This is a genomic window from Segatella hominis (assembly GCF_019249725.2).
GTDB lineage: Bacteria > Bacteroidota > Bacteroidia > Bacteroidales > Bacteroidaceae > Prevotella.
The window spans coordinates 1,263,261-1,320,931 of record NZ_CP137559.1 but is presented as its reverse complement, the minus strand read 5'-3'; the positions used below and the strand labels follow the sequence as shown (position 1 = coordinate 1,320,931).

Annotated in this window: 57 protein-coding genes and 1 riboswitch (2 of these 58 cut by a window edge); of the genes, 35 read left to right on the top strand and 22 right to left on the bottom strand. The window is 44.8% G+C overall.

The window, feature by feature from the left end:
• The 4 genes from KUA50_RS05385 to KUA50_RS05370 all read left to right on the top strand — a co-directional run.
• On the top strand, positions 1-553 hold the 3' portion of the coding sequence (locus KUA50_RS05385) for a DUF4296 domain-containing protein (RefSeq protein WP_218457564.1). 485 nt of this gene lie to the left of the window's left edge; the window shows 553 of its 1,038 coding nt (coding positions 486-1,038); its start codon lies beyond the left edge, outside the window; its stop codon occupies positions 551-553.
• A gap of 184 nt (positions 554-737) precedes the next feature.
• Complete coding sequence (locus KUA50_RS05380) at positions 738-956, top strand: hypothetical protein (protein WP_218457563.1); 219 nt, start codon at positions 738-740, stop codon at positions 954-956.
• 122 nt (positions 957-1,078) lie between these two features.
• Positions 1,079-1,930, top strand: coding sequence for a carboxylating nicotinate-nucleotide diphosphorylase (gene nadC / locus KUA50_RS05375; RefSeq protein ID WP_218457562.1), 852 nt, complete (start codon positions 1,079-1,081; stop codon positions 1,928-1,930).
• Positions 1,931-2,093: 163 nt separating this feature from the next.
• Entirely contained in the window at positions 2,094-3,722 is a 1,629-nt protein-coding gene (locus KUA50_RS05370) for a dipeptidase (protein ID WP_413777450.1), read from the top strand.
• Between the two features lie 405 nt (positions 3,723-4,127).
• On the opposite strand, the gene KUA50_RS05365 is transcribed toward KUA50_RS05370, so the two are convergent.
• Positions 4,128-5,252: an HNH endonuclease family protein gene (locus KUA50_RS05365; RefSeq protein ID WP_256624320.1), complete on the bottom strand. Its 1,125-nt coding sequence runs from the start codon at positions 5,250-5,252 to the stop codon at positions 4,128-4,130.
• The gene (locus KUA50_RS05360; RefSeq protein WP_218457560.1) at positions 5,249-6,313 is read right to left on the bottom strand and encodes an adenine-specific methyltransferase EcoRI family protein; all 1,065 of its coding nucleotides are present in this window, start codon (positions 6,311-6,313) and stop codon (positions 5,249-5,251) included. Before KUA50_RS05360 ends, KUA50_RS05365 begins: the two co-directional genes overlap by 4 nt.
• A 512-nt stretch (positions 6,314-6,825) precedes the next feature.
• On the opposite strand from KUA50_RS05360, the gene KUA50_RS05355 reads away from it, so the two are divergent.
• The 6 genes from KUA50_RS05355 to KUA50_RS05330 all read left to right on the top strand — a co-directional run bounded on the left by KUA50_RS05355 (position 6,826) and on the right by KUA50_RS05330 (position 11,827).
• Positions 6,826-7,782: a hypothetical protein gene (locus tag KUA50_RS05355; RefSeq protein WP_218457559.1), complete on the top strand. Its 957-nt coding sequence runs from the start codon at positions 6,826-6,828 to the stop codon at positions 7,780-7,782.
• 486 nt (positions 7,783-8,268) lie between these two features.
• Positions 8,269-8,412 carry a hypothetical protein gene (locus KUA50_RS05350; protein WP_218457558.1) on the top strand — a complete coding sequence of 48 codons (144 nt, stop codon included), beginning with the start codon at positions 8,269-8,271 and terminating at the stop codon, positions 8,410-8,412.
• Between the two features lies 1 nt (position 8,413).
• Positions 8,414-9,451 (top strand): AAA family ATPase, encoded by a 1,038-nt coding sequence (locus KUA50_RS05345; RefSeq protein ID WP_218457557.1) that lies wholly within the window; start codon positions 8,414-8,416, stop codon positions 9,449-9,451.
• A gap of 253 nt (positions 9,452-9,704) precedes the next feature.
• A complete protein-coding gene (locus tag KUA50_RS05340) occupies positions 9,705-10,778 on the top strand; it encodes a DUF6371 domain-containing protein (protein WP_218457556.1) in 1,074 nt (357 codons plus the stop codon).
• A 94-nt stretch (positions 10,779-10,872) separates the two neighbouring features.
• Complete coding sequence (locus tag KUA50_RS05335; RefSeq protein ID WP_022111619.1) at positions 10,873-11,094, top strand: DUF4248 domain-containing protein; 222 nt, start codon at positions 10,873-10,875, stop codon at positions 11,092-11,094.
• 199 nt (positions 11,095-11,293) lie between these two features.
• Positions 11,294-11,827 carry a DNA-binding protein gene (locus tag KUA50_RS05330; protein WP_218457555.1) on the top strand — a complete coding sequence of 178 codons (534 nt, stop codon included), beginning with the start codon at positions 11,294-11,296 and terminating at the stop codon, positions 11,825-11,827.
• A gap of 76 nt (positions 11,828-11,903) precedes the next feature.
• Here the strand turns inward: KUA50_RS05330 and thiH are convergent, their stop codons facing one another.
• The 5 genes from thiH to thiS all read right to left on the bottom strand — a co-directional run bounded on the left by thiH (position 11,904) and on the right by thiS (position 16,747).
• Positions 11,904-13,055 carry a 2-iminoacetate synthase ThiH gene (thiH, locus tag KUA50_RS05325; RefSeq protein ID WP_218457554.1) on the bottom strand — a complete coding sequence of 384 codons (1,152 nt, stop codon included), beginning with the start codon at positions 13,053-13,055 and terminating at the stop codon, positions 11,904-11,906.
• 80 nt (positions 13,056-13,135) lie between these two features.
• Entirely contained in the window at positions 13,136-14,830 is a 1,695-nt protein-coding gene (gene thiC, locus KUA50_RS05320) for a phosphomethylpyrimidine synthase ThiC (protein WP_118118659.1), read from the bottom strand.
• A gap of 97 nt (positions 14,831-14,927) precedes the next feature.
• On the bottom strand, positions 14,928-15,701 hold the full coding sequence (locus tag KUA50_RS05315; protein ID WP_022111614.1) for a thiazole synthase: 774 nt from the start codon (positions 15,699-15,701) through the stop codon (positions 14,928-14,930).
• A gap of 134 nt (positions 15,702-15,835) precedes the next feature.
• Positions 15,836-16,474, bottom strand: coding sequence for a thiamine phosphate synthase (locus KUA50_RS05310; RefSeq protein ID WP_218457553.1), 639 nt, complete (start codon positions 16,472-16,474; stop codon positions 15,836-15,838).
• 75 nt (positions 16,475-16,549) lie between these two features.
• On the bottom strand, positions 16,550-16,747 hold the full coding sequence (thiS, locus tag KUA50_RS05305) for a sulfur carrier protein ThiS (RefSeq protein WP_022111612.1): 198 nt from the start codon (positions 16,745-16,747) through the stop codon (positions 16,550-16,552).
• Between the two features lie 164 nt (positions 16,748-16,911).
• Positions 16,912-17,005: riboswitch (TPP riboswitch) on the bottom strand.
• Positions 17,006-17,375: 370 nt separating this feature from the next.
• Here thiS and KUA50_RS05300 point away from each other — a divergent pair.
• Both KUA50_RS05300 and KUA50_RS05295 read left to right on the top strand, forming a co-directional pair.
• Complete coding sequence (locus KUA50_RS05300; RefSeq protein WP_218457552.1) at positions 17,376-18,020, top strand: hypothetical protein; 645 nt, start codon at positions 17,376-17,378, stop codon at positions 18,018-18,020.
• 37 nt (positions 18,021-18,057) lie between these two features.
• Entirely contained in the window at positions 18,058-19,338 is a 1,281-nt protein-coding gene (locus KUA50_RS05295; protein WP_218457551.1) for a leucine-rich repeat domain-containing protein, read from the top strand.
• Positions 19,339-19,648: 310 nt separating this feature from the next.
• Here KUA50_RS05295 and KUA50_RS05285 read toward each other — a convergent pair whose 3' ends face one another.
• From KUA50_RS05285 to KUA50_RS05275, 3 genes are all read right to left on the bottom strand, one after another.
• The gene (locus KUA50_RS05285; protein WP_218457549.1) at positions 19,649-19,855 is read right to left on the bottom strand and encodes a DUF3791 domain-containing protein; all 207 of its coding nucleotides are present in this window, start codon (positions 19,853-19,855) and stop codon (positions 19,649-19,651) included.
• Between the two features lie 87 nt (positions 19,856-19,942).
• Positions 19,943-20,956 carry a GGGtGRT protein gene (locus KUA50_RS05280; protein ID WP_118118663.1) on the bottom strand — a complete coding sequence of 338 codons (1,014 nt, stop codon included), beginning with the start codon at positions 20,954-20,956 and terminating at the stop codon, positions 19,943-19,945.
• A gap of 15 nt (positions 20,957-20,971) precedes the next feature.
• Positions 20,972-21,673 carry an iron-sulfur cluster assembly scaffold protein gene (locus tag KUA50_RS05275; RefSeq protein WP_006849036.1) on the bottom strand — a complete coding sequence of 234 codons (702 nt, stop codon included), beginning with the start codon at positions 21,671-21,673 and terminating at the stop codon, positions 20,972-20,974.
• A gap of 245 nt (positions 21,674-21,918) precedes the next feature.
• Here KUA50_RS05275 and KUA50_RS05270 point away from each other — a divergent pair, with 245 nt between their 5' ends.
• The 14 genes from KUA50_RS05270 to KUA50_RS05205 all read left to right on the top strand — a co-directional run bounded on the left by KUA50_RS05270 (position 21,919) and on the right by KUA50_RS05205 (position 35,224).
• On the top strand, positions 21,919-22,422 hold the full coding sequence (locus KUA50_RS05270) for a DMP19 family protein (protein ID WP_218457548.1): 504 nt from the start codon (positions 21,919-21,921) through the stop codon (positions 22,420-22,422).
• A gap of 66 nt (positions 22,423-22,488) precedes the next feature.
• Complete coding sequence (smpB, locus tag KUA50_RS05265; RefSeq protein ID WP_022111606.1) at positions 22,489-22,968, top strand: SsrA-binding protein SmpB; 480 nt, start codon at positions 22,489-22,491, stop codon at positions 22,966-22,968.
• A 70-nt stretch (positions 22,969-23,038) separates the two neighbouring features.
• Positions 23,039-25,828, top strand: a complete 2,790-nt coding sequence (gene metH / locus KUA50_RS05260; protein ID WP_218457547.1) for a methionine synthase — start codon at positions 23,039-23,041, stop codon at positions 25,826-25,828.
• 91 nt (positions 25,829-25,919) lie between these two features.
• Complete coding sequence (locus tag KUA50_RS05255; RefSeq protein ID WP_218457546.1) at positions 25,920-26,540, top strand: HAD family hydrolase; 621 nt, start codon at positions 25,920-25,922, stop codon at positions 26,538-26,540.
• Positions 26,541-26,824: 284 nt separating this feature from the next.
• A complete protein-coding gene (gene map / locus KUA50_RS05250; protein WP_218457545.1) occupies positions 26,825-27,685 on the top strand; it encodes a type I methionyl aminopeptidase in 861 nt (286 codons plus the stop codon).
• Between the two features lie 117 nt (positions 27,686-27,802).
• Positions 27,803-28,843: a tRNA (adenosine(37)-N6)-threonylcarbamoyltransferase complex transferase subunit TsaD gene (gene tsaD / locus KUA50_RS05245; RefSeq protein WP_218457544.1), complete on the top strand. Its 1,041-nt coding sequence runs from the start codon at positions 27,803-27,805 to the stop codon at positions 28,841-28,843.
• Positions 28,844-28,859: 16 nt separating this feature from the next.
• Positions 28,860-29,369 (top strand): CinA family protein, encoded by a 510-nt coding sequence (locus KUA50_RS05240; protein ID WP_218457543.1) that lies wholly within the window; start codon positions 28,860-28,862, stop codon positions 29,367-29,369.
• A gap of 711 nt (positions 29,370-30,080) precedes the next feature.
• Positions 30,081-30,344 carry a 50S ribosomal protein L28 gene (rpmB, locus tag KUA50_RS05235; RefSeq protein WP_022111600.1) on the top strand — a complete coding sequence of 88 codons (264 nt, stop codon included), beginning with the start codon at positions 30,081-30,083 and terminating at the stop codon, positions 30,342-30,344.
• A 5-nt stretch (positions 30,345-30,349) separates the two neighbouring features.
• A complete protein-coding gene (gene rpmG, locus KUA50_RS05230; RefSeq protein WP_006849045.1) occupies positions 30,350-30,538 on the top strand; it encodes a 50S ribosomal protein L33 in 189 nt (62 codons plus the stop codon).
• Positions 30,539-30,582: 44 nt separating this feature from the next.
• Entirely contained in the window at positions 30,583-30,741 is a 159-nt protein-coding gene (locus tag KUA50_RS05225; protein WP_006849046.1) for a DUF4295 domain-containing protein, read from the top strand.
• Between the two features lie 207 nt (positions 30,742-30,948).
• On the top strand, positions 30,949-31,905 hold the full coding sequence (ftsY, locus tag KUA50_RS05220) for a signal recognition particle-docking protein FtsY (protein WP_022111599.1): 957 nt from the start codon (positions 30,949-30,951) through the stop codon (positions 31,903-31,905).
• Positions 31,906-32,081: 176 nt separating this feature from the next.
• Positions 32,082-33,377, top strand: a complete 1,296-nt coding sequence (rimO, locus tag KUA50_RS05215; protein ID WP_218457542.1) for a 30S ribosomal protein S12 methylthiotransferase RimO — start codon at positions 32,082-32,084, stop codon at positions 33,375-33,377.
• Between the two features lie 25 nt (positions 33,378-33,402).
• Positions 33,403-33,696 carry an HU family DNA-binding protein gene (locus KUA50_RS05210; RefSeq protein ID WP_022111597.1) on the top strand — a complete coding sequence of 98 codons (294 nt, stop codon included), beginning with the start codon at positions 33,403-33,405 and terminating at the stop codon, positions 33,694-33,696.
• A complete protein-coding gene (locus KUA50_RS05205) occupies positions 33,689-35,224 on the top strand; it encodes an HU family DNA-binding protein (RefSeq protein WP_256624319.1) in 1,536 nt (511 codons plus the stop codon). Before KUA50_RS05210 ends, KUA50_RS05205 begins: the two co-directional genes overlap by 8 nt.
• A gap of 165 nt (positions 35,225-35,389) precedes the next feature.
• Here the strand turns inward: KUA50_RS05205 and KUA50_RS05200 are convergent, their stop codons facing one another.
• From KUA50_RS05200 to KUA50_RS05180, 5 genes are all read right to left on the bottom strand, one after another.
• A complete protein-coding gene (locus tag KUA50_RS05200; RefSeq protein ID WP_218457540.1) occupies positions 35,390-36,004 on the bottom strand; it encodes a DNA alkylation repair protein in 615 nt (204 codons plus the stop codon).
• A 48-nt stretch (positions 36,005-36,052) separates the two neighbouring features.
• Positions 36,053-36,892, bottom strand: coding sequence for a 4-(cytidine 5'-diphospho)-2-C-methyl-D-erythritol kinase (gene ispE / locus KUA50_RS05195; protein WP_218457539.1), 840 nt, complete (start codon positions 36,890-36,892; stop codon positions 36,053-36,055).
• Between the two features lie 18 nt (positions 36,893-36,910).
• Positions 36,911-37,303 carry a hypothetical protein gene (locus KUA50_RS05190; RefSeq protein WP_218457538.1) on the bottom strand — a complete coding sequence of 131 codons (393 nt, stop codon included), beginning with the start codon at positions 37,301-37,303 and terminating at the stop codon, positions 36,911-36,913.
• 82 nt (positions 37,304-37,385) lie between these two features.
• Positions 37,386-38,075, bottom strand: a complete 690-nt coding sequence (locus KUA50_RS05185; RefSeq protein ID WP_218457537.1) for a phosphatase PAP2 family protein — start codon at positions 38,073-38,075, stop codon at positions 37,386-37,388.
• A 9-nt stretch (positions 38,076-38,084) separates the two neighbouring features.
• The gene (locus tag KUA50_RS05180) at positions 38,085-39,968 is read right to left on the bottom strand and encodes an LTA synthase family protein (RefSeq protein WP_218457536.1); all 1,884 of its coding nucleotides are present in this window, start codon (positions 39,966-39,968) and stop codon (positions 38,085-38,087) included.
• Positions 39,969-40,285: 317 nt separating this feature from the next.
• Between KUA50_RS05180 and KUA50_RS05175 the strand changes: the two genes are divergently transcribed.
• On the top strand, positions 40,286-40,702 hold the full coding sequence (locus tag KUA50_RS05175) for a helix-turn-helix domain-containing protein (RefSeq protein ID WP_022111590.1): 417 nt from the start codon (positions 40,286-40,288) through the stop codon (positions 40,700-40,702).
• A 280-nt stretch (positions 40,703-40,982) separates the two neighbouring features.
• Here the strand turns inward: KUA50_RS05175 and KUA50_RS05170 are convergent, their stop codons facing one another.
• The 5 genes from KUA50_RS05170 to KUA50_RS05150 form a co-directional block, all read right to left on the bottom strand.
• The gene (locus KUA50_RS05170; protein WP_022111589.1) at positions 40,983-41,600 is read right to left on the bottom strand and encodes a sigma-70 family RNA polymerase sigma factor; all 618 of its coding nucleotides are present in this window, start codon (positions 41,598-41,600) and stop codon (positions 40,983-40,985) included.
• 177 nt (positions 41,601-41,777) lie between these two features.
• Positions 41,778-43,223 (bottom strand): group II intron reverse transcriptase/maturase, encoded by a 1,446-nt coding sequence (ltrA, locus tag KUA50_RS05165; RefSeq protein WP_218458242.1) that lies wholly within the window; start codon positions 43,221-43,223, stop codon positions 41,778-41,780.
• A gap of 555 nt (positions 43,224-43,778) precedes the next feature.
• Positions 43,779-44,339 (bottom strand): NADH peroxidase, encoded by a 561-nt coding sequence (locus KUA50_RS05160; protein ID WP_022111588.1) that lies wholly within the window; start codon positions 44,337-44,339, stop codon positions 43,779-43,781.
• 94 nt (positions 44,340-44,433) lie between these two features.
• Complete coding sequence (locus KUA50_RS05155) at positions 44,434-44,880, bottom strand: Fur family transcriptional regulator (protein ID WP_022111587.1); 447 nt, start codon at positions 44,878-44,880, stop codon at positions 44,434-44,436.
• A 982-nt stretch (positions 44,881-45,862) separates the two neighbouring features.
• Positions 45,863-48,151, bottom strand: a complete 2,289-nt coding sequence (locus KUA50_RS05150) for an NADP-dependent malic enzyme (protein WP_218457375.1) — start codon at positions 48,149-48,151, stop codon at positions 45,863-45,865.
• A gap of 160 nt (positions 48,152-48,311) precedes the next feature.
• On the opposite strand from KUA50_RS05150, the gene KUA50_RS05145 reads away from it, so the two are divergent.
• From KUA50_RS05145 to KUA50_RS05110, 8 genes are all read left to right on the top strand, one after another.
• Entirely contained in the window at positions 48,312-48,926 is a 615-nt protein-coding gene (locus tag KUA50_RS05145; protein ID WP_218457374.1) for a TetR/AcrR family transcriptional regulator, read from the top strand.
• A 95-nt stretch (positions 48,927-49,021) separates the two neighbouring features.
• Positions 49,022-49,795, top strand: a complete 774-nt coding sequence (locus KUA50_RS05140) for a Rossmann-like and DUF2520 domain-containing protein (RefSeq protein WP_218457373.1) — start codon at positions 49,022-49,024, stop codon at positions 49,793-49,795.
• Positions 49,796-49,834: 39 nt separating this feature from the next.
• Positions 49,835-50,353: a KdsC family phosphatase gene (locus tag KUA50_RS05135; protein ID WP_218457372.1), complete on the top strand. Its 519-nt coding sequence runs from the start codon at positions 49,835-49,837 to the stop codon at positions 50,351-50,353.
• A gap of 25 nt (positions 50,354-50,378) precedes the next feature.
• On the top strand, positions 50,379-51,038 hold the full coding sequence (locus KUA50_RS05130) for a Maf-like protein (RefSeq protein ID WP_218457371.1): 660 nt from the start codon (positions 50,379-50,381) through the stop codon (positions 51,036-51,038).
• Between the two features lie 165 nt (positions 51,039-51,203).
• Positions 51,204-51,686 carry a Fur family transcriptional regulator gene (locus KUA50_RS05125; RefSeq protein WP_218457370.1) on the top strand — a complete coding sequence of 161 codons (483 nt, stop codon included), beginning with the start codon at positions 51,204-51,206 and terminating at the stop codon, positions 51,684-51,686.
• Positions 51,687-51,697: 11 nt separating this feature from the next.
• Positions 51,698-52,972 (top strand): adenylosuccinate synthase, encoded by a 1,275-nt coding sequence (locus KUA50_RS05120; protein WP_218457369.1) that lies wholly within the window; start codon positions 51,698-51,700, stop codon positions 52,970-52,972.
• A 100-nt stretch (positions 52,973-53,072) separates the two neighbouring features.
• Positions 53,073-54,437 (top strand): histidine--tRNA ligase, encoded by a 1,365-nt coding sequence (gene hisS / locus KUA50_RS05115; RefSeq protein ID WP_218457368.1) that lies wholly within the window; start codon positions 53,073-53,075, stop codon positions 54,435-54,437.
• A 141-nt stretch (positions 54,438-54,578) separates the two neighbouring features.
• On the top strand, positions 54,579-55,574 hold the full coding sequence (locus tag KUA50_RS05110) for a rhamnogalacturonan acetylesterase (RefSeq protein ID WP_218457383.1): 996 nt from the start codon (positions 54,579-54,581) through the stop codon (positions 55,572-55,574).
• A 38-nt stretch (positions 55,575-55,612) separates the two neighbouring features.
• On the opposite strand, the gene tilS is transcribed toward KUA50_RS05110, so the two are convergent.
• Together tilS and kdsB are read right to left on the bottom strand one after the other, a co-directional pair.
• Positions 55,613-56,968: a tRNA lysidine(34) synthetase TilS gene (tilS, locus tag KUA50_RS05105; protein WP_218457367.1), complete on the bottom strand. Its 1,356-nt coding sequence runs from the start codon at positions 56,966-56,968 to the stop codon at positions 55,613-55,615.
• A gap of 77 nt (positions 56,969-57,045) precedes the next feature.
• On the bottom strand, positions 57,046-57,671 hold the 3' portion of the coding sequence (gene kdsB / locus KUA50_RS05100) for a 3-deoxy-manno-octulosonate cytidylyltransferase (RefSeq protein WP_218457366.1). Its footprint extends 127 nt past the window's final position; the window shows 626 of its 753 coding nt (coding positions 128-753); its start codon lies off the right edge, out of view; it ends in the stop codon at positions 57,046-57,048.

Below are 57,671 nucleotides of genomic sequence, written 5' to 3'. Positions count from 1 at the left end.
GTTCCATAAGGGCGATAAGTTGATGCTCAATTTCCAGGCGCAGTTCCTCTTCCAGGAGGGTATGCGCGATGGTGTGGCGATGCTTGCCGTCACCTTCAAGAACGACAGTGTGGCTTACAGCAATTCCCGTATGTCCAGTTCGCAGAGTTATTCTATTCAGGTGGAAGACCGCGACAGTTTGGGCATCAAGAGTGTGAAGGGATATTTCCTCCTGAACGTGGGCGATTTCGGTGGTGCAGAATCCTATACCACCATGAAGCTGATGTTCGTACATCATATCAGGCTCGTGAAGCTTCGCATGAAACCGCAGCCGATGGGAAATCAGAATGTAGCAGGGGATTCTGCCAATGCTCGAAATGGGGGGCCTAATGCTCCGGGGAATCCAGGTTCTGGATCAACTCCTGGTTCGGTTTCAGGCTCATCTGCTGGTTCTCCATCAGGTTCATCGGTTTCTCCTGTATCAGGCCGTTCTCTTCCTCTTCGTCCTCAATTATCCGGTCCTGGCGGTTCTGCCGTTCCGCCAGACAGACTTCAGAAGATAGAAGTGAAATGATAAGGATTGGAAAGATTGAAGGAAAGAGAATTTAGGAAAAGATTCCTTCTAAATAATAAAAAGAGAGAAACTCTCTCTTAAGGGGCTTTTAAAAAGAAGAGAAAAGTCCCCCTAAAAAATAAGGGGATTTTAGAGGGAATTAATGATAAAGGAGGATGAAAGAAGATAAGAGGAGGAAATGGGAATGGAAGAAATCAGAAGGTGCGGCGCTCATGAGGTTCGACTTCCGGGAGGTGACAGACTGCAGCAGGCTGTGGTGGAACTGATGGAAGGAAGGGTGGTCAACTATTTCGAGTTTCGGGATGAACTTCCCATGACGGAATGGTTGGGCGGACTCATCGAGGTGAAATGCGATGAGGAAGGAATCCGGAGAGCCTACTGGAATGGAAGAATTTTAGAATAAAACTGAGGTCGAAGCTTCAGATGCAGAGCTAAGGCTTTAAAAAAGAAACTAAGGCTTCAGATGCAGAGCTAAGGCTTTAAAAGAATAAAAACAAGAATCATTAATTTTTAAAAAGGATATTTATGTTAAGCGTAGATCAATTAGAAGACAAGTTGATTGACTTGGCATTTGCTGAGGATATCGGTGATGGTGACCACACAACCCTTTGTTGCATCCCTGACGATGCGATGGGCAAGAGTCATCTGCTTATCAAGGAAGATGGTGTGTTGGCTGGTGTAGAGATGGCCAAGAAGGTGTTTGCTCGCTTTGATCCTACCATGAAGGTGGAGGTTCTCATTCAGGATGGTACTCCTGTGAAGAAGGGCGACATCGCGATGATCGTGACTGGAAAGACCCGTTCTCTCCTCCAGACTGAGCGCCTGATGCTCAACATCATGCAGCGTATGAGCGGTATCGCTACCATGACCGCCAAGTACGTGAAGCGCCTTGAGGGTACCAAGACTCATATCCTGGACACCCGCAAGACTACTCCAGGTCTCCGAATGCTGGAGAAGCAGGCTGTGAAGATCGGCGGCGGTATGAACCATCGCATCGGTCTCTTCGATATGATCCTGCTCAAGGACAACCATATCGACTTCGCTGGTGGTATCGACAATGCTATCGACCGTTGCCATGCTTACCTCAAGGAGAAGGGTCTCAACCTGAAGATCGAAATCGAGGTGCGCAGCTTTGATGAGCTCGACCAGGTTTTGAAGCACGGTGGTGTAAACCGTATCATGCTCGACAATTTCTCTGTGCCTGATACCAAGAAGGCGGTGGATATCATCGCTGGCAAGTATGAGACTGAGTCTTCTGGCGGTATCACCTACGATACCATCCGCGACTATGCCGAGCAGGGTGTGGATTTCATCTCTGTAGGTGCCTTGACACATAGCGTGAAGGGCTTGGACATGAGTTTCAAGGCTTGTGATTAAGAGTGATTTAAGTGAAGAGGGAAGAGTGAAGAATTCAAATGCTTTTCTCTTTGTTCTTCTGAAATAATTTTGTGGAGTTAGGAGACTTTTCTAACTCCACATTGCATTTAGGTGTATATTAATAAAGGTATATTTTATGAATAAGATTTTTGCTTCGGCCTTGATGGCTGTGGCTATGATGGGCAGTGTATCTGAGGCTGATGCCTGCACTAATTTCATCGTGGGCAAGAAAGCATCTGTAGATGGTTCGGTGATGTGCTCTTACAGTGCCGACGACTATGGTATGTTCCAGAATCTCGCCCATTATCCTGCGGGCAAGCATGCCAAGGGCGAGATGCGCAAGATTTTCGACTGGGATACCAATGTTTATCACGGAGAGATTCCTGAGGCTGCCGAGACCTACAGTGTTATCGGTAATATCAACGAATATCAGGTGACCATCGGCGAGACTACCTATGGTGGTCGCGAGGAAATGGTGGATTCTACCGGTATCTTAGACTATGGCTCACTCATCTACGTGGCTTTGCAGCGCAGTAAGACCGCTCGCGAGGCTATCAAGGTGATGACTACACTGGCGCAGACCTACGGTTATAATTCAGAAGGTGAGACCTTTACCATTTGTGATCCTAACGAGGCTTGGATCATGGAGATGATGGGCAAGGGACCGGGCAGCAAGGGCGTGGTCTGGGTGGCTCAGCGCATCCCTGATGAGGCTATCTGTGCCCATGCCAATCAGAGTCGCATCGGCAAGTTTAATATGAAGGACAAGAAGAATGTCATGTTTGCCAAGGACGTGGTAGCCTTTGCACGCAGCAAGGGCTGGTTCAGCGGCAAGAATGCTGACTTCTCCTGGAAGATGGCTTATGCCAAACCAGATTTCTCGGGTCGCCGCTTCTGCGATGCCCGTGCTTGGGCTTTGCTCAACCACTTCAAGGATATGAGCCGTTATCTGCCTTGGGCACTCGGCAAGGATCCGAATGCTGAGGATATGCCACTCTGGGTGATTCCTGACAAGAAGGTGAGCGTAAAGGATGTAGAGGCTTGCATGAGAGACCATTATGAGGGTACTCCGCTCTCTGTGGCTGATGGCGATGATATCGGTGGCGGTATCTGGCAGATGCCTTACCGTCCAACTCCTCTGACATTCAAGGTGGATGGCAAGCAGTGCTTCAACGAGCGCCCTGTCAGCACCCAGCAGAGTGGTTTCGTATATGTGAGCCAGATGCGTTCCTGGTTGCCACGCGAGATCGGTGGTGTGCTCTGGTTTGGCAATGATGATGCCAACATGGTGGCCTTTACACCTATCTACTGCAGTTCTACCGTGCGTCCAGAGTGCTACAATACGCCTGGCGCAGATGCCGTGACCTTCAGCGACAAGAATGCTTACTGGGTTTGCAATATGGTGAGCAACATGGTTTATCCACGTTACAGCCAGTTGTTCCCAAGTTTGAAGGAGGTTCGCGACAGTCTCGACAACAGTTATTTTGCTGCCCAGAAGCAGGTGGAGGACAAGGCGCTCGAACTCTATGCCCAGAATCCTCAGCAGGCAGTGAAGTACCTCAACGATTATGGTGTAGAGAAGGCGCAGCAGATGCTCGGTCGCTGGAAGCAGCTCCATACTTATCTCGTGGTGAAGTATAATGATATGATCATCAAGCCAACCACCAAGAATGGAACTTTCGAGCGTACGAAGGAGGGTCTCGGTGCACGCCCAGTTCGTCCGGGATATCCAGAGAAATATGCTCGTGAGCTAATCAAGCAGACTGGAGATAAATTCGTTTGTCCTGAGTAGAAACTCAGGACCTGCGGGTTCTCCTTGTTCCCCTTTGTCAACCAGAAGGCTGCCAACAAAGGTGAATGAGGCTCACCAGAAAGCCCATGATGCTATCAATGATGCTGCCAACAAGACCTTGCATGATTTGGCGAGATAAAGATTAAATAAGTTGAATACAGGAATGCCTGGCTTCTTATTCTCTTCTTGGGGAGAAATAGAAGCCAGGCTTTTTTTATTGGGAAATCTGTGTAGGAGTACCGATGAAGTATTTCATCGATTATGTAAGGGTGTATCAGAAGAAATAATTCCGCCAACTGCCACAACGAAAAAGCGCCAACTGCCACAACGAAAAAGCGCCAACTGTCACAACGAAAAAGCGCCAACTGCCACAATAGAATAGGAGAATAACAAGGTTTAACTATTTTATTTGCTCCCCTTACTACGATTGCACTGTCGGCAAAGCATTTGGCAATTTTTGATGTCGGTTCTTCCACCTTCTCGCCAAGGCTTGATGTGGTCGCCCTCCATAAATTCAAAGTCAAACTCTTTGCCACAGATGGCGCATTTATGGTTCTGTTTTTCCCATATTGCCTTCTTAACCTTATCCTTAAAAGTACGAAGATCCAGATAACGCTCATCGCCAGTTAACACGTAAGGAATAATACCATTTGGCTTCTGAATCTCATCATCACCGATAAGATCTGAGATTCTATCCTCCATCGCCTTGATATCCAATGGCTGTTCATGATATTTGTCATAAAACAAAGCCCAATCCACACCCTTCATGATGATTTTGAATTTCTTCATGTTGAAAGTAGAAATGGCCCAATTCAGTACGTTTTGAAAATAAGTCCAAAGAGGAATGGCATTCTTGTCGTGTTGATGAATCGCCATATAGCCAACGGCACTTTGTGGCTTTCCATTGCGAGTTTCATGTTCCGCCATCCACTCTAAAGCCTTTTTGAAAAAGTCTTGGCGGATAGGTGAACCATTTACCAAATCCTTACCTAGGCGATAAGCCCCGCAATTGCTTTTGGAGAAATGGTGTTTTGCATCACTAACGAAAGGCCCTGCATAAACTGCATTGCGGATTTCTTGCTCATTCAATGGCTTGCCGGCAATATTGATGGTCTTGAACCATTCCTGTTTTTCTGACTCCTTACCTTCACAAACATATACTGTCAGCTTATAGTCGAGAATTTTCTTCTGATCATCGGCTGGTTGATTATCGAAATATTTAAAATCAACTGCAAATTTTCCTGCTACGTACTGACATAGTGAAAGAGTGCGTTGCTGTCCGTCCATTACCTCATAAGGACATTCTGCATCATCACTTCTCTTCACCCAGTACATTACATTGAGCGGATATTTATTAAGCACGGTGTTGATGACGGCACGTTGTTCGGTTTCGTTATAGATGAATTCTCGCTGATAAGGTGGACGGATATCCAAAAGCCCATTATAGCCACGTACTCCTTGTTCTTCATTGTTGATGTAACCCTTGGTTATCTCACCGATGGTTACTTCAAGTTGTTTAATTGTCATCATAATGTTTGTGGATGTTTGTTACGGATCAATATTCTACTATAAGGACATTTGTGTTTACCTTCTTTGGTATAGGCCAAATCTGTTCGTCCTCTATAATTTTTTGTAATTCCTATTTCCTTAGCTAAATCTCCATTACCGAGACCGATAATTTCAAATTGTTCAGGATTAAATGCGTAAAGCATGGTGTCGGGTACTCCCATAATCCCATCATAATCACAGGGAATATCAATAGTTTTGCTGACATCTATAGCATCGAAATTGTCGTATTTAGGATAATCATCTTTTGAATAACGACAAACCATTACTAACATTTCATGACGTTTAGAAATTTCGAGATTAGTAAACCAGGTAACGCCTGAAACACGAATCATATTTTCCCGATGATTGGCAGCTGTTGCGATGTCCTCATATGGAGAATAAAAATGAGCTGCACAACCTTTGAAGCCATAACCTAACCAAAGTTGATTGTTTTTAATTAAAGGAAAAACTTCTTTGTAATGAATCGCATTCTGAGGACCAATTATCAGGAACTTCTTATCATATTTCATCAACTGCCCAATATACTCTCGGAACAAAGAGAATGGAGGATTTGTAACTACGATATCTGCTTCTTTTAGGAGTTCAATGCATTCGCTTGAACGAAAGTCGCCAGTCTGCAATATCGACATCACGTTCTTGTCGTTCTCCAAAAGATAACGAACATCCGATAGGTCAACAGCCCCATCTCCGTTTTCATCTTTTACTTCCGTAATCTCCACTTTGTAGGCAATTTTCTTTGGTTCTTCATCGCCAAATCCTTCAAAATGGAGCATGAGTTCATTGCCCGTTACAGGAGAACCATTATAACAGGTACAAATAAGTTTCTTCAAACCCAACTGGTTGAAGCGAAGAGCAAAATACTTAAAGAAGTTGCTTTCGTAGGGATCATCACAATTACAGAGCACAACCTTCCCGCGGAAGTGCTGCCAATAATGCTGCAATTCTCGCTCTATGTCAGAAAGTTGAGTATAGAACTCATCCTTCTTTGCCGTCTTGGCGGCATTCAGATTTTTGTTTGCCATATACTTTTGATTGATAGTTATAAGACAAGACATCTGCAAACAACTATCAATCCGCTAAGACGCAAAAAGGGCGTGATGCCTCTTATCGCGTTTAGCACGGGGCGGCGTCGGATGGAGCCCCAGATCTACCATAAGAATGCATCACGCCTATAGCGTGCTTGCATTGCTTTACCTGGTAGATAAGGGGCTTCATACGAAACATATATATACGAGCCACCTATCACATATTATTTCCGTGCTTGTTATTCCAAATGAGTTTCCGACGCTCTTGGCTAAACGCGAAATAATAGCGAATGCTTTTTTTACCAACGATGTCTTGGAAAAGGCTTCCGCCTAATCTATCGGCAAAGGTACAAAGAATAATTGAGATTATTGTAAGTTTCTCTGAAAAAGTTTTCGAGAAAAGCGTTTTTCAATCTCTTCCGCACTTTATTATCTTCTCCTGAACCCATAAAAAAGCTCAATAAATTCTTTAAAAGTGTAGAGTTTTGTTCTTTTCTATAGTTTAAAAAATGTTATTTTATTTTTTGCTATCAAGAAAAAGCAGTAACTTTGAAAAAAAATTAAATAGTTTTAATTATATGAGTATAAGCATTAATGAATTTCGCGTTTTGCGAACATTGTCAGATGGTGAGCAACATGATAAAGCTCCAAAAGGATTAACTGATGCTCAGTTCTGTATTGCAGTACAATTACTCAAACGGAAAGATTTGGTATATGCAACTTTTGAAGAAGGAGGAAAAGTCGTTTCTTCACAGATTAATATGGCCGGACGTGCTGTATTGGATGATTTAAAAAAACTAGAAAAGAAAATCCTTAATCATGCTCTTTATGCAAGAAACATAAGAGAATGTGACTACAAAATTCTTCTCGATTTAAAAAATAATGGTTCTAATGCTTTTTCCAAAGAAATTAAGGATGATTCCACTTTTTTTGAAAGATTATTCTGTTTGAGGCGAAATAAATGGATTGCAGTAAAATTCAATTATTACAGTTTGTCAGATAAAGGTTTCGAACTTCTTGCGGCAATAGAATATGAGGTTAATGAAACTTTATCGAAGAAGAATATTCAAGTGCCTGGTTTTATAGAGCCAGATGTAGATACACAGGATAGTTTGGCGGATTTAGCAAATCAAGTAGAGCAGAAAAGCAAAACACAATCGGATAAAACTTCTGATATATGTATTAAGGAAAAACGTTTGTCTGATTTCATTAAAGTTATAAAAGCAATGTGTGATGCTAATTATTTTGTGAAAAAAGATGGTGGCAAAGTTAATCAGGTTGATGTAATGGATCTGATGAGTGAAGCTTTTCACTCCGCCCGATTGAAAGACGGTAAATATTCATCTCTTTTAAGTAAATCAACTAAGGCTCAAAAAAATACCTATTTAAAAACTTTCGAGGAGTTGGAAGATAAAGCAGAAAACTTTTACAAGGTTTGTCTTGAAAAAGCAAACAATAAAGACTGAGTTTTTGAACTCTTCAAAGTAGTTGAAGAACAGGCTGAAAGCTAAAAATGCTTAGCCCATATACTATTAGTAATGCGTCCTATTATTATAGGGCGCATTATTATTATGTTGAAATGATCTAGAACGCTGCCCAGGACTAGAAGTTGCTGCCAGTTCTGGGCGTATGGAAGTTATAGGAAATCTACTATTAAAGTTTAATTTATTTTAAATTTTTGGTAAGGTTTTGGTAAGGTGCTTGCAACCTTACCAAGGCCTATTGTAATTTTGCCGGCGAGATTTAGTTCTTATCGGCTTTTTTTGTATTCAATAAACTGAAGACAGATGGAGTTGATAGAATGAAAATCTCTGGGGCTTATTGGATATCGTCCGTTGTATTCACTTAAGTCCAGCAGGCAGACAAGCATCCTGACAATGAAGCTTGAGGACTTGGACTATCTGAATGCAAATTGCTTCAAAGATGACGGAAGGATTAATACCTCATAAAATATGAAAAAGGTATTATCTATAGGAGAAATCCTCAATGAGTATTTACTCCACAGCAACGCCCCTCCGGCTGCGGCTTATCGCAAGCACGTGCAGGAGATGATGGCAAGTAATGAATCTGTTGATTATATCAAGAAAGGAGGATAGTATGATTAATAAAGATTCTAAACAGGAATTGGATGAAATCGTAGCTCAGGCTGCTCTTCAGCAGACTGAATCCCAGAAACAGGCTCAGGCTCTTGCTCCAGGGGCTGTTCAGCAGCAGGACAAGCCTAGCTTTTTCAATGTGTCTCCTTTCAATGACTACCGGATGGAAGGACTGAGGATGGATCCACCGAAGGAACTTTGTCCCCATATTCTGGTGGAACAAGAGACTACGATTCTCTTTAGCGGTCCAGGTGTGGGTAAAACAGTCCTCGCCATGCAGATAGCTATTGACTTGGCTGAACAGGGAAAGCGGGTGCTTTATGTCAACTTTGAGCTTTCGCAGCAGCAATTGGCTTTGAGATATCCCAACAAGGAGTTTCCTAATACGCTCTACCACGCTGGCATCGATTATACCAAGATGCACGATGTTACCGACCAGAGCATGATTCTTTCTGAGATAGAGCGAATGGCACTGGAACTGAATATAGAGGTGATAATCATAGATAACTTTACCAATCTCTGTATCAATTCTAAGGAGTCAGCTGAAGCTGGAAAAATCATGCAGCAACTGGTAGCTATGCGTATGACTCACAACTGTACCATGCTCATCCTTGCCCATACACCTAAGCGCAAGCAGGGCGATCCGCTTACAATCGACGACCTGGCAGGTAGCAAGCTTCTCAGTAACCTTGCCGATAACGTTATTGGTTTCAACAAATCGAGAAAGGACAAGAACATGCGCTATCTCATCCAACTGAAGTATCGTTCTCTCCCAATCGAACTTGATTTCAAGAACGTGCAGGAACTTACGTTGACCAGTTCTGACGGATGGCTCCATTTCGAATATGGAGGCTATGATGAAGAACGGGCACATCTGCCAAGATCAAGAGATGAGAAGGCAGAGCTGGAGCGCGATATCATTCGTGAACTCAAGCAGCCTGGCTTGTCTTATCGGGACATTGCTGATAAACTGGGTACCAGTTCGAGTATGGTTCAGCGTGTTGCCAAGAGCAATAACTTGAACAGAAAAGGCAAGTAAGCCTTACAAGAAGTAAGTATTTGTATCAGGGATGTATCATTCAGATTTTTGATACAAAATGATACTTAATTAATTGATATAGATATAGTTAGACTGTATCATGAGTGATACAACTGCTGTATCTGATACAAAGGGAATGTATCATCTTTGATACGTGATAACATTCTGAATATCAATAGATTAATGATTGTTTTGTATCAATGCGGAAATGATACACTCTGATACATTTTTTATATTTAAATTTCAGAGCAATATGTATAATGATACAGAAAACAGATTTATTTTGGAGCGTTATCGTTCTGGTGGTTCCAATCGCTATGTCTGTCCTCAATGTGGACGCAAGAAGTGCTTTACCCGATATGTGGATCTGGAGACGGGCAAATATGTGGCTGATGAATGTGGTAAATGCGACCATACGGCATCGTGTGGCTATCATTATCCACCGCGTCAATATTTCCATGATCATCCGGAGCTAAGCTGCAAGAAAGATTACCAGACGGAATATGTAAATGGTAAACCCTTGCTGGGATTGGGAAACAGGCATCAGTGGGCAGATGAAGCCCGAAACAGAGAAATGCTTTCCCGTAAGAACAGATTGCTGGTGCAACCTCAGGATAGGCGACAGACCGAGTTCTTCAGCCCCGAATGGGTACAGAAGGCGATGCTGAGACCGAGTGCTTTCAGCATGTGGCTTGAAGGCCTGAACATCGGTGGTGATGCCCGGCAGGTGCTAGACGATTATTGTGTGGGAGGTACTGCCCGAGACGTCGTTGTGCAGGGGGTGAATTATGGCAGAGCAGTGGTGTTCTGGCTGATAGACGAACAGCAGCGGGTGCATGATGCCAAGCTGATGGCTTATCGCAATGACGGTCATCGGGTGCAGGGATGGGCCAACACCATGCGTTCCATCTGTGAACGTTCTCATGTAGGACCGCAGCTTCAGGATACGGAAAAGGTGCTCTTTGGACGGCATCTGCTTCCCCGCTATCCCGATAAGACGGTATGTATCGTGGAGAGTGAGAAGACATCGCTTATCTGTGCCTGCCGCTATCCACAGTTCCTATGGCTGGCAACGGGCGGATGTGGCAATCTGCAGACTGATAAGCTGCTCCCCTTGCTGCATCGGCGACTCGTGGTTTATCCCGATAGCGGAGAGTATGATAAGTGGAAGGAGCAGATGGCGAAGAGCGGATGCTGGGATTATCGGGTAGTGGACTTCATGGAGCAGTTTGAGGCGAACACCGATATTGCCGATATCCTGTTGGGTGAGGCTCAGCAGAAACCCGAAATCCTGCTGCCTCCTCCTTCTGATGTCTGTCCCTTCTAAACATAAGGTTTACGCTCCGTAAGTATCATCTTTACGAGGCGTAAGTATGAGGGTAATAATTTTATTCATTGTGTAATTTCAAAAGATTGATAATATGACAGAATTTAAAGTCAGAGCCTATGGCAAGTCAGAGCTTGCCTGGCTTTATTTTCCAACAGCCAATTCGGCTCATACGGCAGTGAATCACTTGATGGCTTGGGTACGTCGCAACCCGGATCTCGTAAATGGACTCCATAAGTTAGGCTATCGTAAGTCGGCCAAGTTTTTCACTCCTAAGGAGGTAGCTCTTATCATTGATTATCTGGGTGAACCATAAGAAAATCCTTATAAAGTATGCTATCTCACGCAACGTATGCTATCGTCTGAATGACCCTTCAAAATGTTGTATCTTTGCTATGTAAACCAAAGGGGTTTACTCGATGAAACTCTCTGACGGACAAGGCGATGGATCCTATGCCTTTGAAGGAAAATAGAGATGTGGATTTGACAGTAATTAACTAAAAATTTTGAAAGGTATGATTAAGTACGTTTTGAAGCAGAACAAGAACAAGAAGAGTCTTGCTTTTGGTAAGTGGTATGCTTTCCCTGTGGTAGAAGAGACGATGGATTTGGCAGGACTCGCCAAGCACATGGAGGAGCACAATACGGGATTCACTGAGGCGATGTGCCTGGGCATGATGACTGCCATGGTGAAGTGTATCAAGGAGCAGCTCCTGGCTGGTAAGAATGTGAAGATTGACAACCTTGCCATCTTCAGCGTGGGGATCCGCAATAAGGAGGGAGCCAAGACTGAGGCAGAATTTACTGCGGCAAACAATATTACCGGTGTAAAACTCAGAGCCCGTGCTACCGGTACTTTGAGCAATGCCAATCTTAACACTTCGGCAAGTGTTAGAAGAGCCAGCAATGTAGTAGTTTCAGGTTCAGGCAGTGGTACTGGTAATGGAGCCGACAGTAACACCATTGGTGGTAATACGACTACTGGAGACAACAGTCAGGCAGGTGGAAGTTCTACAACTGGTGGCGATACCGACTACGAACTTAAATAAAGCCTTCTGAGGTTTATGAATGTGACTTGAAAATCAAAAAATCCTCGTCCGATATTGAAACGGACGAGGATTTTTTTTATCCAACTTTCTCTTCTTTTCCGAGATTTCCGAAGAGGTCGAATGAGGCATCCCAATCTTTCCAGACTGGTTCTCTGCCTATTTCCTTCAGTCTCGCGTTGATCACCTTGGCGGTACGCTCATCGCTCACGGTGAACTGCTCCAGCGCCTGAGGATAAGTATGATAACCACCTGGATTTACCTTGGATTCAGCCGACATGGTGGTGACACCGAGGGTAGCCATGTTGTCACGGATGTTGGCTGGCTCACGGGTAGAGTAGGAAATATCTACGTCGTGGTCGAAGATACGCATGGCGAATGTAGCCTGTGCCAACTGCTTGTCGGTCATGAAACAGTTAGGCTGGAATCCTTCGTTCTGTGCTGGGCGCATACGAGGGAAATTCACACTGTACTTCGTCTTCCAGTAGTGCTTCTGCAGGTAGCGCAGGTGGTGAGCCATCATCACTACGTCCGTGCGCCACTCCTTCTCCAGTCCGATGAGCACACCCATACCGATGGAATGGACACCTGCCATACCCATGCGGTCGAAACCGTCGCAGCGCCACTCAAACTTGCTCTTCATGCCACGTGGGTGGTAGAGCTTGTAGTTGTCGCGGTGGTAGGTCTCCTGGAAGCAGATCACACCGTTCATACCATGGTCGGCGAGGGTCTTGTAGTCCTCGGTAGAGAGCGGCATCACCTCGATCTTCACGTTGGAGAAATACTTCTTGGCGATGTCGATGGCCTTGGCGAGATAAGGGGTGCCAGCCTTTGCCGGGTTTTCGCCCGTTACGAGCAGGATATTCTCGAATGGAGCCAGCTGCTTGATAGCCTTGTACTCGTTCTCGATCTGCTCAGGGGTGAGGATGGTGCGTGCCATCGGATTCTCGCGGTGGAAACCGCAATACACGCAGGAGTTGGAGCATGAATTGGTGATGTAGAGAGGGATGAACATTGAAATGGTCTTGCCGAAGCGCTCCTCTGTATATTTGCGAGAGAGACGAGCCATCACCTCCAGATATGGCTCTGCTGCCGGTGAAATCATTGCCATGAAGTCGTTTACATCGCAATGGTCCTTGGCGAGGGCACGGCGTACATCATTATCGGTCATGCGAGCGATACGCTCCGTGGTCTCCTCCCAACTGATATTCTTTAATTCGTCTGAAAACATATTCCTATGAATTTCTAAAGTGCTGCCTGCTCCTTCCTCAGGTGAGAAATGAGCCGGCAGACTTTGCTTTTTACCTTATTTTATTTTTTATATTTTCTCAAATCGTGAGTCAACTTGGCTGCACAGAAGTTAGGACCACACATGGTGCAGTACTCACCCTCGGTATGACCAGCCTCCTCGAAATACTTCAAGGCGAGCTCTGGGTCGAGCGAGAGGTGGAACTGATCTCTCCAGCGGAACTCGAAGCGGGCTTTGGAGAGGGCATTGTCGCGGATGGTTGCACCTGGATGACCCTTGGCCAAATCGGCTGCATGTGCGGCAATCTTATAGGTTACCACACCTGTGCGCACATCCTCCTTGTTAGGCAATGCGAGGTGCTCCTTCGGGGTTACATAGCAGAGCATCGCAGTACCGAGCCATGCTATCTGGGCGCCACCGATGGCTGAAGTGATGTGGTCGTAACCTGGGGCGATATCGGTAACCAATGGGCCGAGGGTGTAGAATGGTGCCTCATGACAGTGGTCGAGCTGGCGCTCCATGTTTTCCTTGATCTTCTGCATTGGCACGTGGCCAGGACCCTCGATGAATGCCTGTACGTTCTTGTCCCAGGCACGGGTAACGAGCTCGCCCATGGTATCCAACTCGGCAAACTGGGCTGCATCGTTGGCATCGGCGATACAACCTGGGCGCAGACCATCGCCCAAAGAAAGGGCTACGTCGTACTGTGCCACGATGTCGCAGATATCATCGAAGTGCTCATAGAGGAAACTCTCCTGGTCGTGGTAGAGACACCACTTGCTCATGATACTACCGCCACGGCTCACGATGCCGCAGAGACGGCTGTCAGCGAGATGCACGTTGTGGCGACGGATACCGGCATGGATGGTGAAGTAGTCCACACCCTGCTCGCACTGTTCGATGAGGGTATCGCGGAATACCTCCCAGTTCAAATCCTCTACCTTGCCGTTCACCTTCTCCAGAGCCTGGTAGATAGGCACGGTTCCTACTGGTACAGGGCAGTTGCGCACAATCCATTCACGGGTTTCGTGGATGTTGTCACCGGTAGAGAGGTCCATCAAAGTATCGCCTCCCCATTTGCAAGACCATACCGCCTTGTCCACCTCTTCCTCAATGCTGGAGGTAGTGGCAGAGTTGCCGATATTGGTATTGATCTTCACGAGGAAGTTGCGTCCGATGATCATCGGTTCACTCTCCGGGTGATTGATGTTGGCAGGAAGCACGGCACGTCCACGGGCAATCTCATCACGCACATACTCAGGAGTGATATGGGTATCGATGCCCAACTCCTGGCAGTTCATGTTCTCGCGGATAGCCACGTATTCCATCTCTGGGGTCACGATGCCCGCCTTGGCGTATGCCATCTGGGTGATATGCTTGCCAGCCTGAGCACGGCGAGGCAACTGGATGTGCTCGAAGCGGAGGTGGTCGAGACTGTGGTCGGCCAGGCGCTGCTTACCATATTCGCTGGTGATTTCCTGGAGCTGTTCGGTATCGTTGCGGTCGAGAATCCACTGCTCTCTCATGCGAGGCAGTCCCTTCTTCAAATCTACCTGATAGTTAGGGTCGCTGTATGGACCGCTGGTGTCGTAGATATACACAGGAGCGTTTGGCTCGGTATGAGGAATGCCCCGTTCGTCCTTCACCACAGTAGGAGTGAGGTTCACCTTGGTCATTCCGACTTTGATCTGAGGGAAGAGTTTTCCCTGCATATACGCCTTTTCTCTCTTGGCGTAAGCTTTGTTATCGTTTGGCATAATGTTTAAAGGTAAAAAGGTAAAAAGGTAAAAAGGTAAAAAGAGCATTCTTGCTTCTTTGCCTCATCCTTGATGCCTTTTGATTTATCATATTATATTAGTCGTTGAGGAAAGCGGTGAGAGGAGAACTTGCTTCAGCACAGTCGCTGATGGCTCCGAGACCAGCCTCGTAGGCGCGACGACCACAGATGACAGCCTCCTTGAAAGCCTTGGCCATCTCAACAGGGTCTCCGGCTACGGCGATGGCGGTGTTAACCAGACAAGCGCTGGCACCCATCTCCATAGCTTCGGCTGCGTGGCTTGGTGCACCGATACCCGCATCTACTACTACAGGAACAGTAGCCTGTTCGATGATGATCTGCAGGAAGTCCTTCATTCTCAAACCCTTGTTGGTACCGATAGGTGCAGCGAGTGGCATTACGGTAGCAGCACCAGCCTCTTCGAGGTGCTTGCAGAGGGTAGGGTCTGCCTGGCAATATGGCAATACCACGAAACCGAGCTTCACCAGTTTCTCAGTAGCCTTCAGAGTCTCGATAGAGTCAGGGAGAAGGTAGCGAGGGTCTGGGTGGATTTCAAGCTTGAGCCAGTTGGTACCGAATGCCTCACGTGCCATCTGTGCAGCGAATACAGCCTCCTCTGCGTTGCGCACACCACTGGTGTTAGGGAGGAGCTGGATGTTAGGATTCTGCACGATATGAGCGAGCAGATCGTCCTGCTTGTCTTCGAGTTCGATACGCTTCATGGCTACGGTAACCATTTCAGTTTCAGAAGCCTTGATGGCTTCAGCCATGAGCTGGTTGTTGTTGAACTTACCTGTTCCCAGGAAAAGGCGAGAGTTGAATTCTCTGCCTGCAATTACTAATTTTTCCATTGTTTTTTATGATTTATACTTTTATTTTTTTCTTATAGCGGGGGCTGATTATTGCAGAGTCTGGATAATCGTAGAGCCAGCTTTATAGCGGAGTTCTAGATTATTCCGGAGTCTGGATAATCGCAGAGCCAGTTTTATAGCAGAGCCAGAATCTCCCTGGTTTCTTCAGCTGGATTTACTGCATGGAGGATGCAACCGCTGAGTGCGATGCCGTTCACTCCCGTTTTCATGATTTCGGGGATATCCTCCTTGGTAATGCCTCCGATGGCGACGAGCGGGATGTCGATGCTTTCTTCCTTCATCTTCTGGATGATGTCCTTATATCCTTCCAGTCCGAGGATAGGAGAGAGCTTCTCCTTGGTGGTGGTAAAGCGGAACGGACCGCAACCGATGTAGTCGGCTCCAGCCTCGTAGTGTGCCTTCACATCCTCAAAGGTGTTGGCAGTACCGCCGATGATGAATCCGTCGCCCAGTATCTTGCGGGCTTCAGCGATAGGCATATCGTTCTTGCCCAGATGCACACCATCTATCTGCAGTTCCTTTACGAGAGCCACACGGTCGTCGATGAGGAAGGTGACCTGCTGTTCTCTGCACCATTCCTTCACCTGCAGGGCGATAGGGCGCACCTCGTCGTCGGTAGCTCCCTTCATGCGCAGCTGAATCCATTTGCATCCGCCAGCTAATGCCTCACGGATACCGTCGAGATAACCCAACTTTTCATTCTGATGGGAGATGAACTGCAGGCGAAAACGGTCTAATGAAATTTTTGCCATTTTTTAAAATTCTTCGTCATGTTATTTTAAGCCATCACTCTATCATCAAATAAGTCATAGCTTTATATAGAATCCTTATCCCCCGCAGAAAGCTTTTACGATAACGATGTCAGCGCCTTCGAGGATCTTTGTGGTTTCCCATTCGTCGCGAGGCACCATATTGTTGCTGATGGCAACGGCTACACCTGTGGCAGGAAGATTGAGTTCTTCTGCCAGTTGCTTAACGTTGAGAGCCTGAGTCTCAGTTTCCTTGTTGTTGATATTTACTTTCATAAATCGAATTGTTTTTAAGGGCTATGCTGATAGCCGTTTATTTTAAGTCCTTGTTTTTATCACGGAAAAAGCCCCTAATCCATGGTCATTAGCCATAGAATAGGGGCTTCTTTTCGGATACACCTTCTGATACTCATCTTGCAGTATTCCAGTGCCATTATCCTCTTGGTTATATCATATTTCCCTGCGTCAGCATTATCTGCGTCAGGTTCAATGGGTATAATCTCAGCCGATCTCTCAGCACCCCCGTGACATTCATCTTGCAAATATACTGATAATATCCTTAAGTCGTATCAAAAGGGCAGTTTTTTAGTGTATATTAACAGATATTAAAATGCTATACTTGTGTTATCAACCTTAAATTCCAATGAAACAGTCATTTATATTGGATAAAAATCTCACTTTTATGCTATAAAAATTATCTCTTTAAACTCAATTTGTATAGTACTAAAGCAACTACTCATGGCTGTTGGTGGTGCTTTCCATCTGAAATCACGAAAAGTTATGTGTTGTGCTTTTTAGTTAATAAAGTATAATGTTACGCTAAAGAAGTGATGTTTCGGAATTTTTTTGCTAAATTTGCAAAAATAAGTATCTAATTTATAAACCTAATAATTTTTTTTTAACTATGACTAAGAATGTTTTTAAAATGGCTATGGCATTAGCGATGTTGTTTGTCACAACACAACCGGCTAATGCGCAGTTAGGAAAATTGCTTAAGAAAATTGGTAATACAGTAGAGGCTGTCGCTGATAATAAAGGTGATACCAAGAGTGGAAATGAATACGACAATAAGATACTGCCGTCTGAGTTTGTCATCAGCTCCACAACTTCTACTTCTGGCTCTGTTGTCACCAATCCTTTCAGCAAGGCTGTAGATATCCAGCTTGTTGGAGCCTATGGAAAAAGCACATCAGAGAACTCTGGCACGGTATCGCTTGTGCTGAAAGTGATGATGAAAGTTAATAAATCACGCATTAGCTTTGGAGGTAGAGGCCAGTTCCCTGGTTCTGATGTGGCCAGCAATACGATGTGTATAGATCAGAATGGAGAACTTTACAGTTCTGATAGTCAGACTACATCCGAGAGTTATGATGTCAGCGAGGGGGTGTATGTCAAACTGAAACTTGAAAGTCCGTACAATTTATTCATAAATGTAAAGAAGACTGCCAGAGTTTTGCAGGTGATAAAGCTTGGTCTATATATCGATGCTAACACGACAGGTTATATTACAATGAAGAATGTTCCTGTATTATGGGATGTGAAGCCATAATGATTCGTAATTTTTATATTCATATTAGAAAATCACTATGATGAAACTATTTAAACTTAAATTAGTGTTTATGTCTGCTTTGTTGTCAATGTTTGTCTGCAAGGCTTTTGCTGGGGGTAATCTGATAACAGAGCAGGTGACAGTGACCATAACTAATGGAGAATATCTATCGGAATTGATAAAAGCCGATGATGCTCCACTTATTACCAATCTCAAGATTGTAGGAAACATTGATGGCACGGACATTGCCTACCTGCGTGAATTGATGGGAGTGGGAAAGTATTATGGTATGGATAAAGAAAAAGTGAAGTCTAATTTGCATATACTTGATCTCTCAATGGCGAATATATGTGAAGGTGGAGATTATTACTGTAACTACTCCTATAAAGGTAGGGGGTATCAAGCATATACAGCCAACAACTGTATTACGGCATATATGTTTGCTTCATGCCACTCCCTGACCAAATTGATACTGCCCAACAATGTGATAAGAATTTCTACGTATGCGTTCTATGATTGTTCTGAACTTGAGGAAATCACGCATTCAGATAGGATAACGGAAATAGGAGACCATGCTTTTGCAAAGTGTAGCAAACTAAAGGAATTTCAACTTCCTAAATTAGAGAAGCTGGAAGTGGGTACTTTCAGGAATTGCTCGTCTCTCATTTCATTGGAAATACCAGAAGGAATCACGTATTTACCACAGTCATTTGCTGATGGTTGTTCATCACTTAAGAGTGTGAAATTGCCAAACACTCTGACTAAAATAATGTTGTATGCATTTAATGGTTGCAGTTCATTGGAGAGAATCGACCTGCCTGAGACTTTGGAGGGTATAATGAGTAACGCATTTGCAGGTTGTACTTCTCTGAAATATTTTAAATTGCCTGAAGGAATAACTAATTTGGGTGGTTATATTATTAGTCTATGCATGGGGGTAGAGGAGCTACACTTGCCGAAAATTCCTTTGATAATGACCAATTTTACTTTCGCCAATTGTCAGGTGAAGCATTTGTATGCCTATGAGGAAAGGCCTCATAAGATAAATCAATATTTCTTTGATAATATCAATTATTCTACATGTACGCTGCATGTGCCAAAAGGTACGCGTGAGGCTTACGCTGCTGCTTACTATTGGCGCAATTTTGCAACTATTGTGGAAATGGATCATCAAACTGGCATTAATGCTATTGAAACCACTGAACCTGTAGAGGCGAAGAGTTTTGCTATTGATGGTACCCTTATTGAAGGTAAGAAAAAGGGTGTTAATATAATCAAGTATAACAACGGAAAAACGAAAAAGGTTTTAGTAAAGTAGTTACATCCCCATTTCTCTCACGGTCACGGTTGTCACAGTTTTTTCTCAACTCCTTATGAATTTTCTTGTTGGTTTCAAAATAAAAACGTACCTTTGCTTTTATCATTGTTTCCGACTCTGTACCCACTTTTATTTTTCCCTGCCCGCGGAAAATTTCTTGCGTGGGCAGGGAGAAAAATATACCCGGGCAGAGAAGGAAAATTAAAAGAGTATTTGGGGAAATGGGAGTGTCATTAAAAAAAGTGTATGATGTAACATTTTTTCTCCCTTAGCTCTTCTATCAAGTCGTTGACAATATATGTATCGCTCATCAGGTGAAGTTCCAGTTCTTGGTCATGAAGCATTCGACAGACATCGGAATCGTAGAAATCTTGATTAATCCCACCTTATCCAGTCGCCTTCTCATTTCAGATGGCGATATACCCATCTTTTGAGCTGAAGCTTCAATAGCTAATACCGTAAAGGCAAGGCGGTCAAATTCTGGGTTACTTTTCAGTAACAGTTCTCTATCCTCCATAAATTATAATAATGTGGGGTTAATAAAAAATCCTCCATATCCCCATGCGTGGGGATATGGAGGATAAATATTTTGCCTAAACAAAAATTACTTCTTGTTCAAAGCCAAGTCGATAGCTACGGCGATAGCTACAGTAGCACCTACCATAGGGTTGTTACCCATACCGAGGAAGCCCATCATCTCTACGTGAGCAGGAACTGAAGAAGAACCTGCGAACTGAGCGTCTGAGTGCATACGACCCATAGTATCAGTCATACCGTAAGAAGCAGGACCTGCAGCCATGTTATCTGGGTGCAATGTACGGCCTGTACCACCACCAGAAGCTACTGAGAAGTATGGCTTGCCTGCGGCAATACGCTCCTTCTTGTAAGTACCAGCTACTGGGTGCTGGAAACGGGTAGGGTTGGTAGAGTTACCAGTGATAGATACATCTACATCCTCGCTCCAGTTGATAGCTACACCCTCGCGAACATCGTCAGCACCATAGCAGTTAACCTTAGCACGTGGGCCATCGCTGTAAGCGATACGGTTAACAACCTTCAACTCACCTGTGTAGTAGTCGAACTTGGTCTGTACGTATGTGAAACCGTTGATACGGCTGATGATCTGAGCAGCATCCTTACCAAGACCGTTCAAGATAACGCGCAATGGGTTCTTGCGAACCTTGTTAGCCATCTCTGCGATCTTGATAGCACCCTCAGCAGCAGCGAAAGACTCGTGACCTGCCAAGAAAGCAAAGCACTGTGTCTCCTCGCGGAGCAAACGGGCAGCCAAGTTACCGTGGCCGAGACCAACCTTACGGTCGTCAGCTACAGAACCAGGGATACAGAAAGCCTGCAAACCGATACCGATAGCCTCGGCAGCATCAGCAGCTGTCTTCACACCCTTCTTGATAGCAATAGCAGCACCAGCTACATATGCCCACTTAGCGTTCTCGAAGCAGATACGCTGAGTGTCTTCACACATCTGATAAGGATCAACACCTGCGTCCTCGCAGATTTGATTAGCCTCTTCCAAGCTCTGAATACCGTTAGCATTGAGAGCAGCAAGAACTTGCTTCTCGCGACGTTCCTGACTTTCGTAACTTACTTTTCTAATCATATCTGTATCTCCTTATTATTCTTTACGTGGATCAATTGCTTTAACAACACCCTGCTCGGCAGTTGTACGACCATAGCTACCTGTGAACTTCTTTACTGCCTCGTTGGCATCCATACCGTTCTTGATAGCTTCCATCATCTTGCCGAGGTGTACATACTCGTAACCACAAACCTGGCTGTCCTTATCCAAGAACTGCTTTGTGATGTAACCCTCTGTCAACTCGAGGTAACGTGTACCCTTAGCTACTGTACCGTAGAGAGTACCAGTCTGTGAACGAAGACCCTTACCCAAGTCCTCAAGACCTGCACCGATAACGAGACCGCCCTCAGAGAAAGCGCTCTGGCTACGACCGTAAACAATCTGGAGGAAGAGCTCGCGCATTGCTGTATTGATAGCATCGCAAACGAGGTCTGTGTTCAATGCCTCAAGGATAGTCTTGCCTGGAAGAATCTCAGAAGCCATAGCTGCTGAGTGAGTCATACCAGTACAACCGATGGTCTCAACGAGAGCCTCCTGGATAACACCTTCCTTGATGTTCAAAGAAAGCTTACAAGCACCCTGCTGAGGAGCACACCAACCCACACCGTGAGTATAACCAGAGATATCCTTAATCTCTTTTGCCTGAATCCATTTTCCCTCTTCAGGAATTGGAGCTGGTCCGTGGTTAGGACCCTTAGCGACAACGCACATGTTGTCCACTTCTTTAGAATAGATCATATTCGCTAAAATTTATATTAATGAATATATAAACACTATATTTCTGTACACCTTATATTATATATGCGGTCAGAAATTTGAGCACTGCTGCCACATTTCGACTACAAAAGTACAAAAAATCTTGGGAAAATACCTAAAAATGAGTATTCTTTTTAACTCTTTAACCTATTTCTTATCATTTTTCTTTGCTTTATGCACATTTTGGTGTATCTTTGCAAACTGAAAATTGCAATTTTAATTAGATTATGACGCAAGTTAAGATAAATGATGCTGCTCTGCAGAAGGCTGCACTCGAGGGCATGGACGAGTTTGTGAAGGTTTTCATCGATGCTACGCTGGAAGCCATCGGGGGACAGTTGACCGCACAGAACATGGCGGAACTCAACAGCGACCAGATTACGCTCCTGGCATGGCACTTCCTGCACGAGGAGATGATGGATGGCGGTATGATACAGCTCATCCACAACGGCTTCGGCGGGTTCATCTTCAGAAATCCTACCGACAAGGCTTTCCGCAACTGGGGTATCCCGGACTTGGGAAAGCTCATCAACAAGGCCCATTTCTTCTACAAGAAAGCGGCTGCTGAGGTGGAGCAGGAGATGAGCGATGAGGATTTCATGGCGCTCTACGAGAAATATCCTGAATTTGATGACTTTGATGATGCTTTCGTCGAAAATGAGGAGGAATGGACCAGCAAGGTGGCCTACTATATCGACGAAAACATCCAGCAGTTTGCTACTATTGTTTAATGTTAGTGTTTAATGTTTACTTTTTAAATTATTCATTATTCATTATAAATTATACATTATTTATATATGAACAAGCAAGAACAGGAACTCCGCAAGAAGAGTCCGATACAGATAAGAAACAAGAAGGCATCCTTCGAATACTTCTTCGTGGATACCTATACAGCAGGCATCGTGCTTACTGGTACGGAAATCAAGTCGATACGTGGCGGTAAGGCTTCGCTCGTGGACTGCTATTGTGACTTCTACCAGGGCGAACTCTGGGTGAAGGGAATGAACATCTCTCCTTATTTCTACGGCTCATTCAGCAATCACGAGGCCCGCAGAGACCGCAAGTTGCTGCTCAACAAGCGAGAACTCAGAAGACTTGAGGAAGACAGCAAGCAGCCGGGATTTACTATCGTGCCTATACTCGTTTTCATCGACGATCACGGACGTGCCAAGGTGGATATAGCCCTCTGCAAGGGTAAGAAGGAATACGACAAGCGACAGACGCTCAAGGAGAAGGAGGACAGACGAGAAATGGACCGTGCCATCAAGCACTTCTAAGCCATCTCGAACACCTCTAAGATATGAATGCCGTGCCCTCAAAAGCACGCCTATATACAGAAAATCGACAATGGGTAAGACGATAAGAGAGATTGTTAAGGAGAAAATTCTGATTCTCGACGGTGCGATGGGCACGGAGATTCAGAAGTACAATTTGACGGAGGAAGACTTCAGGGGCGACAGATTCCAGGATATTCCAGGACAGATGAAGGGTAATAATGATATGCTCAATATTACCCGCCCCGATGTAATTTCAGATATTTACCGGAGGTACCTCGAGGCGGGTGCCGATATTATTTCTGCCAACACGTTTTCTTCGCAGCGCATTTCACAGGCTGATTATCACTTGGAAAATCAAGCCCGGGAAATGGCTTACGAGGGAGCCAGGCTGGCACGCATACAGTGCGACCTTTTCAGCACGGATGACAAACCGCGTTTTGTGGCGGGCGATGTGGGTCCTACCAACAAAACGTGCAGTATGAGTCCTGACGTGAGCAATCCTGCGGCACGTGAGATTACGTATGATGAACTTTTTGAGGATACATGCGAGCAAATCGACGGTCTCATCGAGGGTGGTGTGGATGTGATTCTCATCGAAACCATCTTTGATACGCTCAACTGTAAGGCGATGATCGACGCGGCGCTTACCACGATGAAGAAGCACGGTGTGGACCTGCCTATCATGGTGAGTCTGACCGTGAGCGATCTGGCTGGTCGTACCCTGAGCGGACAGACCATCGAGGCTTTCCTGGCCAGCATCTCGTCTTATCCTATCTTTTCGGTGGGCATGAACTGTGCCTTCGGTGCTCCGCAGATGAAACCTTTCATCAAGCGCATGGGGGCTGTGGCGCCCTGGTATATCAGCGCCCATCCGAACGCCGGATTGCCTAACGAGATGGGGCAGTATGACGAGACGGCTGAGAGTATGGCTCCGAAAATCAAGGAGTTCCTCGACGAGGGACTGGTCAACATTATCGGCGGTTGCTGTGGTACTTCGCCCGAATTCATCGCCAGTTACGACCGTATGGCGCAGGGGGTGAAACCTCATCAGGTGGCAGCCAAACCGGACACCATGTGGCTCTCCGGACTCGATCTGCTCGATGTAGATGACTCCGTGAAACTCCCGATGGATGCGTCAAGATTTGTCAACGTGGGTGAGCGATGCAACGTGGCGGGTAGTCGCAAGTTCCTCCGACTCATCAATGAAAAACAGTATGAGGAGGCGTTGGATATCGCCCGCAAGCAGGTGGCCGACGGGGCTGCAGTCGTGGATGTCAACATGGATGACGGTCTGCTGGATGCCAAGGTGGAAATGGTCAACTTCCTCAATATGATAGCTGCTGAACCTGAGATCGCCAAGGTGCCTATCATGATCGACTCCTCGAAATGGGATGTCATCGTTGCCGGACTGAAGTGCTGTCAGGGTAAGTGCATCGTCAACTCCATCTCACTCAAGGAAGGTGAGGAGAAGTTTATCTCCCACGCCCGTGATGTGATGAGATACGGAGCTGCCGTGGTGGTGATGTGTTTCGATGAAATCGGGCAGGCTACTACCTTCGAGCGCCGTATTGAGATAGCCGAGAGGGCTTATCGTATCCTCGTGGATAAGGTGGGCATGAATCCGCTCGACATCATCTTCGACCCGAATGTGCTGGCCATCGCTACGGGTATGGAGGAGCACGACAACTATGCCGTGGAGTTTATCCGCGCTACGGAATGGATCCACCAGCATCTGCCTGGTGCCCATGTGAGCGGTGGTGTGAGCAACCTCTCTTTCTCCTTCCGTGGCAATACTTATATCCGCGAGGCTATCCACGCCGTTTTTCTTCATCATGCCCAGTTGGTTGGTATGGACTTCGGTATCGTAAATGCCAAAGCCAGAAAGGATTACGCCAAATTGCCTGAAGTACAGCGTGAACTCATCGAGGACGTGGTGCTCAACCGCAGAAAGGGTGCTGCTGACGAACTGATAGACCTGGCTAATGAGATCAAGGAGCAGATGGATGCTGCCAAGGCTGCAGCCAAGGCTGGCGGTGCGCCCGTGGCTAAACCGGCTGCTCCGGAATGGCGCAAGGAACCGGTGGAGAACCGCTTGAAATATGCCCTGCGCAAGGGTATCACGGAGTTCCTGCAGAAGGATATCGATGAGGCACTCGCCAAATATCCGCATGCCGTGAATGTAATCGAGGGACCGCTGATGGACGGTATGAACGAAGTGGGTGCGCTCTTCGGCGAAGGAAAGATGTTCCTGCCACAGGTGGTCAAGACCGCACGCACGATGAAAGCGGCTGTTTCTATCCTCCAACCGCATATCGAGGCTGAGAATACGGGCAGTTCTACCAAGGCTGGCAAGGTGGTGATGGCTACCGTGAAGGGTGATGTGCATGATATCGGAAAGAACATCGTCTGCGTGGTGATGTCGTGCAATAACTTCGATATCATCGACTTAGGTGTGATGGTTCCTGCCGAACAGATTGTCAAGAAGGCTATCGAGGAAAAGGTGGATGCCATCGGATTGAGCGGACTGATTACGCCGTCGCTCGATGAAATGGTGCATGTGGCTCACGAGATGCAGAAGGCGGGGCTGCGCATCCCTATCATGGTGGGCGGTGCTACTACCAGCGAACTGCACGTGGCGCTCAAGATAGCTCCGGAATACGGCGGTCCGGTGGTCTGGGTGAAAGACGCGAGTCTGAATGCCGGCATCTGCACCCGCCTCTTTGATAAGGTGGAAGGTCCGAAATTCGTGAAGGAACTGGACGACAAATATGCTAAGATGAGGGCGGAATATCATGAGCAGCAGCAGAAACTCGCCAGCCTCGATGAAGCCCGCAAGAATAAGTTGAACTTGTTTGAATAAGACGCAGAATTTAGTAGATAAATGCTGAATTCATCAGATAAATACAGGATACGAAAGAGTTGATATAGAAAACGTTAGAGAAAATATAGTTATGATTAAAACGGTGATTTTTGACATGGGCGGCGTGATCATCACACTCAACCATGATGAAGCAGTGAGGCGTTTCAGTGCATTGGGGCTGCAGAAGGCTGATGAAGTTTTGAACCCTTATTGTCAGGCGGGCATCTTCGGCGATCTGGAGGAAGGTAAACTGAGTCTTGAAGAATATCAGGAGGCCCTGGAGAAGATGGTGGGTAGAAAACTGTCTTTTGAGGAAGTGCGCCATTGCTGGTTGGGTTATGCGGCTGATGTGCCTGCCAATAAGTTGGCTGCTCTCCGCAAGTTGAAAGAGGAAGGCTATCGTGTGATTCTCCTCTCCAATACCAATCCCTACATGAGTTCCTGGACAGACAGCACGGAATTCTCTGGTGACGGCCATGCCATCGGTGAGTATTTTGATGCCCTGTATCGCAGTTATGAGGTGAAGTTGATGAAGCCGGATGATCGCTTCTTCCGCTATGTGCTCACTCAGGAAAAAATCCTCCCAGAAGATGCGCTCTTCGTAGATGATGGTCCGCGCAACTGCGCTGCTGCCAGCGAACTGGGCATCCGTACCTATTGTCCGCAGAACGGAGCAGACTGGACAGAGGAAATCTATAAGTTTCTGAAATAAAGTATTTCATCAACCGAGATTTTACAGCATCGAGATTTTCCTCTCAAGTGAGAATCTTCATCAAGTGAGATTTTCTATCAATCGAATGAGTATCTCCAGCCTCAGAGAGAATACTCAAAGACGATTTGGATCAGAAAAAACAGAAACGGAATGCTGCAAGTATCTGAAAAAAGATAAATATTATTGCAATTATTTTGTACTCTGCTTGAAATGTTGTACTTTTGCAGATGTAAATAGAAATAATGGGCGGACCTGATGGGGCTGCCGCAATAAAATTAAACGAAATGGTTATTAAAAAAAGAAGATGGCATTGCTTGCCGGGTCAGCCTCTGACCGACCTTGATAAGCAGGTGATGTTTTGGGAAAATAAAGGCAAATTGGTGCCTACTCGTGATTTGATCAAGACTCCAGAACAGATTGAGGGTATCCGTAAGAGCGGTGTCGTCAATACGGGTTGTCTTGATGCGGTGGCTGAAGCTATCCGCCCAGGTATGAACACGCAGGAGATCGACGACATCTGTATGCAGTACTGCAAGGATCATGATGCCATACCTGCCTGCCTCAATTACGAGGGCTATCCTAAAAGCGTTTGTACGAGTATCAATGAGGTGGTTTGCCATGGTATTCCTAAGGAGGAAGACGTGCTCCAGGAGGGCGATATCGTCAATGTGGATATGACTACCATCGTGGACGGCTATTATGCTGACGCTTCCCGTATGTTCATCATCGGCAAGACGACTCCGGAGAAGGAGCAGTTGGTGAGAGTGGCTAAGGAATGCCTCGAAATCGGTGCTGAAGCTGCCAAGCCATACAGTTTTGTGGGCGACATCGGTCATGCTATCGAGAAGCACTGCAAGAAATACGGTTATGGAGTGGTGCGCGATCTCTGTGGACATGGCGTGGGCTGCGAGTTCCACGAAGAGCCAGAGGTGCTTCACTACGGTCATAAGGGTACTGGTATGCTGCTCGTTCCGGGTATGGTATTCACCATCGAACCAATGATTAACATGGGTACCTGGAAGGTGTTCATCGATGCGGACGATCCATACGGATGGGAGGTTATCACAGGCGATGAAAAACCATCTGCACAGTGGGAGCATACCTTCGTGATGACAGAACACGGTGTAGAGGTGCTGACCTACTAAAGAATACTCACCATAATATATACTCACCATTATATATAATAAGGTGTAAGAATCTGTGAGGATCAGTAGAATTCGATATAATGGTGTAAGAATCAATATAATAAGGTGTATAAAATCATGGAAGAAAACGAAAAGAAGGATATATATATATTGGGTATTGAGAGCAGCTGCGATGATACCTCGGCTGCTGTCTTGAGAAATGGAGTGCTGTTGAGCAATGTCACGGCTTCACAGGAGGTGCATCGCGCTTATGGTGGTGTGGTTCCTGAACTGGCTTCGCGCGCGCATCAGCAGAATGTGGTTCCTGTGGTCGATCAGGCTATCAAGCATGCCGGCATCACCAAGGAAGACCTGAGTGCAGTGGCCTTTACGAGAGGTCCCGGTCTGATGGGTTCATTGCTCGTAGGTGTCAGCTTTGCCAAGGGACTCGCCCGCTCGCTCAACATTCCTTTGATTGATGTCAATCACTTGCAGGGACACGTGATGGCGCATTTCATCAAGGAAAGTGATGACGACCAGACGGCTCCTCCGTTCCCTTTCATCTGCCTTCTTGTTTCGGGTGGAAACTCCCAGATTGTGAAGGTGAATGCGTACAATGATATGCAGGTGCTCGGTCAGACCATCGATGATGCTGCCGGCGAGGCTATCGACAAGTGTGCCAAGGTGCTGGAGTGGGGGTATCCGGGTGGCCCTATCGTAGATAAATACGCAAGACAGGGTAATCCGAAGGCTTTCTCTTTTGCTGAACCGCATATCCCGGGACTCAACTATAGTTTCTCTGGCTTCAAGACCAGTTTCCTCTACAGTCTCCGCAAATGGGTGGCAGACGATCCTGATTTCGTAGAGAAAAACAAGTTCGACCTGGCTGCCAGCATCGAGTTTACCATCGTGGATATCCTGATGAAGAAGCTCCGCATGGCAGTGAAGCAGACGGGTATCACCCACGTGGCTGTTGCGGGAGGTGTTTCTGCCAACAATGGTTTGCGCAATGCCTTTCATGATCATGCTAAGCGCTTCGGATGGACCATCTATATTCCGAAGTTCAGTTATACGACTGATAATGCAGCGATGATAGGATGCGTGGGCACGTTTAAGTATCGCGATAAGGACTTCGCAACCATAGACTTGCCTGCGTTCTCTAAAGTAACGTTCAAATAGTTTTTTTATATTAAATATGGAATTTGAAAGTAAGATTTTGAGTAAGAGCATCTCAGAGATGCTATACAATAGTGATAAGACTTTGGGTACAGCAGAGAGTTGCACTGGCGGCCGTATCGCTGAGGCTATCATTGCAGTACCTGGTGCGAGCAACTACTTCAAGGGTGGTATCGTTTCCTATACCAATGAGGTGAAAGAGAACCTGCTCGGTGTGAGCCATGAGGTGCTTGAGGAGCAGACTGCCGTTTGTGAGGAAGTGGCTAAGGAGATGGTGATCGGTGCCATCAATGCCCTCCATGTGGATTATGCGATTTCTGCTACGGGTGTAGCTGGTCCTTCTGGAGGTACTCTGGAGAATCCTGTGGGCACCATCTGGATAGGCTATGGCAGCAAGGATGATGTGCGCACTCTGAAACTCACAGACGATTTCGGTCGTGACATCAATCTCGCCATCGCTACCAATACGGCGTTGAAGTCTATGTTCGCTTTCCTCAAGGAGCACGAAGAGGATTTGAAGAAAGATTAAGCTCTTCTTCTGTCAGGATTTGCAGAAGGATTAAGTTCTTTTTCTTCTGTCAGGATTTGCAGAAAGATTAAGTTCTTTTATCAAGATATTAGAAAATATTAGAGGGTGTGTCATAAGTTCATGGCACTTCCTCTTTTTCATTTCTTCAAAGTTTTGTTTCATCGGATTTCACGGATGAATCGGAGGCATTCTTGCTTATCGGATTACTCACGGATTTTCACGGATATTTGGCCGCTGGCCAATGGCTGGCGCCCGAAGAATTCCTTTATTGTTTTGTGTCACGCAGATTCCGCAGATAACGCAGATTTTTCTTCGTGGAAGTTTTTTGTCCCACAGATTTCACAGATTACACAGATTTTTTATGGAATCTCTGGCGAATCGCTTTTTCCAATCCCAGGGGTATCTACACCGACCGAATAGGTCGCCTCTGCGCCAATCCGTGAGTAATCGCTGCAGCAAGAACCCTCCGAATAAAATCCGTGTCATCCGATGAATAAAATAGCAATTTGGACGACCTGTGACGCAACTCCTTTTTCTTTTATGTTGAAGTGAAAAATGGGGAATCGAGGCGAAAAGGGGAAGATAAAAGCAAAAAAAACTTAAAAGTTGAGTTTCTGCTAAGGAATATTTTGTATATACGAGAATTATTTGTAATTTTGCACTCTGTTTGGAATAGGTATCAATTAACGAATTAGAAAATTAAAGATAGAAATGTCTAAGATTTGTCAAATTACAGGTAAGAAGGCACAGTTAGGTTGCAATGTGTCTCACTCAAAGCACCGTACAAAGAGAAGCTTTGACGTTAACCTCTTCAGCAAGAAATTCTACTATGTAGAAGAAGAGTGCTGGATTAGCCTTAAGATCAGCGCTGCTGGTCTTCGTCTCATTAACAAGGTAGGTCTTGACGCTGCCCTGAAGCAGGCTGTGTCTAAGGGTTACGTAGATTGGAAAGACATTAAAGTAATAGGAGAATAAATATCATGGCAAAGAAAGCAAAAGGTAATAGAGTACAAGTTATCCTCGAGTGCACTGAGCATAAGAACAGTGGTATGCCAGGTACAAGCCGTTACGTGACTACAAAGAATCGTAAGAACACTCCTGAGCGTCTTGAGTTGATGAAGTACAACCCAATCCTTAAGAAGATGACTCTTCACAAGGAGATTAAGTAAGTTCGCTTACAAGTTTATAAACAATTTTATCAATTAAATAGACTATGGCAAAGAAAGCGGTCGCTACCCTCCACGAAGGTAACATGGATGGTCGCGCATATACAAAGGTTATCAAGATGGTTAAGAGCCCTAAGACTGGTGCTTACGTTTTCGATGAGAAGATGGTACCTAACGAGGCTGTTAAGGATTTCTTCAAGGACTAATCATTTAGTACTTAATATATTCATGGGTCGTAACTCTACCGAGTTGCGACCTTTTCTTTTTCTTCTCATTTCTCATTTCTCCTTTGTCATTTCTCATTTGTCATTTCTTTAATCTTTCTCATTTGTTTCTTATTTCTATGAAAAAGTTGCAATATAATTTGGTGTTGTTAGCTTTTTCTATTATCTTTGCAGAAAATATTATATCTTATGGGATTATTCGGTTTTTTTAATAATAAGAAAAAGGAAACTCTCGACAAAGGACTCGAGAAAACCAAGGAGAGTGTATTCAGTAAGTTGGCACGCGCAGTAGCAGGTAAATCAACCGTTGATGATGATGTGCTCGACGATCTGGAGGAAGTTTTGATTACCTCTGATGTCGGTGTGGAGACTACTGTGAAGATCATCCGCCGCATCGAAGAGAGAGTTGCTCGTGATAAGTACGTTTCTACCTCTGAGCTTGATAGAATCCTCCGAGAGGAAATCGCTAATCTGCTTTCTGAAAATCACTCTGATGATAATGACGACTGGGATTTACCTTCCGATCACAAGCCTTATGTAATTCTTGTTGTCGGTGTGAATGGTGTGGGTAAAACTACTACCATCGGCAAGTTGGCCTATCAGTTTAAAAAGGCTGGCAAGAAGGTTTATCTCGGTGCTGCCGATACTTTCCGTGCTGCTGCCGTTGAACAGATCAGCATCTGGGGAGAGAGAGTTGGGGTGCCTGTGGTGAAGCAGCAGATGGGATCTGATCCAGCTTCTGTTGCCTTCGATACCCTCCAGAGTGCTAAGGCTAATGGCGCCGACGTGGTGCTGATTGATACTGCCGGACGACTGCACAACAAGGTGGGACTGATGAATGAACTCAAGAAAATCAAGGATGTCATGAAGAAGGTTTTGCCTGAGGCTCCTGATGAGGTGATGCTCGTGCTCGATGGTAGTACCGGACAGAATGCTTTTGAGCAGGCTAAGCAGTTTGCTGCTGTTACAAACATAACTTCTTTGGCTATTACCAAACTGGATGGTACTGCCAAAGGTGGTGTGGTAATCGGTATCTCAGACCAGTTGAAGGTGCCTGTGAAGTACATCGGACTGGGTGAGGGAATGGAGGATATGCAGCTCTTCAACAAGAAAGAGTTCGTAGATTCTCTCTTTAAGAAAGGCTAATCCTCTCTTCAAGAAAGACTAAGTCCTCTCTCTCTGATAATAAGGACTTTTTCTGCGATATACGAAGATGAGGCTGTCTTTCTTCTCTCTATGATAAACGGAATCAAGGTCCTCTTTTTCGAAAGACGGCTTAAAGGATTTCATAATTTAGAAATAAAACGGTAGATTAAGAAAACGTGAAAAAGAACGAAATCGATATAATTACAATGGGCTGCTCCAAAAACCTGGTGGACAGCGAGTTGCTGATGAAGCAGTTTGAGGCAAACGGCTATCACTGTGTACATGACTCCAAACGTCCTCAAGGTGAAATAGCAGTCATCAATACTTGCGGATTCATCGGGGATGCCAAACAGGAAAGCATCGATACGATTCTGGAATTTGTGCAGCGCAAGCAAGAAGGTAAAGTTAGAAAACTCTATGTAATGGGTTGTCTCTCACAGCGTTATCAGAAAGAACTGGAAGCTGAAATTCCTGAAGTTGATAAGTTTTACGGAAAGTATAACTACAAACTTCTTCTCAGTGAACTGGGAAAGGCTGAGGTGCCTGCTTGTAATGGTCGTCGCCATCTCACCACACCTCGCCACTATGCTTACGTGAAGATTTCCGAAGGATGCGACCGTCATTGTGCCTATTGCGCTATTCCGATTATTACCGGCAAGCACGTGAGCCGCCCGAAGGAGGAAATCCTGCAGGAAGTTCACGAAATGGTAGCGGATGGCGTGAAGGAATTTCAGATTATCGCCCAGGAACTTACCTATTATGGGCTTGATATCGATGGTAAGCATCATATCACTGATCTGATTTCCGACATGGCTGATATCCCTGGTGTCAAGTGGATTCGCCTGCATTATGCTTATCCAAACCAGTTCCCGATGGACTTGCTTGATGTGATGCGCGAAAAGCCAAATGTCTGCAAGTATCTCGATATCGCACTGCAGCATATCAGTGATCACATGCTCGACCGTATGCATCGCCATGTGACCAAGAAGGAGACGATGGAACTGATTCAGGCTATCAGAGAAAAGGTGCCGGGAATTCATATCCGAACCACACTGCTCGTCGGTTTCCCAGGAGAAACAGAGGAGGATTTCCAGGAACTGATGGAGTTCGTGAAATGGGCGAAGTTTGAGCGCATGGGTGCTTTCGCTTATTCGGAGGAGGAAGGTACCTACAGTGCCAAGCATTATGAAGATGATGTTCCGGAGGAAGTGAAGCAGAGCAGACTGGACCAGTTGATGGCGCTTCAGCAGGATATCAGTGCTGAAGTGGAAGCTGAAAAGGTGGGCAAGGTACTCAAGGTCATCATCGATCGCAAGGAAGGCGACTATTATATCGGTAGAACGGAATTTTGCTCTCCTGAGGTGGATCCAGAGGTGCTGATTCCTGCCACCAAGCGACTGAGAGTGGGTAACTTCTATGACGTGAAGATTACTTCAAGTGAAGAGTTTGATCTGTATGGAGAATTGGTCTAAGAATCTTTATGGAGATTGATATAAGATGAACAATAAACAATACATAGCTGAACTGGCTCGCAAAACCGGATTCTCACAGGAAGATACTCAACGCCTGGTGAGAAAGGTGATTGATGCGATGATTGCTCAGTTTGAAGAGGGCGAACAGGTGACGATTCCTGATTTCGGCACCTTTGAGGTGAAGAAACGACTGGAGCGCGTGGTGGTCAATCCGCTCACGAAGAAGCGCCAGCTGGTTCCGCCGAAACTTGTGCTCGGATTCCGACCTGTTGCTTCCGTCAAGGAAAAAATAAATAATGGAGGGGAGGAAGATGAATAAGTCGAGTTTGTCTGTTTTGGCTAAGGCTGTTGCCAGCAAGCGTGGACTTACCCAGGCTGAGGCGGAGCGCTTTATTGCCACCATGTTTGAGGTTGCCGGTGCCGGCATCCAGGAGGATAAGTTGCTCAAAATGAAGTGGCTGGGTACCTTCAAGATTACTTCCGTGAAAGATAGGGAGAGTGTGGATGTCAATACCGGTGAGCGAATCCTGATAGAGGGGCGCGATAAGATTTCTTTTACTCCGGATAATATCCTGAAGGAAATCATCAACAAACCTTTTGCCCAATTCGAAACTGTTGTGGTGAATGATGGTGTCGATTTCTCTGATATTGACGAGAAATTCGCCAATATGGAAAGGGAAGAGGAACTGCTGCTGCAGAAAGAGCAGGAACGCCATGATGACGAGGTGGTTTTAGAGGAGCAGAATGCAGAACAGCCTCAAGAGCTTGATCAGAACGTAAGGCAGTCTCGGGAGGAAGAACAGTCTCAGGAGAATCTGCCGGATGCAGAGTTGCAGTCTCAGGAGAATCTGCCGGATGCAGAGTTGCAGTCTCAGGAGAATCTGTCGGATGCAGAGTTGCAGTCTCAGGAGAATCTGTCGGATGCAGAGTTGCAGTCTCAGGAGAATAATCTGTCGGATGCAGAGTTGCAGTCTCAGGAGAATAATCTGTCGGATGCAGAGTTGCAGTCTCAGGAGAATCTGTCGGATGCAAAGTTGCAGTCTCAGGATGATGGAGAGAAAAATGACCTGTCTCAAGAGAGTCTGTTGAACGAAGAGTTGACTCAGGAAAATAATCAGAAAGTTGAGCAGCCTCAAGAAGTGAAATCCCCGATTTCTGAAGAAAACGTTGCTTTGTCTTCAGAATTGAAAAACGTTGAGACCTCAGCAGATGATTTCTCTGAAACTTATGCTTCAGACCATCACCATCTCGTGATACCAAAATATGTGGTCGCCTTAGTATGTGTGGTCTTTGTTGCTCTCTTGGGTGGCTTATGCTGGTTTGCCTTTACTTACGGCAAAATGCAGGCGCGCCAAGAGCAGATGGAGATGCAGTTGAAGGCTATCAAACCTCAGCCTCAACCAAAACCTAAGCCAACGGTAGTTGCTCCTGTGGATACAGCGAAGTCTGTTGCTTCCTCGGATGATAAAACTGACGCAAAGAACGTTCTGGCTAATGGTGCTCAGGCAAACAATGAGCAGACAGACCATGCTCAGTTGGCAATGAAGAAAAAGGCCAGGCAGGACAGCATCCGGATGGCACAAGCTAATAATGCCGTGAAGATGGCTGAAAAGGCTTCTGAGTATCTCAACGATCCTCGCATCAGAACGGGTGCTTATCGTATTGTGGGCGTAGAAAAAACCGTGACGGCTAAGAGTGGTCAGACTTTAGCTGGATTGAGTAAACTCTATTTGGGCCCTGGCATGGAATGCTATATGCAGGCCATTAACGGATGTTCTGAGATAAAAACAGGACAGAAAGTGAAGATTCCAAAACTGGAACTGAAAAGAAAAGGGAAAAAAAATTAAATCTGCAATGTGATGAACATTCTATTTTCATAGTACGATATAAAAATCCCCCGCTTCATCAGAATCAAGTGATTCTTGTGGAGCGGGGAATTTCTTTTTCTTAATCCCAAAGGATTTTTTTTAAATCTAAAGGAAGGAAATTTCTTTTTCTTCTTGGATTAAGTTTTATAATTCAAAAATACCCTTCAGGGCAGCGCGAGCAATCTTCTCGTATTCTTCACCGAGGTCAGCAAAGCGCAATACACAGTTGGCAGCAGCATGCTTGATACCCATATTATCGCCTTGTAAGGCAACTGCAGCCTGGTCGAGAAACTCATTGATGCCTCTCTCGTTGGCTTCCTGTCCGTTGGCAAAAAGCCTTGCCAATAGTTGGAATCCAGCTATCTCATAAAGCGTCTTGTCTGTGGCAATCCATTCATAGGCAATGGCAGGAGCATAATCCACATACTGCAGAAGATTGAATGCCAGCATCTCTGCCATTTCCTGGCTCTTGACCTGTTCCATCCAAATATCTGTTATCTCTGGCAGCATCTTCTCTGCCGGCATGATGAGGGTGGCAAGAATCTTGCATTCACGGATGTCTTCCTTCCAGAGTTCAATGGCCAGTTCATAATCCTTGCCATATTCCAAGGCCATCTTCTTCAGTTCTATGAAAGGTACGCCCCAGTTGATCTTATAGCCTAAGCCTTTCTGGGTCATCGACTGAGAGGTAGGACCACTCATTAAGAGGCGAAAACTTCGCTTAATCTTCATCAGCTTCTGATGAGTTTCTTCATTCATGTTTATTTCCTTTTAGAGTTTCTTTACTGATCTGATTACGGCTTTCTGCTATAGTTTCATCACTTCGCAGAACATGCCGTCAAACTGTTCTTCGATTCCCTTTGGCTCTTCTTTGAAGATGCCATAGAGGGCACTTCCGCTACCGCTCATGGAGGCGTAGGCTGCACCTTGGTCGTAAAGTTTTAGCTTGATGGCTGCCAGCTCCGGATGCATCTTGAAGATAGGTTCCTCGAAATCATTGACAAGTTCTTCTTTCCAGGTTTCTATCGGTTGACGCACGATATCACGGCAGCTCTTGGCTGGTTTCTTCGGGGTGATGGCACTGTAAGCTTCCTTGGTACTTACAGCGACGTCGGGTTTTACGACACAAAGATAGTATCCTTGCAGATTGCCATCAGGACCATCTGCAGGCATCAGTACATCTCCGATACCCTCCGCATAAGCAGGTTCTGCTTCGATGAAGAAAGCACAGTCGGCACCCAGTCGGGCTGCATAACGTTCCATTTCCGGATTACCGATGTTGAGACGGAAACGCTCATCGAGAAGTCTGATCATGAAGGCTGCATCCGAAGAACCGCCGCCAAGACCGGCTTGAGAAGGGATATGCTTGTAGAGATGGGTATGGATGCGTGGCAACTGATAGTCGGCTGCCAGAATATGGTAAGCCTTTACCACCAGATTTTTCTGCTCGTCACAATCCACAACATTGCCTGTCACTTTCAGGTCGCAGGCGGTATCGCTCGGAAATTTCTCATCCATGTATTTGATTTCCAATGCATCATACAGTGGGATGGGATAGAAGACGGTTTCCAGATTATGGTAACCATCCTCTCTTTTGCTTACGATGTTCAAGCCAAGGTTGATCTTGGCACATGGAAAAACAATCATAGGCTATTTCTTTTTAAATTACTTGGCAGCCTTGCGGAATGTCTCGTTGTTAACTACGATCTTGCCTTCCTCTACATCGATGATTGCCTGATCCTTGATATCTGTATCCATACCCTTGCTTGCGAGCATGATGTTTGCTTCAGAACCCTGTGGCTGTACCATGAACTCCCACTTGTAGTAGTTCTTCTTGTAGTTCTTGGTGGTAACAGTAAAGTCGCTGTTCAAAGTGATGACTGTCTTCTGGTCAAGACTTGCATAGTCACCTGCAGCCTTCTGCTGGAATGCAGAGTCAGTGATTACTTCTACTTCTACTTTAGCAGGTTCTGCTGTTGTTTCTGCCTTTTTGTTGCCGCAAGATGCTGCGAATACCAACATGGCCATGCAGAGGGCCATCATAATTGACTTTTTCATACGTTAAAGATTTTGTGTTACTAAATTATTGTTGCTTAAATTTAACTTCTATTTCAGCTGGTCCTTTTCTTTCAGATCTGCCTTAATTGAGGTAAGCTAAGATTCCACTAACCATCAGCATCACCCAAATGGAAAGAAGTCCTGTGTATATCGGATATCTCTGATATCTGAGTTTCATACCACTCGGTTTAAACTTATCTGTATAGTTTCTTGCGAAATTTCGGAAGACATAGTATGAAGCCGTAGCCGTAATCAGTCCGATAATCATACCTACGAACAGGTCGCCTGGATAATGCACTCCGAGATAGATGCGGGAGTAGCTCATCAGCAGCGCCCAGATGGTGAGGAATATCGTCAGCTTGGTGCGCTTCACCAGGAACATAGCAAAGAATGCCATGCTCCAGGCATTAGCTGAATGAGAGGATGGGAATCCATATCTGCCTCCGCGATACCCGAACACGACATGTACCATCGGCGAAATCGGATTGTCGGGGTTGCTTGGTCGCATGCGCTCTACCATCGGTTTGAGGAGGGTAGAGGCAGTCTGGTCGCAGATGAATATAATGGCCACGATGACCAGCAGACAGGTAACTGTTTCCTTGATATGGAAATTGCGCAGCATCACATACAGGAAGCTTGCGTAGAATGGTATCCAGACAAATCTGTCAGAATACATGGTCATGAAGTAATCCCAATAATGGTTGTGGAGACCATTGAAATACAGGAATATATTTGTGTCTATTTGATTCAGATAATTAATGATTCCGTCCATGTTTAAGTTTTATTTTTTGCTGATGTCATCGTAAAGTTTCTGCAGGTAGGCCTGCCCCCGTTTCAGGTTATAGCCTTTCTTACCCTTGTCATATACAGTTTTCCCTGCCTTGTTATCATAGATGATTGAGTTTTCTTCCGTGACAACTCCAAAGGCGTCCGGCACAGTGAAGAATGCAAATTTCGGTGTTGCTTCGCTCAGCATGTTCTTGGAGAACAGGAAGTCATCGTGCTTGATGCCCAACTGTCCTAAGAGTGTAGCTGCAATGTCGTGCTGGGTTCCTATCAAATTAATCTTCAACGGTTTGGCGATGGCGCCACCGGCTATGATGAGCGGTATCTGATAGCGGCTTCGGTCGAAATTGTCCAGATGCTCTTTATAGGCTCCCACATGGTCTGGCACCAAAATCACGATAGTGTTCTTCCAGCGTGGCAGTTTGCTATATTGCCGTATAATGCTTCCCACCACACTGTCTGTATAAGCGAAGGCATTGAGACGCTGGTCTTTCAGTCTGTGGTAAGGCACCTCGAAAGGCTCATGACTGCTGGAGGTCTGGAAAACCCTGAATCTCGGTGCTCCGTTCTGTTCCTTTCGGATGTCATCCATCATTCTGTTGGCTACCAGATGGTCGTGAACGCCCCATTTGCTGAGTTTTTCTTCTATTGGGAAATCTGCATCCGAGATAATCTTCTGAAATCCCTGTGATATCAGGTAGGAACGCTGGTTGGCAAAATCTACATCTCCTCCATAATAATAGGAGGTCTGATAATGCCGCTGGTTAACCAATGATCTGGCGATGGAAGGCAGATGGGCTGTCTTGGCAGGATATCTCATGATGCTGGTGGTAGGCTGTGCCGGATAACCGCTCAGAATGGAAACCAGTCCTCTGTCGGTGCGGAAACTGTTGGCATAGAACCGTGTGAAGAGGATGCTCTGGTGGGCTATCGAGTCCAGTTGTACAGCCACATCCTTCTGTGTTCCCATAGACGGCATGAGGTCGCTGGCGAAGCTTTCCATAATCACGAGAAGTATATCGGGTGTTCCCCCCATAGCCTCTGGCTTGAGCAGCGGATAGGTGTTTTCATCGCTTTGACTGGTCATGGTGGCGAAAATCTTATTTGCTTCCTTCTCGTCCATAAAGCGATACTGCTCGGCGAAATTCTCCTGATGGGCAAGAGACTCCATCAGACTGAACATCGGATTCACTGCTGAATGGTTTACGTAACTGTTCTGGCTGAAATATACTTTGCCGGTATTGGCGGTAGAAACCGTTACGCCTCCTCTGATAGGAAGGAATAGCAGGCCTGTAAGCAGCAACATGATGATGGAAGTGCGCCCACGGTGTCTGTCAAAATCACTTGATGTACTATATGGTCGGCTATAAGAACCATATCTGCGCTTTTTCTTTTCCCTGATGGTCAGCGAGAGTACGAACCAGATGGCTACAGCGCAGAGTATCAGACAGATGAATCCTAACAGGTCCACCCAGATGCTTGTACTGGCAAAGGCATCGGCAGGCGATGTGAAGAAATAGAAGAGCGGAGTACTGTCCAAAGGAAAATTCCAATAGGGATACAGGGCAATGTTGAGCACGAAGCAGAAACTCATAAACACAGCAATGATGCCGAAATAGATGGAGAATACAGGACGTATGATTTCTTCCTTGATCCAGATAGAGGCAAGAAGCAGCAGGGCAGGAATGGCCGTAAGGTATCCCGCCATGGAGAGGTCCAGCTGCAAACCGTGCCAGATGACGGCCAGCATAGTACTGAATGAATCTTCCAAAGGCTGGGCTGCTGATGTATGAGTGAGAAGCATGAACAATGGCTTCTGCAGCACAAACAGCACTACCAATATGAGATATATCTTGAAAAAACGCTTAATCTGTTTCATTCTGCCAAATTTAGTAGTTGTTACACATTATTATATATATATATATTAATTATCAATACACATGTAGGATTGTGTAATACTTAGATGATATCTGAGTAATCACATGTTGTATATCATGCATCATTGATATGTTTTTAGATATTCAACAAGCCATAATATGGTTCGTATTTTCTGCAAAATTACTCAATTTCTTTCATATAAGCAATTTATTTGACTTAAATTTCAAAAAAGAGTAAAAAAAATTTGGATGTTTAGCGAAAAAAGACTATCTTTGCGAAAGAAACAAACAAATTTTATGATATTAACAACATAACATTATGGCTAAGTATAATATTACCCCAAAGAAAGAAAAGAATGCGCGCTACCAAACGCTTCTGAGTGAAGAGACTAAAGACCGCTTACGTGATGAGATTTTGAGAATTGTAGTTACTGAAGGTAAATACAAGGATAAGGAATATAATACACGTAAGTTGGCAGAGGATTTGCATACCAATTCAAGATATGTATCTGCTGTTTGTGCTACTCGTTTCCACAAGAACTATCCAGAGTTGGTAAATGATTACCGTGTGAATGATGCAATGTCACTTTTGACAGACAAGCGCTATCTGAATATGACCATCGAGGATATTGCAGAGATGGCTGGTTTCAGCACTCGCCAGAGTTTCTACTCTAATTTCTACAAGCGTCTGGGTGTTACTCCACGTCAGTATCGCTTGGATCACATCGCTAAGTAAGAGTGAAATTTGGGGACAAATTGAGCCAATTTAGCTCTTGTGCCAAATAAATGATATATTTATTAAGGGCAAAGCCAATTGGTCGCATTTTAGTTATGGAAATACGACCAATTGGCTCTTTGTGTTTATTTAGAGACCCATTTTTAAGAGGCTGTTTCTTAATGGGGCTTTTTAAAGAGGACTTTTTTAAGAGATTTGATTTAGAGACCTCCTTTTAAAAAGGGACTTATTATATTTTGTAATAGGCTCATATATTAAATCCCTTTCATTTTGATTGCAATTATTTTCTCAGGAAACTTTTGAGAATTTTAGTCTTTGCATTTTTCCCAATCTTTCGAATCGCCTTGTCTCTGATTTGTCTTACTCTTTCCCGTTTCAGATTCATATCTTCTGCGATTTCTGCCAAAGTGATATGGGCGATGCCTATTCCATAGAATTTTCTGATGATTTCCTGTTCTCTTTCATCCAGTGTTGCGATGCAGTTCTGCAGATCGTCCATCATCTGTTGGAAAACAGTACTCTCATCTGCTATCAGGGCATCTTTGTTGATTATGATGTCGAGTAGGGTATAGTGAGTGCCCTCGCTCAGTGGCGCATCAATAGATACTGCACTGTTTGCAGAACGTGTCATCAACTTGCGGTCGCTTTTAGGAACACGGCAGACACCGCTTTGCTGCGTGATGGCCTGTTCCATAGCCTTGCGGATGAATGGGGCTGCATAACCTACGAAATTGGTGCCGCGTTCGGCATCAAACTTCTGGGCAGCTTGTAGCATGGCGATGTAGCCTTCGCTTACCAAATCGTCGAATTCTACACCTTTACCTACATATTTGTTGGCTACAGATTTCACGAAGTTGAGGTTCTCGCCAACTAATTTTTCTATATTGTTTTCTTTCATAATCCTGTTTCTTTGGTTTCGTATGGCAAAAATACTATTATTTTTTTATACTCCCAAATTTTAATCCCAAAAAATGAAGGAATGAAGGGATTATTATATTCATTGACAGATTGGAGGTTGCAATCGAGTAGGAGGAAAACGAAGTAGTTTTTCTCCTACTTTTCGTTTTCCGACCTCTCACACCACCGTACGTGCGGTTCCGCATACGGCGGTTCCTATTTTTGGGTGCCATTCGATGTATGAACCCATCAGTGTAGCATAGCCTGCCATGCTCAACTTTTCGTTGGTTATCGCATGACATAGTATATAACTGCCAGCTATGCGCCAATAACCCAAACGACTATTGCCCCACATGTAAGCTTGGTATTTGTCTATACCGCACTTTACCAAGTTGGCAACTCTCGTTTTCACCCTCTTCCACGACTTCCATATACACATACGTAGCCGTCGCCTTAGCCACTCATCCATGTCTATGAGAAAACGTTTCATGTTGGCAAGGTGATAGTAACCTACCCAACCCTTTATGTACTCTTCAAGTTTTTGCTTCCTCTTGGCATATCCCCAACCATTGCTTCGGGAAGTCAACTCCTTGAGTTTGGCTTTCATCTTGGCTTTGGCTTTTGGATGCACAGTGAGTTGGCATTTGCCTTTCATTACATAAAAGGAGTAGCCAAGGTATTTCACACCTTGCACATAGGACACAAATGTCTTATCCCTGTTCACCTTTAGATGAAGTTTTCCTTCGATGAATCGGGTTATGGATTCCTTCACGCGCTTGGCTGCACGCTTGGACTTACAAAATATCATCGAGTCATCGGCGTAGCGAACAAAAGGGAGACCTCGACGTGTGAGTTCCTTGTCCAACTCGTTGAGCATGATATTACTCAAAAGCGGACTTAACGGTCCTCCTTGTGGAGTGCCTTCCTCACTTGTCTCGAACATTCCTTTGTTCATCACACCACTGCGGAGATATTTGTGGATAAGGCTTATTACCCTGCCATCCTTTATCGTGCGGCTGAGGATTTCTATGAGTTTGCTGTGGCTCACCGTGTCGAAGAAACGCTCCAAGTCGAGGTCAACCACATAGATGTAGCCTTCATCGACCATTTTCTGCGCACTTCTCAGGGCATCATGGCAACCTCTTCTCGGACGAAAGCCGTAGCTTCTTGGAGAGAATTGGCGCTCATAGATGGGGGTTAGGGTCTGATTGATGGCTTGTTGAACCAGACGGTCTATGACCGTGGGGATGCCCAACAGGCGCATCTTGCCATTGTCTTTGGGTATCTCTACCCTTTTAACTGGGTTCGGACGGTATGAACCGTCAAGCAAGGAACGGATTAGGACATCCTTATTAGCCAAGAGCCAAGGGAGCATTTGCTCACATGACATCTTGTCGATACCGCTACAGCCCTTGTTACGCTGCACTGCCTTGTAGGCTTTGAGCAAGTTATCGGGACTGATGATGCGCTCCAATAGGTGTTCCTTATCGAATGGTACTTCCACGATGTTGTCTTCACATATCCACATGAAGGTCTGCGCTCCCACATATCCTTCGGATTCCGTCCTATCTTTCTGTGGGCAGCCCTTGACTTCTGCCAATGTTTTCTGCATTCTTTCCTTCATAAGGTACGTTTCAATTACTATCGTTTAATTTATAGGTTCTGCCCTTCATGGAGTGTTATCGAGAACTCCACTACTATGGCATCTGCTGACTTCTCACGGCAAGCTTTACTCCATGACTTTCGTAAAAGCAACTAATCGCCATGTCCGTGAGACCTCCTCGGATAAGGGCTTATTCTTTCCATCTTATACCCACTTCATTTACACCAACCATTCCGAATAGCTATAGGACTTTGATTTGTTTGGCAATCTCATCCATGGTCAAATGCCTTGTATGAAGTTTCTGTGCGTTAGGTCAGATGTTTGCCGCAAGCTTCTTTCAGATTCCACCTCGCAATGGACACCCTTGCTATTGGCTATACGATTCCCGCTATTGGGGCTCGTTAGGGACTTGCACCCATTAGAATAAGCTCATGCCGAGCATACCAAGAAAACGAGGGCTTGCCAGTTTCCCGACAAGCCCTCTCGAATTCTTCATCTTATTACTTATACTCAAAAATCTGTTTCCTAACATGAACTCTTTTATATCAGGTACAAATTAATGAGAAATGTAATGCATTATTTGAAATATCTCTTGTAGAGACCGGCAAAGCCTGCGCAGTGGCGAGCCTCATCCTTAGCCATCTCGTGTACAGTATCGTGGATTGCATCAGATCCCTGCTCCTTAGCCAACTTGGCAATGCGGAACTTGTCCTCGCATGCACCCTTCTCGGCTGCGATACGTGCCTCGAGGTTGCTCTTGGTATCACCCAAAACCTCACCGAGAAGCTCTGCAAAGCGAGAAGCGTGATCTGCCTCCTCGAAAGCATAACGCTTGTAAGCCTCAGCGATTTCTGGATAGCCCTCACGGTCTGCCTGGCGTGCCATGGCGAGATACATACCAACCTCACCGCACTCACCATTGAAATGGTCCTTCAAGCCCTTGATAACGTCCTCGTTGACGCCATCCTTATAAGCCTGACCCAAAACGTGAACAGTTGCGAAAGTCAAGTCGTCGTCAACTGCATTCTCCATCTCCTTGAACTTGTCGGCAGGTGCCTTACAGATTGGGCACTTCTCAGGTGCTTCAGTTCCTTCATAGATATATCCACATACGGTGCAAATAAATTTCTTCTTCATAATGTTCTTGTTTTATAAGTTAATAATTCTATTTCTGTTTTGTATATACTATATATTAATAATGTGTCAATGTGATGTCTGGCGGTAGCTCTGCTTATTTTGCCTTGCGCTTCTTTTCCTCGTTGAGTTTAGCACAATCAGCGCAAATTCCCTTGTAGTAGAGCTGTTGTTCATCTACGATATTCCCCTCTATCACCTTTTGTTTGGTCATCTTGGGTGCCTTCTCGTCGAAGAGGTCAATCACTTTTCCACATTTCTTGCAGAAGAAATGAACATGAGGAGTCGTGTTTCCGTCATAACACACACGATGCTCATCAATGGTAATCATTTGAGCAGCATTCTTCTCGCTCATCATTCTCAGCGTATTATATACTGTAGTTCTGCTGAGTGTAGGTATTGTCTTATACAATTCTTGATAGACATCATCGATAGTCGGATGGATAGGATGCGTCAGGAGATAATCCATGATAGCAATTCTCTGAATCGACGGACGGATATCGCATTCGATAAGTCTATTGTATGCTACTTTGCCATTATTCATATTCTGTTGCTTTTTGATTTCGGTTGCAAAGATAGAAAGAATTTCTTAAACCACCAAATAAAAATTGGAAAAATTACAAGTTTATATTGTAATTTTTCCAAAATCTAAATAAATCTATATAAGTAATGGAACATTTGTCCTTTCTTGATGAAAAATATCAAAGTCCGGTTTCGGTAAGTCCAGTGGAAGGGTAGTGACTACAAATATAGTACGATTCTTTTTATTGTGTCTATAAAATTAGGAACAAAAAATAAGGAGTGTCTACTATTTCAGTTTTATGAAATTGATAGTGTCTACCTTTTTAGTTTATAAAGTAAAAAAGTGTCTACTGAAATCAGGAAAAGTCAGATTTTTTTTTTGCTGGCTGCCCATGATTTTTTTTTGCTTGCCCACGGAGAAATTTTTGCCTGCCCAGGGAAAAATAAAAGTGGGTAGGGCTATGGTGTTTTCTCCTTGATGACAAGAATGCAATATGATATATTTTCTTTTTTTACATATAGTATGACATGTATAATTAATTGGATGAGCGCTTGAAGTTTGCGCAAGGGATGGTGGAAAATTTAATGCAAAAAAAAGCGATGACCTTCACAGGCTACCGCTCCAAATCTTCAATAGGTATTAGTTTCCTTTAAGGTAAAAAGATTGTTTTCAGGATAACGATGGCAAAGGTAATACTTTTTATTTATTCTACCAAATATTTTTTTGCCTTTTTTCTCCATATTTTGCCTTTTACTTGTATTTTACGAATATTTAACGGGTTTTAACTAAAAAACAATGCAAACGTTTGTGTTGCTTGATTTTTCCTATAATTTTAAATAATTTATTCTCGTATTGTTTTCTTAGTGTTAAATTCACAACTATAGTTTCTTTTATCTGAATATAGTATGGATTTTCATTAGCAAGATTTATGTTTACCCCCCCAAAAAAAAAAAGTGTGTCATAAATTCATGACACACTTTTTGGGGGGATATAGTAATTGATACTATTTGTTGTTCTTGATTTTCTCTACGTATGCGTCAATAACAGCTACAGCTGTGATGTTGACGATATCCTGTACGCTGCTCTCAGAATCGGTGAAGTGGATAGGTTTGTTAAGACCCATCTGGATAGGACCGATAATCTCTGCCTCAGGACTCAGAGCCTGCAAGAGTTTGTATGCACCATTGGCGCTGCTGAGGTTAGGGAATACCAATGTGTTGACATCCTTACCCTTCAGGCGAGAGAACGGATATTTCTCATCGCGCAACTGCTTGTTGAGTGCATAGTTCACCTGCATCTCACCATCAATTGCCAAATCAGGGAATTCCTTCTGTATTGCTTCTACGGCATTCTTTACCTTGACAGGTGAACCCTGTGCATCGGTACCGAAGTTTGAATAGCTCAACATTGCCATCACAGGTTCCTCATTGAAGAACTTCACTGTACCTGCAGACAACTTAGCGATATCCACGAGTACATCCTGGTCTGGGTGGCGGTTGATGAGGGTGTCAGCAATATAGAAGATGCCCTTCTGAGTGTTGAGAATGTGCATGGTTCCGAAGGTGTTGTAGCCCTCACGGATGCCGATTACGTCCTTAGCCACCTTGATGGTGTTGGAATATTTAGTGTAAAGACCTGTGATGAAAGCATCAGCATCGCCTTGCTCTACCATAGACATACCGAAGTAGTTGCGCTCATACATCTTGTCGTAAGCCTCCTCGAATGTATAGCCTTCGCGTGCTCTCTTCTCAGCCAAATGCTTAGCGAATGTTGCGCGGCGACCTTGCTCGTTGTCTGCACGCATATCTACAATCTGAATGCCATCCAAATCAAGTTTCAAGCGGTTAGCCACACGGTTCAGACGGTCTGGGTTGCCCAAGAGGATTGGCTCGCAGATGCCTTCTGTCTTAGCCTGAACGGCTGCCTTCAACATAGTTGGGTTGCCACCTTCTGCAAATACCACGCGCTGTGGATGCAGGCGGGCTGTATCATGGAGCTTGCGGGTCAACTTGGTTTCCTGTCCGAGCAACTCGCGCAGGTGCTGCTTGTATGCCTCCCAGTCGGTGATTGGAGTGCGGGCAACACCGCTATCCATAGCTGCCTTTGCGATAGCTGCACTTACCTCAGTAATCAAACGAGGGTCAACTGGTTTTGGAATGAAGTATTTAGGACCGAATGTAAGGTCGTTGACATGATAAACTTCATTGACAACATCAGGAACAGGCTGCTTGGCCAGGTCAGCGATAGCGTGTACAGCTGCCAACTTCATTTCTTCGTTGATGGCACGTGCGTGAACGTCGAGTGCACCGCGGAAGATATATGGGAAACCGATTACGTTGTTGATCTGGTTTGGATAGTCAGAACGGCCTGTTGACATCAGGACGTCAGGGCGGCTTGCCATCGCGTCCTCGTAGCTGATTTCAGGCACAGGGTTGGCAAGTGCGAATACGATAGGGTTGTCGTTCATAGAGCGCAACATATCCTGAGAGAGTACGTTACCCTTGCTCAAGCCTACGAAAACATCAGCACCCTTGATAGCCTCTTCCAGAGTATGAACGTCGCGACGGTCTGTGGCAAAGATCTTCTTCTGTTCAGTGAGGTTTTCGCGGTCGCTTGTAATCACACCCTTGGAGTCGAGCATCAGGATATTTTCCACCTTAGCACCGAGAGCTACATAGAGCTTGGTACAACTGATGGCAGCAGCACCGGCACCATTGACAACGATTTTCACCTTGGCGATGTCTTTGCCTGCAACCTCGAGGGCGTTCTTCAAACCTGCTGCAGAGATGATGGCAGTACCATGCTGGTCGTCATGCATCACAGGGATGTCGAGAGTCTTCTTCAGACGCTCTTCGATGTAGAAGCACTGAGGAGCCTTGATGTCCTCCAGGTTGATACCACCGAAAGATGGAGCAATGCGCTCTACGACTTCACAGAATTTTTCTGGGTCTTTTTCGTCAATCTCGATATCAAAGACATCGATTCCACCATAAATCTTGAAGAGTAATCCCTTACCTTCCATTACAGGCTTACCGCTCATGGCGCCGATATCGCCAAGACCGAGCACAGCTGTACCGTTGCTGATAACGGCTACAAGGTTACCCTTGTCTGTGTACTTGTAAACATCGTCTGGATTCTGCTGAATCTCAAGACATGGGAATGCTACACCAGGTGAATAAGCCAAACTCAAATCCGTCTGAGTATGGTATGGCTTGGTTGGCTTAACCTCGATTTTTCCAGGACGACCATTTACGTGATAGGCAAGAGCCGCCTCCTTTGTAATCTTTACCATAATAATATGTTAGTTTAAAGTTTTAAATTCTTACGATTTTTATGCATTTTGTGCACATTTCGAGATTTTTGTGCAAAGGTAATAAAAAACTAGTTAAATTGCGTAGGTTTTTTGTTTTTTTTTGTATCTTTGCACAAAAAAACTTAGACAGAGCAAAAAAATGGTCGAAATTAATGAATATCGCAAGGAATTGAAAAGTAGAATCATCGACTATGCCATGGGTGAATTTTACAAGCGTGGTGTTAGGGCTGTGAAGATGGATGAAATCTCACAAGGGCTTCATGTGTCTAAGCGTACCGTATATGAAATATTCGGTGATAAAGAGGAACTGCTCCTTGCTGGCTTGAAAATCAAAAGCCTGGAGATGAGGGAAAAGTTAGAGACCTACTCCTGCAATGTGGCTCATAATGTAGTGGATATTATCGGCTATTTCTATAAGCTGCAGATGGAGGTGAATAGTATGGTGGGGGTTGCTTTTTATGAGGAAATTCACCGTATGCCTCGGGTGATCGAGTTTTTCAATCAGGAGCATGAACGCGAATTTGCGGATAGGGTAAAATTCCTGAAAGCGGGTGTAGAGGAAGGGCTCTTCCGTCAGGATATTGACTATAGCCTTACGATGGAACTTCTCAGTGCCTCTATGAGTGAAATTATGCGTAACCAGATCTACAAGAAGTATAGTATGCAGCAGATATTTGATAACTTTTTCTTGGTTATCATACGTGGATTCTGTACAGAGCGTGGTGCGGCATTGTTGAATAAGGTTATCGAATAGTCAGTCTGTTCGGTAACCTTTGTTCGTATATATGTATTTTTTTCTCTTTATATATAATAAGGTATAGGTAATAACTCAGATAATATAGGTAAATCATGAAGATAGTTTTGATAGGGGCTGGTAATCTGGCCACCAACTTGGGAAAGGCGCTTTTGGCTGCCGGTCATGATATCGTGCAGGTATTTAGTAGAACTGTAGAGTCGGCTACTGCCTTGGCTCAGATTGCAGGAGGGGCACCTGTGACGGATATAGAACAGGTACGTGCGGATGCCGATCTGTATGTGGTCTCCGTAAAAGACTCGGTTTTGGGCGAATTGCTGCCACGACTTTGTAAGGGGAAGGAAACCAAGGTGTTCCTGCATACGGCTGGTTCTATGGATATGAACGTCTTTGAAGGCATGGCTATCCATTATGGTGTGTTTTATCCGATGCAAACTTTCTCTAAAAGCAAGGAAGTGGACTTTTCTGAGATTCCTTGTTTTATAGAGGCAAATGATGACTATGCTCATACCATGATAGCTGATATGGCGCATGAGTTGAGTGGGAATGTGTATGAATTGTCGAGTGCTGACCGTAAGTACTTGCATCTCTCAGCCGTCTTTGCCTGCAATTTTGTCAACCACTGTTATGCTATCAGTGAGAAAATCCTGGCTGATCATGGTATCCCGTTTGATGTGATGCTACCGCTGATAGATGAGACAGCCAAGAAAGTACATGAACTTTCTCCAAGAGAAGCACAGACGGGACCTGCCGTACGGTTTGACGAGAATGTGATTCGTATGCAGGCTGCCTTGCTGAAGGATCAGCCTCAGATCAAGGATATTTATGAGCGTTTGAGCTTAGGTATCCATCGTTTTAGTAAGAAATAGTTATCATCGTTTCTGTAAGAAATAGAAGTTTAAAAAGATATGATAAATTATGATTTAGATAAGATCAAGGCCATTATCTTTGATGTAGATGGTGTGCTTTCCCGTCAGACAATAACCCTTTCTTCTGCTGGTGAGCCTTTGCGTACGGTGAATATCAAGGATGGATATGCCATCCAGTTGGCGCAGAAATCAGATTTGCGCATAGTGATACTCACGGGTGGAAAATCGGAGGCCATCCGTCTTCGCTATGAGGGATTGGGTGTAGAGGATATCTATATGGGTTGTGCTGTTAAGATCAAGACCTATCGTGAGTTTCTGGAGAAATATCAGTTGACGAACGAGGAAATCATCTATGTAGGCGATGACATCCCTGATTATGAGGTGATGAGAGAGTGCGGATGCCCTTGCTGTCCTGCCGACGCATGTTCAGACATCAAGGAAATCTCTACTTATGTATCTTCCTGCAATGGTGGTGAAGGCTGTGGTAGAGATGTCGTGGAACAGGTGCTTCGTGCACAGGGAAAATGGTTGTCTGGAGCAAAGGCTTTCGGATGGTAGATTAATATGGAAACAGAACAAGAATATGAAGAATTTTAGAATTATATTGGCAAGTAATTCGCCTCGACGCAAGGAACTTTTGGCAGGTCTCGATATTCCTTTCGAAGTGAAGGTCATTCAGGGTATAGACGAAAGTTTTCCAGAATCTCTACCTGCATACGATACAGCCCAGTATATAGCCGTGAAAAAAGCCCAGGCATACCGCCCACTGCTTGATTCTGCCATCAGTCATCAGGAAACTTCCATCAATCATCAGCAACCTTCGGATGGAAATCCTGAATTATTGATACTTACTGCTGATACCGTAGTGATAGCACCGAGCAGTGAAGAACAGAATGACCAGGAAGGAAAGGGTATCATTTTGGGAAAACCGAAGGATGCTGCGGATGCGATCAGAATGCTGGAAATGCTGAGCGGGAAAACCCATCATGTGGTGACTGGTGTCTGTATCACTTCTCTGGAAAAACAGCGACAGTTTTCTGTCATTACGGAGGTTACTTTCAAAAAACTGTCAAAGAATGAGATAGATTATTATGTAGAGCATTACAAACCGTTCGATAAGGCTGGAGCCTATGGCATTCAGGAATGGATAGGTTATATCGGTTGCACGAGTTTGAAGGGAAGTTACTTTAATGTCATGGGACTTCCTGTGCAAAGAATCTATGAGGAATTAAAGAAATTCTAAGGGGTAAGGATTTTGTTATAATTATGCGTTTTGCATGTGGGGTTCCCAGTTTTTTCCTCTCGTGACAGGGAAAGATTCCTCATTTAGTTTTTTTTAAAAGAATAGTTTTCTCTATGTCATAAATTATGGCTATCTTTGTGCGTTTTATGTAACTTAGGTAGTAATATGACTAATAATGTGAAGTCAAAAGTCAGGGATGTTTTGGATAATTATCTGGAGATGAATAAGCATCGCAAGACTCCAGAACGTTATGCAATCCTTGATGCTGTTTATAGCTTAGATGGGCATTTTACGCTCGAAGACCTTGGGGCGCAGTTGGAAAAGATGCATTTCCCCGTAAGTAGGGCTACGCTTTACAATACGATGCATCTATTCATCGAACTCCGGCTGGTCGTGCGACATAGTTTGGTAGATGGTACCAAGTATGAAGCAAGTTTTAATAATGAAAACCATGTGCATCAGGTATGTACGGTTTGTGGTAAGGTAACGGAGATACAGGCTCCGCTGGTAGTGGATGCCATCAACGAGACCAAGCTGCAAAGATTCCGTCGTGATGCCTTCGCTCTCTATATCTATGGAGTGTGCAGTACGTGTCAGGGCAAGATGACTAGAAAACGTAACAATGGTAAAGTAGAAAAGTCAAAATAACTATTTATAAAATGAACACAGGTAAAGTAGATGTCCTGCTGGGTCTTCAGTGGGGCGATGAAGGTAAAGGTAAGGTGGTTGACGTGTTGACCCCTAAGTATGATGTGGTAGCTCGCTTTCAGGGTGGTCCTAATGCAGGACATACATTGGAGTTTGAGGGACAGAAATACGTTCTTCGCTCTATCCCTTCTGGTATTTTCCAGGGCGGTAAGGTGAACATTATTGGTAATGGTGTCGTTCTGGCTCCAGACCTCTTCATGCAGGAGGCTAAGGACTTGGAGAAGAGCGGTCATGACCTCAAGAGCCGTCTTCATATTTCCAAGAAGGCTCATCTCATCATGCCTACTCATCGTGTGCTCGACGCAGCCATCGAGGCTTCTAAGGGTAAAAATAAGGTTGGTACAACTGGTAAGGGTATTGGTCCTACTTATACTGACAAGGTAAGCCGTACTGGTTTGCGCGTGGGTGATATCCTTGAGAACTTCCAGGAGAAGTATGAAGCTCATAAGACTTTGCACCTCAAGCAGATAGCATCTCTTGGTTATACTGATTTCGATATTACTGAGGTAGAGAAGACTTGGATGGAAGGTATCGAATACCTGAAGCAGTTCTCTATCGTTGACAGCGAGGTGGAGATCAATAAGGTGCTCCGTTCTGGCAAGGATATTCTTTGCGAGGGTGCTCAGGGTACTATGCTCGATGTTGATTTCGGTTCTTATCCTTTCGTTACTTCATCCAATACTATCTGTGCAGGTGCTTGTATCGGTTTGGGTATCGGTCCAAACCGCATCGGTAATGTATATGGTATCATGAAGGCTTACTGTACTCGTGTAGGTGCAGGTCCTTTCCCAACGGAGTTGTTTGATGAGACTGGTGCTAAGATTCGCGACCTCGGTCATGAGTATGGTGCTGTTACAGGACGTGAGCGCCGTTGTGGTTGGTGCGACCTCGTACAATTGAAGTATTCTGTAATGGTAAATGGTGTTACTGAACTTATCATGATGAAGAGCGACGTTCTCGATGGTTTTGATACTATCAAGGCTTGTGTTGCATACAAGTTGAAGGATGGTTCTGTAACTACAGACTTCCCATACGAAATCGACGATGTAGAACCTGTATATAAGGAGTTCAAGGGTTGGAAAACCGATATGACTCAGTTTACTTCTGAGGATCAGTTCCCACAGGAATTCAAGGATTACGTAGCTTTCCTCGAAGAGTTCCTCGAGACTCGCATCGGTATCATTTCTATCGGTCCAGACCGTGAACAAACTATCGTAAGAAAGTAATTTATAATATAGTGTTTAATGTTTTGTGTTTAATTTTACTTTGAGGGTAGATATTGCGCAGAACATTAAGCACTAAACATTTAATATAAAACAATAATAAATGGCTCAAAAACCAAGTATTCCAAAGGGTACTCGCGATTTCGGACCTATCGAGATGGCGAAACGCAATTACATCTTTAATACCATTAAGGATGTATATGCACTCTATGGATTCCAACAGATAGAAACACCTGCCATGGAAACCCTTCAGACGCTGATGGGTAAATATGGCGAGGAAGGTGATAAGTTGCTGTTCAAAATTCTGAATTCTGGTGACTATATGAATAAAATCAGTGATGAGGATATTCATTCTTTAGGATCATTGAAGTTGGCAGCAAAACTTTGTGAGAAAGGTTTGCGCTATGATTTGACCGTACCTTTCGCTCGTTATGTGGTTCAGCATCGTGATGAACTTCAGATGCCGTTCAAGCGTTATCAGATTCAGCCTGTTTGGCGTGCAGATCGTCCACAGAAGGGTCGCTACCGCGAGTTTTATCAGTGCGATGCGGATGTGGTAGGTTCTGATTCCTTGCTCAATGAGGTGGAGTTGATGCAAATTGTGGATACAGTTTTCACCAAGTTTGGTGTTCGTGTCTGCATCAAAATCAATAACCGCAAGATCCTGACTGGTATCGCTGAGGTAATCGGTGAGGCTGAGAAGATTGTGGATATTACCGTGGCTATCGATAAGCTTGATAAGATTGGACTTGACAATGTGAATGACGAACTTCGTGCTGATGGTATCTCTGAGGAAGCTATCGAGAAGTTGCAGCCAATTATCTCATTATCAGGTTCTAACGATGAGAAGCTTGAAGTAATTGCTAAGGTATTGGAAACTTCAGAAATCGGTTTGAAGGGTGTAGAGGAAACTAAATTTATCCTTGATACGCTGAAGACTGTAGGCTTGAAGAATGAGATTGAACTGGATCTTACTTTGGCCCGTGGCTTGAACTACTATACTGGTGCTATCTTCGAAGTGAAGGCGCTTGATACTCCTATGGGCAGTATTACTGGTGGTGGCCGATATGACAACCTTACTGGTATCTTCGGTCTTCCTGGATTGAGCGGTGTGGGTATTTCTTTCGGTGCAGACCGTATCTATGATGTACTCAATGCTCTCGACCTTTATCCAAAGGAGGCTGTGAATGCTACACAGGTTCTCTTCATCAATTTCGGTGAGAAGGAAACTGCATACTGTCTGCCTATCGCCCGTCAGGCTCGTGAGGCAGGTATCCGTGCAGAAATCTTCCCTGACAAAGCTAAGATGAAGAAGCAGATGAGTTACGCCAATGCCAAGAATATTCCTTTCGTGGTTCTTGCTGGTGAGAATGAGATTGAACAGGGGAAGGTTACTTTGAAGAATATGGAGAGTGGTGAACAGCAGTTGGTTTCTGCTGATGAACTTATCGCTGTCATCAAGAAGTAATTTACTTAGGCGTTATCAAGAAATATTTTTCTTGTTTTATTGCCAATATGAAATAAAGGCAGGGAGCATCAGTTTGGATGGTCTTCCTGCCTTTTTTAAAAATAATAACTGAAAATTCAAACTTAAAAACAAATCGTAATGATGAAAAAGATTTTGTCCTGGTTTGCCTGCCTGTTTCTGGTGCTCGCTCTGACATCTGGCAGTAAGGTAACGACCATCTTTGTGATAGGTGATTCTACTGCTGCTGAGAAAGGTAATGCCAAGAATAATCCAGAAAGAGGATGGGGTATGGTACTGCAAGGTTGTTTTGATGATAAAATCATCGTTGATAATCATGCCGTCAATGGTAGAAGTTCTAAGAGTTTTATCGATGAAGGCAGATGGCAGAAAGTATTGGATAAACTGAAACCGGGGGATTATGTGTTTATTCAGTTTGGTCACAATGACGAGAAGCCTCATGCCGACCGTCATACAGATCCAGGCTCTACCTTTGATGCCAATCTGGAGCGTTTCGTCAACGAAACACGTGCCAAGGGCGGTATCCCGGTTTTGTTTAATTCGGTAGTGCGCAGATGTTTCTATCAGGCACCAGTGGAGAATGATGATGACGAGAAATTGAGGAAGACGACTTTTGCGGGCGAAGAGAAGATAAACAGTAATACACTCATAGATACTCACGGAGCCTATGTTGTAGCTCCTCGCAATGTGGCGCGTCGTCTGAATGTTTCTTTTGTGGATGCCACAAAGATAACTCATGATATTGAGACTGAGTTGGGCATTGAGGGAAGCCGTAAGTTGCACATGTGGTTCCGTCCGGGTGAATGTCCTCAGATTCCTAAGGGACGTCAGGATAATACCCATTATAATGTATATGGCGCCCGTCTGGTAGCCAATGCTTTGGCTGATGAGATAGGTAAGCAAGTGCCAGAACTCAAGAAGCATGTTCGCCATTATGACTATGTGGTTTCAACCCGTGGTCGTGGCAATTACTTTACACTCCAGGATGCCGTGGATGCTGTTCCTGCAGGTAAGCGTGTTAAGGTTCTTGTACTCGATGGTTCCTGGAAGAAGCCTGAAAACATGAAGGGGAAGAAAATCAAGTTCATCCTTCAGTTTGGAGCCAAGATTACTGATTAATCTCAATCGATATCTTTCTGATCTCGATTGTTTTCTATCTAATCTTGAACGATTTCAATCTTCAGAATCGTTTCTGTCGTATGCTTGATTCTGAAGTCCTCTGAAGTCCGTTCACCCACTACCCATAGAATATTTCCGACAGAATCAGCCAAAATGAGTTGCGACTGTTTTTCAAATAGATTTCTTTTTCTATCTGTTAAATAGTCGCTAACTAATTTTCTGCCTTTCATTCCGAAAGGTATGAATGCATCTCCCTGTTGGGTGCGTCGGAGCGTAAGCGGAAACTTGATATTGCTGGCATCCAGTGTAATCAGATGCTTCTCTTTGCTAGGTTTGAAGTCTTCTGCTACCGTTTCTTTGGAAATCCTTATTTTCCCTTTTGCTGTCACATAGCTGCCTGGTTCTGGTATCAGAATTCTTCTGAAATCATCCTCCTTGTTTTCTTTAACCAGAATATGTTCTCTATCTATAAGTATCTGATGAGTAGGTGTTTGCCACGTTTTTCCTGTAGCATTGATAGAGAGGAGTATCTCCTGGATCATCTTGCCGGAGGCTCCGTATGGAGAAAGGGTATGAAACAGGGCATACTCAGTGCTTGCCTGGTTTAATATCCATGATTTGCTGATACGGATAACTGGCTGTGGCATGCAGAATGAGGCTGGTGTTTCCTGGTATATCTGCTCCTTTTCTTTCTCCAGGGCAGCTGTGAGTATCTTCGAAACTTCTGTCAGATATTGGGCGGTTGCTGCTATGTTATGGCAAACTGCCGGGTTGATTTCTTTGAGCATCGGGATGATATTCAGACGCATCTTGTTTCTTACGACGTCATCTACCAGATTGGAACTGTCTGTTACGAAGTTCTGATGGCGTTCCGTCAGATAGTCGAGGATGTCCTGTCGGGTGATGCAAAGGAATGGGCGGATGATGTATCCGTTGACAGGAGAAATGCCAGTAAGTCCTTTCAGGCCTGTACCTCTTACCAAATTGATAAGAATTGTCTCAACATTGTCGTCCTGATGATGGGCTACGCATATACCTGCAGCGTTCATATCCTTGCGAAGCTGATCGAAATAGCGGTAGCGTAAGTTGCGAGCCGCTAATTCGATGCTTTCTTTATGTAGTTCGGCATAAGTCCTGGTATCGAAGTGGATGCGATGCAATTCTATGTTGAGTTGCTGGCAGAGGGTAACACAAAATCGCTCATCTCTGTCAGACTCTTCTCCTCTTAGATGGAAATTACAATGACATGCCTCTACGGTATAACCCAATTCATGAAGTACCAGCAGCAAAGCAACACTGTCTGCTCCTCCGGAAAGGGCAACCAGATATTTCTTATCTTTTTCCAATAGATGCTGTTGTGTGATGTTTTGCTGTATGGTTTGTACGAACTTCATGTTGTTATCTTATTTTGATGCTCAATATTAATCGTTATTTTGATACCCAACGTTAAGCGGTTTAAGAGTGCTGAGTATTAATCGTTGGAAGTCTGTGCTTTCAGGAAAGCTTCGGCTTTTTCCAAATCTTGCGGAGTATCGATTCCTACTGTTTCAACGTCAGTCTTACCCACTTTGATCTTGTATCCGTTCTGCAGCCATCTGAGTTGTTCCAGACTTTCTGCTATCTCAAGAGAACTCTGTGGCAACTGGGTGATTTTCCGTAGTACCTCCTTTCTGTAAGCATAGATGCCGAGGTGCTTGAGGAAAGGATAGTTGTCGAGCCATTCTTCCTGTTCTTTTCCTCTTACAAAAGGTATGATGCTTCTGGAGAAATACATGGCAAAACCAAAGTTGTCAACTACGATCTTTGGACTGTTAGGGTTGGCTACTGCATCCATGCTTGTAAAGGGTTTGCCAAGGGTTGCTATCTGGGTAGCCTCATCATCGAAGCAGTGGCAGATGGTATTGAGCTGACTTTTAGCAACAAATGGTTCGTCACCCTGTACGTTGACGATGACATCCCAGTCGCCGCCAATTTTCTCAATAGCTTCCTCAATACGGTCTGTGCCGCTCTTGTGGTCTGAACGTGTCATGACCGCCTTACCGCCAAAGGTCACTACAGCATCATAGATGCGGGTGTCGTCGGTTGCTACATAAGCTT

Coding starts and splice junctions, on each gene's coding strand:
- KUA50_RS05380 (WP_218457563.1), top strand. CDS start 738: ATGGAAGAAATCAGAAGGTGCGGCGCTCATGAGGTTCGACTTCCGGGA.
- nadC (WP_218457562.1), top strand. CDS start 1,079: ATGTTAAGCGTAGATCAATTAGAAGACAAGTTGATTGACTTGGCATTT.
- KUA50_RS05370 (WP_413777450.1), top strand. CDS start 2,094: ATGGCTGTGGCTATGATGGGCAGTGTATCTGAGGCTGATGCCTGCACT.
- KUA50_RS05365 (WP_256624320.1), bottom strand. CDS start 5,252: ATGATGACAATTAAACAACTTGAAGTAACCATCGGTGAGATAACCAAG.
- KUA50_RS05360 (WP_218457560.1), bottom strand. CDS start 6,313: ATGGCAAACAAAAATCTGAATGCCGCCAAGACGGCAAAGAAGGATGAG.
- KUA50_RS05355 (WP_218457559.1), top strand. CDS start 6,826: ATGTTATTTTATTTTTTGCTATCAAGAAAAAGCAGTAACTTTGAAAAA.
- KUA50_RS05350 (WP_218457558.1), top strand. CDS start 8,269: ATGAAAAAGGTATTATCTATAGGAGAAATCCTCAATGAGTATTTACTC.
- KUA50_RS05345 (WP_218457557.1), top strand. CDS start 8,414: ATGATTAATAAAGATTCTAAACAGGAATTGGATGAAATCGTAGCTCAG.
- KUA50_RS05340 (WP_218457556.1), top strand. CDS start 9,705: ATGTATAATGATACAGAAAACAGATTTATTTTGGAGCGTTATCGTTCT.
- KUA50_RS05335 (WP_022111619.1), top strand. CDS start 10,873: ATGACAGAATTTAAAGTCAGAGCCTATGGCAAGTCAGAGCTTGCCTGG.
- KUA50_RS05330 (WP_218457555.1), top strand. CDS start 11,294: ATGATTAAGTACGTTTTGAAGCAGAACAAGAACAAGAAGAGTCTTGCT.
- thiH (WP_218457554.1), bottom strand. CDS start 13,055: ATGTTTTCAGACGAATTAAAGAATATCAGTTGGGAGGAGACCACGGAG.
- thiC (WP_118118659.1), bottom strand. CDS start 14,830: ATGCCAAACGATAACAAAGCTTACGCCAAGAGAGAAAAGGCGTATATG.
- KUA50_RS05315 (WP_022111614.1), bottom strand. CDS start 15,701: ATGGAAAAATTAGTAATTGCAGGCAGAGAATTCAACTCTCGCCTTTTC.
- KUA50_RS05310 (WP_218457553.1), bottom strand. CDS start 16,474: ATGGCAAAAATTTCATTAGACCGTTTTCGCCTGCAGTTCATCTCCCAT.
- thiS (WP_022111612.1), bottom strand. CDS start 16,747: ATGAAAGTAAATATCAACAACAAGGAAACTGAGACTCAGGCTCTCAAC.
- KUA50_RS05300 (WP_218457552.1), top strand. CDS start 17,376: ATGACTAAGAATGTTTTTAAAATGGCTATGGCATTAGCGATGTTGTTT.
- KUA50_RS05295 (WP_218457551.1), top strand. CDS start 18,058: ATGATGAAACTATTTAAACTTAAATTAGTGTTTATGTCTGCTTTGTTG.
- KUA50_RS05285 (WP_218457549.1), bottom strand. CDS start 19,855: ATGGAGGATAGAGAACTGTTACTGAAAAGTAACCCAGAATTTGACCGC.
- KUA50_RS05280 (WP_118118663.1), bottom strand. CDS start 20,956: ATGATTAGAAAAGTAAGTTACGAAAGTCAGGAACGTCGCGAGAAGCAA.
- KUA50_RS05275 (WP_006849036.1), bottom strand. CDS start 21,673: ATGATCTATTCTAAAGAAGTGGACAACATGTGCGTTGTCGCTAAGGGT.
- KUA50_RS05270 (WP_218457548.1), top strand. CDS start 21,919: ATGACGCAAGTTAAGATAAATGATGCTGCTCTGCAGAAGGCTGCACTC.
- smpB (WP_022111606.1), top strand. CDS start 22,489: ATGAACAAGCAAGAACAGGAACTCCGCAAGAAGAGTCCGATACAGATA.
- metH (WP_218457547.1), top strand. CDS start 23,039: ATGGGTAAGACGATAAGAGAGATTGTTAAGGAGAAAATTCTGATTCTC.
- KUA50_RS05255 (WP_218457546.1), top strand. CDS start 25,920: ATGATTAAAACGGTGATTTTTGACATGGGCGGCGTGATCATCACACTC.
- map (WP_218457545.1), top strand. CDS start 26,825: ATGGTTATTAAAAAAAGAAGATGGCATTGCTTGCCGGGTCAGCCTCTG.
- tsaD (WP_218457544.1), top strand. CDS start 27,803: ATGGAAGAAAACGAAAAGAAGGATATATATATATTGGGTATTGAGAGC.
- KUA50_RS05240 (WP_218457543.1), top strand. CDS start 28,860: ATGGAATTTGAAAGTAAGATTTTGAGTAAGAGCATCTCAGAGATGCTA.
- rpmB (WP_022111600.1), top strand. CDS start 30,081: ATGTCTAAGATTTGTCAAATTACAGGTAAGAAGGCACAGTTAGGTTGC.
- rpmG (WP_006849045.1), top strand. CDS start 30,350: ATGGCAAAGAAAGCAAAAGGTAATAGAGTACAAGTTATCCTCGAGTGC.
- KUA50_RS05225 (WP_006849046.1), top strand. CDS start 30,583: ATGGCAAAGAAAGCGGTCGCTACCCTCCACGAAGGTAACATGGATGGT.
- ftsY (WP_022111599.1), top strand. CDS start 30,949: ATGGGATTATTCGGTTTTTTTAATAATAAGAAAAAGGAAACTCTCGAC.
- KUA50_RS05210 (WP_022111597.1), top strand. CDS start 33,403: ATGAACAATAAACAATACATAGCTGAACTGGCTCGCAAAACCGGATTC.
- KUA50_RS05205 (WP_256624319.1), top strand. CDS start 33,689: ATGAATAAGTCGAGTTTGTCTGTTTTGGCTAAGGCTGTTGCCAGCAAG.
- KUA50_RS05200 (WP_218457540.1), bottom strand. CDS start 36,004: ATGAATGAAGAAACTCATCAGAAGCTGATGAAGATTAAGCGAAGTTTT.
- ispE (WP_218457539.1), bottom strand. CDS start 36,892: ATGATTGTTTTTCCATGTGCCAAGATCAACCTTGGCTTGAACATCGTA.
- KUA50_RS05190 (WP_218457538.1), bottom strand. CDS start 37,303: ATGAAAAAGTCAATTATGATGGCCCTCTGCATGGCCATGTTGGTATTC.
- KUA50_RS05185 (WP_218457537.1), bottom strand. CDS start 38,075: ATGGACGGAATCATTAATTATCTGAATCAAATAGACACAAATATATTC.
- KUA50_RS05180 (WP_218457536.1), bottom strand. CDS start 39,968: ATGAAACAGATTAAGCGTTTTTTCAAGATATATCTCATATTGGTAGTG.
- KUA50_RS05175 (WP_022111590.1), top strand. CDS start 40,286: ATGGCTAAGTATAATATTACCCCAAAGAAAGAAAAGAATGCGCGCTAC.
- KUA50_RS05170 (WP_022111589.1), bottom strand. CDS start 41,600: ATGAAAGAAAACAATATAGAAAAATTAGTTGGCGAGAACCTCAACTTC.
- ltrA (WP_218458242.1), bottom strand. CDS start 43,223: ATGAAGGAAAGAATGCAGAAAACATTGGCAGAAGTCAAGGGCTGCCCA.
- KUA50_RS05160 (WP_022111588.1), bottom strand. CDS start 44,339: ATGAAGAAGAAATTTATTTGCACCGTATGTGGATATATCTATGAAGGA.
- KUA50_RS05155 (WP_022111587.1), bottom strand. CDS start 44,880: ATGAATAATGGCAAAGTAGCATACAATAGACTTATCGAATGCGATATC.
- KUA50_RS05150 (WP_218457375.1), bottom strand. CDS start 48,151: ATGGTAAAGATTACAAAGGAGGCGGCTCTTGCCTATCACGTAAATGGT.
- KUA50_RS05145 (WP_218457374.1), top strand. CDS start 48,312: ATGGTCGAAATTAATGAATATCGCAAGGAATTGAAAAGTAGAATCATC.
- KUA50_RS05140 (WP_218457373.1), top strand. CDS start 49,022: ATGAAGATAGTTTTGATAGGGGCTGGTAATCTGGCCACCAACTTGGGA.
- KUA50_RS05135 (WP_218457372.1), top strand. CDS start 49,835: ATGATAAATTATGATTTAGATAAGATCAAGGCCATTATCTTTGATGTA.
- KUA50_RS05130 (WP_218457371.1), top strand. CDS start 50,379: ATGAAGAATTTTAGAATTATATTGGCAAGTAATTCGCCTCGACGCAAG.
- KUA50_RS05125 (WP_218457370.1), top strand. CDS start 51,204: ATGACTAATAATGTGAAGTCAAAAGTCAGGGATGTTTTGGATAATTAT.
- KUA50_RS05120 (WP_218457369.1), top strand. CDS start 51,698: ATGAACACAGGTAAAGTAGATGTCCTGCTGGGTCTTCAGTGGGGCGAT.
- hisS (WP_218457368.1), top strand. CDS start 53,073: ATGGCTCAAAAACCAAGTATTCCAAAGGGTACTCGCGATTTCGGACCT.
- KUA50_RS05110 (WP_218457383.1), top strand. CDS start 54,579: ATGAAAAAGATTTTGTCCTGGTTTGCCTGCCTGTTTCTGGTGCTCGCT.
- tilS (WP_218457367.1), bottom strand. CDS start 56,968: ATGAAGTTCGTACAAACCATACAGCAAAACATCACACAACAGCATCTA.